This is a genomic window from Streptomyces sp. NPDC032161 (assembly GCF_040636995.1).
Taxonomy (GTDB): Bacteria; Actinomycetota; Actinomycetes; order Streptomycetales; family Streptomycetaceae; genus Streptomyces.
On sequence record NZ_JBEZVN010000033.1, the window covers coordinates 1 to 55954 of the forward strand.

At 68.5% G+C, this 55954-nt stretch carries 48 protein-coding genes and 6 pseudogenes; 37 read left to right on the top strand and 17 right to left on the bottom strand.

Translation table 11 applies throughout. The features are described from left to right. Positions 1 to 205: 205 nt before the first annotated feature. The 4 genes from AB0E67_RS30565 to AB0E67_RS30580 are packed head-to-tail and all read right to left on the bottom strand — an operon-like array spanning position 206 to position 4542. Positions 206 to 1660, bottom strand: a complete 1455-nt coding sequence (locus AB0E67_RS30565; RefSeq protein WP_362032707.1) for an aldehyde dehydrogenase — start codon at positions 1658 to 1660, stop codon at positions 206 to 208. A gap of 50 nt (positions 1661 to 1710) precedes the next feature. After that, complete coding sequence (locus tag AB0E67_RS30570) at positions 1711 to 2478, bottom strand: 3-hydroxyacyl-CoA dehydrogenase (RefSeq protein WP_362032710.1); 768 nt, start codon at positions 2476 to 2478, stop codon at positions 1711 to 1713. Positions 2479 to 2518: 40 nt separating this feature from the next. After that, positions 2519 to 3694 (bottom strand): thiolase family protein, encoded by a 1176-nt coding sequence (locus tag AB0E67_RS30575; protein ID WP_362032713.1) that lies wholly within the window; start codon positions 3692 to 3694, stop codon positions 2519 to 2521. Positions 3695 to 3744: 50 nt separating this feature from the next. Then, a complete protein-coding gene (locus tag AB0E67_RS30580) occupies positions 3745 to 4542 on the bottom strand; it encodes a crotonase/enoyl-CoA hydratase family protein (protein ID WP_362032716.1) in 798 nt (265 codons plus the stop codon). 629 nt (positions 4543 to 5171) lie between these two features. On the opposite strand from AB0E67_RS30580, the gene AB0E67_RS30585 reads away from it, so the two are divergent. The 9 genes from AB0E67_RS30585 to AB0E67_RS30625 all read left to right on the top strand — a co-directional run bounded on the left by AB0E67_RS30585 (position 5172) and on the right by AB0E67_RS30625 (position 15733). Further along, entirely contained in the window at positions 5172 to 6806 is a 1635-nt protein-coding gene (locus tag AB0E67_RS30585; RefSeq protein WP_362032719.1) for a long-chain fatty acid--CoA ligase, read from the top strand. Further along, positions 6803 to 7984, top strand: a complete 1182-nt coding sequence (locus AB0E67_RS30590) for a CaiB/BaiF CoA-transferase family protein (protein ID WP_362032722.1) — start codon at positions 6803 to 6805, stop codon at positions 7982 to 7984. Before AB0E67_RS30585 ends, AB0E67_RS30590 begins: the two co-directional genes overlap by 4 nt. After that, positions 7981 to 9027 (top strand): LLM class F420-dependent oxidoreductase, encoded by a 1047-nt coding sequence (locus AB0E67_RS30595; protein ID WP_362032725.1) that lies wholly within the window; start codon positions 7981 to 7983, stop codon positions 9025 to 9027. The genes AB0E67_RS30590 and AB0E67_RS30595 overlap by 4 nt, the downstream gene beginning before the upstream one ends. 11 nt (positions 9028 to 9038) lie before the next feature. Next, positions 9039 to 10208, top strand: a complete 1170-nt coding sequence (locus AB0E67_RS30600) for an acyl-CoA dehydrogenase family protein (protein WP_362032728.1) — start codon at positions 9039 to 9041, stop codon at positions 10206 to 10208. Beyond that, positions 10205 to 11116: an oxygenase MpaB family protein gene (locus AB0E67_RS30605; RefSeq protein WP_362032731.1), complete on the top strand. Its 912-nt coding sequence runs from the start codon at positions 10205 to 10207 to the stop codon at positions 11114 to 11116. The genes AB0E67_RS30600 and AB0E67_RS30605 overlap by 4 nt, the downstream gene beginning before the upstream one ends. Further along, on the top strand, positions 11113 to 12150 hold the full coding sequence (locus AB0E67_RS30610; protein WP_362032734.1) for a phosphotransferase family protein: 1038 nt from the start codon (positions 11113 to 11115) through the stop codon (positions 12148 to 12150). The genes AB0E67_RS30605 and AB0E67_RS30610 overlap by 4 nt, the downstream gene beginning before the upstream one ends. 224 nt (positions 12151 to 12374) lie before the next feature. Next, positions 12375 to 13700, top strand: a complete 1326-nt coding sequence (locus AB0E67_RS30615) for an MFS transporter (RefSeq protein ID WP_362032737.1) — start codon at positions 12375 to 12377, stop codon at positions 13698 to 13700. A 141-nt stretch (positions 13701 to 13841) separates the two neighbouring features. Continuing rightward, positions 13842 to 14813 carry a nitronate monooxygenase family protein gene (locus AB0E67_RS30620; RefSeq protein WP_362032740.1) on the top strand — a complete coding sequence of 324 codons (972 nt, stop codon included), beginning with the start codon at positions 13842 to 13844 and terminating at the stop codon, positions 14811 to 14813. A gap of 50 nt (positions 14814 to 14863) precedes the next feature. Further along, a complete protein-coding gene (locus AB0E67_RS30625) occupies positions 14864 to 15733 on the top strand; it encodes an enoyl-CoA hydratase (RefSeq protein WP_362032743.1) in 870 nt (289 codons plus the stop codon). A gap of 115 nt (positions 15734 to 15848) precedes the next feature. Here the strand turns inward: AB0E67_RS30625 and AB0E67_RS30630 are convergent. After that, a pseudogene (locus AB0E67_RS30630) lies at positions 15849 to 16808 on the bottom strand (hypothetical protein); the annotation flags it as partial. A 2-nt stretch (positions 16809 to 16810) separates the two neighbouring features. Between AB0E67_RS30630 and istB the strand changes: the two are divergent. Further along, positions 16811 to 17662 carry an IS21-like element helper ATPase IstB gene (gene istB / locus AB0E67_RS30635; protein ID WP_362032746.1) on the top strand — a complete coding sequence of 284 codons (852 nt, stop codon included), beginning with the start codon at positions 16811 to 16813 and terminating at the stop codon, positions 17660 to 17662. Between the two features lie 213 nt (positions 17663 to 17875). On the opposite strand, the gene AB0E67_RS30640 is transcribed toward istB, so the two are convergent. Then, a complete protein-coding gene (locus AB0E67_RS30640) occupies positions 17876 to 18541 on the bottom strand; it encodes a GntR family transcriptional regulator (protein ID WP_362032749.1) in 666 nt (221 codons plus the stop codon). A 45-nt stretch (positions 18542 to 18586) separates the two neighbouring features. Continuing rightward, on the bottom strand, positions 18587 to 19912 hold the full coding sequence (locus AB0E67_RS30645) for an MFS transporter (protein ID WP_362032752.1): 1326 nt from the start codon (positions 19910 to 19912) through the stop codon (positions 18587 to 18589). 121 nt (positions 19913 to 20033) lie between these two features. On the opposite strand from AB0E67_RS30645, the gene AB0E67_RS30650 reads away from it, so the two are divergent. The 8 genes from AB0E67_RS30650 (at position 20034) to AB0E67_RS30685 (ending at position 30206) form a co-directional block, all read left to right on the top strand. Beyond that, positions 20034 to 21182, top strand: coding sequence for an acyl-CoA dehydrogenase (locus AB0E67_RS30650; RefSeq protein WP_362032755.1), 1149 nt, complete (start codon positions 20034 to 20036; stop codon positions 21180 to 21182). Then, positions 21179 to 23314 (top strand): acetate--CoA ligase family protein, encoded by a 2136-nt coding sequence (locus tag AB0E67_RS30655; RefSeq protein WP_362032757.1) that lies wholly within the window; start codon positions 21179 to 21181, stop codon positions 23312 to 23314. The genes AB0E67_RS30650 and AB0E67_RS30655 overlap by 4 nt, the downstream gene beginning before the upstream one ends. Beyond that, a complete protein-coding gene (locus AB0E67_RS30660) occupies positions 23307 to 23675 on the top strand; it encodes a hypothetical protein (RefSeq protein ID WP_362032760.1) in 369 nt (122 codons plus the stop codon). Before AB0E67_RS30655 ends, AB0E67_RS30660 begins: the two co-directional genes overlap by 8 nt. Beyond that, positions 23672 to 24523: an alpha/beta hydrolase gene (locus AB0E67_RS30665; RefSeq protein WP_362032763.1), complete on the top strand. Its 852-nt coding sequence runs from the start codon at positions 23672 to 23674 to the stop codon at positions 24521 to 24523. Before AB0E67_RS30660 ends, AB0E67_RS30665 begins: the two co-directional genes overlap by 4 nt. Next, on the top strand, positions 24523 to 26589 hold the full coding sequence (locus AB0E67_RS30670; protein WP_362032766.1) for a 3-hydroxyacyl-CoA dehydrogenase NAD-binding domain-containing protein: 2067 nt from the start codon (positions 24523 to 24525) through the stop codon (positions 26587 to 26589). The genes AB0E67_RS30665 and AB0E67_RS30670 overlap by 1 nt, the downstream gene beginning before the upstream one ends. Before the next feature lie 4 nt (positions 26590 to 26593). Further along, positions 26594 to 28039, top strand: a complete 1446-nt coding sequence (locus tag AB0E67_RS30675; RefSeq protein ID WP_362032769.1) for an NAD-dependent succinate-semialdehyde dehydrogenase — start codon at positions 26594 to 26596, stop codon at positions 28037 to 28039. A gap of 169 nt (positions 28040 to 28208) precedes the next feature. Next, complete coding sequence (locus AB0E67_RS30680; protein ID WP_362032772.1) at positions 28209 to 29420, top strand: acetyl-CoA C-acetyltransferase; 1212 nt, start codon at positions 28209 to 28211, stop codon at positions 29418 to 29420. Positions 29421 to 29522: 102 nt separating this feature from the next. Further along, positions 29523 to 30206 (top strand): TetR/AcrR family transcriptional regulator, encoded by a 684-nt coding sequence (locus AB0E67_RS30685; protein ID WP_362032775.1) that lies wholly within the window; start codon positions 29523 to 29525, stop codon positions 30204 to 30206. A 54-nt stretch (positions 30207 to 30260) separates the two neighbouring features. Here the strand turns inward: AB0E67_RS30685 and AB0E67_RS30690 are convergent, their stop codons facing one another. Next, positions 30261 to 31490 carry a helix-turn-helix domain-containing protein gene (locus tag AB0E67_RS30690; RefSeq protein ID WP_362032778.1) on the bottom strand — a complete coding sequence of 410 codons (1230 nt, stop codon included), beginning with the start codon at positions 31488 to 31490 and terminating at the stop codon, positions 30261 to 30263. 152 nt (positions 31491 to 31642) lie between these two features. Between AB0E67_RS30690 and AB0E67_RS30695 the strand changes: the two genes are divergently transcribed. Further along, a complete protein-coding gene (locus tag AB0E67_RS30695; protein WP_362032780.1) occupies positions 31643 to 32740 on the top strand; it encodes a lipocalin-like domain-containing protein in 1098 nt (365 codons plus the stop codon). Positions 32741 to 33189: 449 nt separating this feature from the next. Here AB0E67_RS30695 and AB0E67_RS30700 read toward each other — a convergent pair whose 3' ends face one another. Then, positions 33190 to 34356 (bottom strand): acyl-CoA dehydrogenase family protein, encoded by a 1167-nt coding sequence (locus tag AB0E67_RS30700; protein WP_362032783.1) that lies wholly within the window; start codon positions 34354 to 34356, stop codon positions 33190 to 33192. Between the two features lie 355 nt (positions 34357 to 34711). Here AB0E67_RS30700 and AB0E67_RS30705 point away from each other — a divergent pair, with 355 nt between their 5' ends. From AB0E67_RS30705 to AB0E67_RS30715, 3 genes are read left to right on the top strand one after another with little or no spacing between them, the layout of a single operon-like run. Continuing rightward, the gene (locus AB0E67_RS30705; RefSeq protein ID WP_362032786.1) at positions 34712 to 35206 is read left to right on the top strand and encodes a PaaI family thioesterase; all 495 of its coding nucleotides are present in this window, start codon (positions 34712 to 34714) and stop codon (positions 35204 to 35206) included. A gap of 11 nt (positions 35207 to 35217) precedes the next feature. Beyond that, positions 35218 to 36006, top strand: coding sequence for an electron transfer flavoprotein subunit beta/FixA family protein (locus tag AB0E67_RS30710; protein WP_362032790.1), 789 nt, complete (start codon positions 35218 to 35220; stop codon positions 36004 to 36006). 57 nt (positions 36007 to 36063) lie between these two features. Continuing rightward, positions 36064 to 37038 (top strand): electron transfer flavoprotein subunit alpha/FixB family protein, encoded by a 975-nt coding sequence (locus AB0E67_RS30715; RefSeq protein WP_362032793.1) that lies wholly within the window; start codon positions 36064 to 36066, stop codon positions 37036 to 37038. A gap of 170 nt (positions 37039 to 37208) precedes the next feature. Here AB0E67_RS30715 and AB0E67_RS30720 read toward each other — a convergent pair whose 3' ends face one another. Next, positions 37209 to 37880 carry a TetR family transcriptional regulator gene (locus tag AB0E67_RS30720; protein WP_362032796.1) on the bottom strand — a complete coding sequence of 224 codons (672 nt, stop codon included), beginning with the start codon at positions 37878 to 37880 and terminating at the stop codon, positions 37209 to 37211. A 306-nt stretch (positions 37881 to 38186) separates the two neighbouring features. Here AB0E67_RS30720 and AB0E67_RS30725 point away from each other — a divergent pair, with 306 nt between their 5' ends. Next, entirely contained in the window at positions 38187 to 38714 is a 528-nt protein-coding gene (locus AB0E67_RS30725) for a PAS domain-containing protein (RefSeq protein ID WP_362032799.1), read from the top strand. Positions 38715 to 39512: 798 nt separating this feature from the next. Here the strand turns inward: AB0E67_RS30725 and AB0E67_RS30730 are convergent. Then, positions 39513 to 40082 (bottom strand): transposase family protein, encoded by a 570-nt coding sequence (locus AB0E67_RS30730; protein ID WP_362032802.1) that lies wholly within the window; start codon positions 40080 to 40082, stop codon positions 39513 to 39515. Positions 40083 to 40615: 533 nt separating this feature from the next. On the opposite strand from AB0E67_RS30730, the gene AB0E67_RS30735 reads away from it, so the two are divergent. The 3 genes and pseudogenes from AB0E67_RS30735 (at position 40616) to AB0E67_RS30745 (ending at position 42007) form a co-directional block, all read left to right on the top strand. After that, positions 40616 to 41062 carry a reverse transcriptase domain-containing protein gene (locus tag AB0E67_RS30735; RefSeq protein ID WP_362032805.1) on the top strand — a complete coding sequence of 149 codons (447 nt, stop codon included), beginning with the start codon at positions 40616 to 40618 and terminating at the stop codon, positions 41060 to 41062. Between the two features lie 18 nt (positions 41063 to 41080). Beyond that, positions 41081 to 41566, top strand: a pseudogene (locus AB0E67_RS30740) (reverse transcriptase/maturase family protein); the annotation flags it as partial. After that, positions 41543 to 42007 (top strand): group II intron maturase-specific domain-containing protein, encoded by a 465-nt coding sequence (locus tag AB0E67_RS30745; RefSeq protein ID WP_362032842.1) that lies wholly within the window; start codon positions 41543 to 41545, stop codon positions 42005 to 42007. The pseudogene AB0E67_RS30740 and the gene AB0E67_RS30745, both read left to right, overlap by 24 nt. A 115-nt stretch (positions 42008 to 42122) precedes the next feature. Here AB0E67_RS30745 and AB0E67_RS30750 read toward each other — a convergent pair. Next, positions 42123 to 42524, bottom strand: a pseudogene (locus tag AB0E67_RS30750) (IS5/IS1182 family transposase); the annotation flags it as partial. A gap of 747 nt (positions 42525 to 43271) precedes the next feature. On the opposite strand from AB0E67_RS30750, the gene AB0E67_RS30755 reads away from it, so the two are divergent. Beyond that, on the top strand, positions 43272 to 44750 hold the full coding sequence (locus tag AB0E67_RS30755) for a multicopper oxidase family protein (protein WP_362032808.1): 1479 nt from the start codon (positions 43272 to 43274) through the stop codon (positions 44748 to 44750). 3 nt (positions 44751 to 44753) lie between these two features. After that, positions 44754 to 45062, top strand: a pseudogene (locus tag AB0E67_RS30760) (transposase family protein); the annotation flags it as partial. Between the two features lie 100 nt (positions 45063 to 45162). Here AB0E67_RS30760 and AB0E67_RS30765 read toward each other — a convergent pair. Then, positions 45163 to 45705: a DinB family protein gene (locus AB0E67_RS30765; RefSeq protein WP_362032811.1), complete on the bottom strand. Its 543-nt coding sequence runs from the start codon at positions 45703 to 45705 to the stop codon at positions 45163 to 45165. A gap of 186 nt (positions 45706 to 45891) precedes the next feature. Between AB0E67_RS30765 and AB0E67_RS30770 the strand changes: the two genes are divergently transcribed. From AB0E67_RS30770 to AB0E67_RS30800, 7 genes are all read left to right on the top strand, one after another. Continuing rightward, positions 45892 to 46869, top strand: a complete 978-nt coding sequence (locus tag AB0E67_RS30770; RefSeq protein ID WP_362032814.1) for a transposase family protein — start codon at positions 45892 to 45894, stop codon at positions 46867 to 46869. Between the two features lie 52 nt (positions 46870 to 46921). Further along, on the top strand, positions 46922 to 47386 hold the full coding sequence (locus AB0E67_RS30775) for a hypothetical protein (protein ID WP_362032817.1): 465 nt from the start codon (positions 46922 to 46924) through the stop codon (positions 47384 to 47386). A gap of 63 nt (positions 47387 to 47449) precedes the next feature. Beyond that, positions 47450 to 48253, top strand: coding sequence for a DUF6042 family protein (locus AB0E67_RS30780; RefSeq protein ID WP_362032820.1), 804 nt, complete (start codon positions 47450 to 47452; stop codon positions 48251 to 48253). Continuing rightward, on the top strand, positions 48246 to 48809 hold the full coding sequence (locus tag AB0E67_RS30785) for an AAA family ATPase (RefSeq protein ID WP_362032822.1): 564 nt from the start codon (positions 48246 to 48248) through the stop codon (positions 48807 to 48809). The genes AB0E67_RS30780 and AB0E67_RS30785 overlap by 8 nt, the downstream gene beginning before the upstream one ends. A 147-nt stretch (positions 48810 to 48956) precedes the next feature. Continuing rightward, on the top strand, positions 48957 to 49502 hold the full coding sequence (locus AB0E67_RS30790) for a hypothetical protein (protein ID WP_362032825.1): 546 nt from the start codon (positions 48957 to 48959) through the stop codon (positions 49500 to 49502). 97 nt (positions 49503 to 49599) lie between these two features. Then, a complete protein-coding gene (locus AB0E67_RS30795) occupies positions 49600 to 49911 on the top strand; it encodes a hypothetical protein (protein ID WP_361934379.1) in 312 nt (103 codons plus the stop codon). Between the two features lie 442 nt (positions 49912 to 50353). Next, positions 50354 to 50707: a hypothetical protein gene (locus AB0E67_RS30800; RefSeq protein WP_362032828.1), complete on the top strand. Its 354-nt coding sequence runs from the start codon at positions 50354 to 50356 to the stop codon at positions 50705 to 50707. A gap of 218 nt (positions 50708 to 50925) precedes the next feature. On the opposite strand, the gene AB0E67_RS30805 is transcribed toward AB0E67_RS30800, so the two are convergent. Both AB0E67_RS30805 and AB0E67_RS30810 read right to left on the bottom strand, forming a co-directional pair. After that, positions 50926 to 51324, bottom strand: coding sequence for a hypothetical protein (locus tag AB0E67_RS30805; RefSeq protein ID WP_362032831.1), 399 nt, complete (start codon positions 51322 to 51324; stop codon positions 50926 to 50928). Further along, positions 51324 to 51748, bottom strand: a pseudogene (locus AB0E67_RS30810) (helicase associated domain-containing protein); the annotation flags it as partial. The gene AB0E67_RS30805 and the pseudogene AB0E67_RS30810, both read right to left, overlap by 1 nt. A 91-nt stretch (positions 51749 to 51839) precedes the next feature. On the opposite strand from AB0E67_RS30810, the gene AB0E67_RS30815 reads away from it, so the two are divergent. Then, complete coding sequence (locus AB0E67_RS30815; protein ID WP_362032834.1) at positions 51840 to 52766, top strand: hypothetical protein; 927 nt, start codon at positions 51840 to 51842, stop codon at positions 52764 to 52766. A 433-nt stretch (positions 52767 to 53199) separates the two neighbouring features. Beyond that, positions 53200 to 54009: a hypothetical protein gene (locus AB0E67_RS30820; RefSeq protein WP_362032837.1), complete on the top strand. Its 810-nt coding sequence runs from the start codon at positions 53200 to 53202 to the stop codon at positions 54007 to 54009. A 157-nt stretch (positions 54010 to 54166) separates the two neighbouring features. On the opposite strand, the gene AB0E67_RS30825 is transcribed toward AB0E67_RS30820, so the two are convergent. After that, on the bottom strand, positions 54167 to 54799 hold the full coding sequence (locus tag AB0E67_RS30825; RefSeq protein ID WP_362032839.1) for a hypothetical protein: 633 nt from the start codon (positions 54797 to 54799) through the stop codon (positions 54167 to 54169). Further along, a pseudogene (locus AB0E67_RS30830) lies at positions 54796 to 55614 on the bottom strand (helicase associated domain-containing protein); the annotation flags it as partial. The pseudogene AB0E67_RS30830 and the gene AB0E67_RS30825, both read right to left, overlap by 4 nt. Positions 55615 to 55954 lie beyond the last annotated feature (340 nt).

A 55954-nucleotide genomic window follows, 5' to 3' on the forward strand; every position in this document is an offset into this window, starting at 1 on the left:
GCTCGACACAAGTTGATCTATCAGGACGTCCCGTTGCGTCATCCACCAGGACTTGACCTGCGACTCAAGACTCAAACGCAACGGCGTTGAGCTCTAAGCGCGGCCTGATATGACTGTCCACTCGAACCTTGCCGCGCAAGGCGTCAGTCGGAAGCTCCTGGCCGCCAGGATGGGCGGCCAGGAGCTTCCGACTGACGTAGGAGAATCAGGCCGGCAGGTAGACCGACTTCCACTCCAGGTAGGCGTTCAGGCCCTCGGGGCCGAGCTCGCGGCCCAGGCCGCTGGCGCCCCGCCCGCCGAAGGGAGAGTTGAAGTCGAGGTCGTAACCGTTGATCCCGATGGTGCCCGTGCGGACCCGGCGAGCGATTGCCGTGCCCCGCTCCTCGTCGGTGGTCCAGACGGAACCCCCGAGGCCGAATTCGGAATCGTTGGCGAGAGCCACGGCTTCGTCGTCCGAATTGTAGGGGGTGACCACGAGAACGGGGCCGAAGATCTCCTCGCGGAAGACGCTCATCTCCGGCCGCACGTCGCCGAGCACCGTCGGCGCGAGGTACCAGCCGCGGTCCAGGTTGGCGGGGCGACCGCCGCCAGCGGTGAGCGTGGCACCCTCTGAGCGCGCGGAGGAGATGTAGCCTTCGACGCGCTCGCGTTGCCGGGCGGAGATCAGCGGACCGACGGCCGTGGCCGGGTCCAGCGGGTCGCCGACCGGCAGCCCGGAGGCGAGGGTCGACACCGCGGCCAGGACCTCGTCGTAGCGGGCGGCGGGGGCCAGAATGCGGGTGCTGAGGTAACACGTCTGGCCGTTGTTGGCGAACGAGGCGCCCACCAGGCCCGCCATGGTGGCCTCGAGATCCGCGTCGTCCAGCACGATGGCCGCGGATTTGCCGCCCAGCTCCAGGGTGACGGGCCGCAGCAGCCGTCCGCAGACCTCGGCAATGGCGCGGCCGGCGGGTGTGGAGCCGGTGAAGGCGACCTTGTCGACGCCGGGGTGGGCCACGAGAGCCTCGCCGACCTCAAGTCCGCCGGGCACGATGTTCAGCACGCCGGGCGGCAGGCCCGCTTCGTCGGCTGCCTCGGCAATGACGTAGGCGTCCAGGGACGTCTCCAGCGCCGGCTTGAGCACGACCGTGCAGCCCGCGGCGAGGGCCGGGGCGATCTTCATCATCCCGAGGACCTGCGGGTAGTTCCACGGCACGATGGCCGCGACCACACCGACCGGTTCCCGGCGCACGAGCGTGGTGGCGCCGGTGAACGAGGGCCGTCGCTCCTCCCACTCCAGAGTGCGGGCGAGGCCTGCGTAGTAGCGCAGAACGGCGGCCGGCCCGTACGCATTGACCAGCGGGGACATGGCGATGGGCATGCCGTTCTGGCGGGTGACCAGGCGTCCCAGTTCATCCGCGCGGGCCTCGATGGCGGCGGCGAACCGCTCCATGGCGTCGGCTCGCTCGGCCGGGCTCGCGGCGGCCCACGGCGCGCCCGGGGCGTCGAGGGCCCGGCGGGCGGCGGTAGCCGCGACGTCGACGTCCTTGGCACCGGCGATGGGGATCCGACCGATCTCCTGCTCGGTGGAGGGCGAGACGACGGTGTGTGTGGTCGTGCTGAGCGGCTGCTGCAGGCTGCCGTCGATGTAGAGGGAGGTGTGTTCCCTGTATGTGTCCATGTCGGGTCCCTGTGATCGGCTCGGGGGAGAGAGCGGGGAGAACGTGGGTCCTACCGGGGTGCCATGCGGATCGCGCCGTCGAGCCGGATGACCTCGCCGTTGAGCATGGGGTTCTCGACGATGTGCTGGACCAGCGCGGCGTACTCGGCGGGGCGGCCCAGGCGGCTGGGGTGGGGGACCTGGGCGCCGAGCGACGCCTTGGCCTCCTCGGGCAGCGAGGCGAGCATCGGCGTCTCGAACAGGCCCGGGGCGATGGTCATGACGCGGATGCGGCTGCCGGCCAGGTCCCGCGCGACGGGCAGGGTGAGACCGACGACTCCGGCCTTGGAGGCGGCGTACGAGGCCTGCCCGATCTGCCCCTCGTACGCGGCGACGGACGCGGTGTTGACGATCACGCCGCGCTCCTCGCTGTCGGCCGTCGGCTCCTGCGCGGCCATGCGGGCTGCCGCCAGCCGGATCACGTTGAACGTGCCGATGAGGTTGACCTGGACGATGCGGTTGAAGTCGGACAGCGGCAGCGGGCCCGACTTGCTGAGCGTGCGGACGGCGTTGCCGATGCCCGCGCAGTTGACTGCGATCCGCAGCTCGCCGAGGTCCGCCGCGGCGTCGAGCGCAGCCGTCACGTCGGCCTCGCTGGTGACGTCGGTGGGCGCGAAGACGGCCCGGTCGCCCAGTTCGGTGGCCACGGCCTTGCCGTCGGATGAGGCGAGGTCGGCGAGGACCACCGAGGCACCCGCGTCGAGGAGCTGCTTGGCGGTGGCGAGACCGAGGCCCGAGGCCCCACCGGTGACGAGCGCGACGCTGCCTGCGATGTTCATTCTGGGTATCTCCTGGGTTGTGAGAATGGGTGACGTATCGTCAGAGGCGTTCGATGATCGTGGCGTTGGACATGCCGCCGCCCTCGCACATGGTCTGCAGGCCGTAGCGGCCGCCGGTCGCCTCCAGGTGGTTGACCAGGGTGGCGAGCAGCCGGGTGCCGGAGGCGCCGAGCGGGTGGCCCAGGGCGATGGCGCCGCCGCGGGGGTTCAGCCGCTCCGGGTCGGCGTCGAACTCCCGCTGCCACAGCAGCGGGACCGGCGCGAAGGCCTCGTTGACCTCGTACGCGTCGATGTTGTCGAGGGACAGGCCGGACCGCGCCAGGACCTTGCGGGTGGCGGGCACGACGCCGTCGAGCATCAGCAGCGGGTCGGAGCCGGTGACGGAGAAGGAGCGGAAGCGGGCGCGCGGGCGCAGGCCGAGCCGCCCGGCGGTGGCGGCGCTCATGATGAGGGCGGCGGAGGCGCCGTCCGTGAGCGGGGAGGAGTTGCCAGGCGTGATCCGCCAGCCGATCTCGGGGAAGCGCTCGGCACCCGGAACTCCCTGAAAGGCGGGCTTGAGGCCGGCAAGGCCCTCGGCCGTGGTCGTCGGGCGGATCGTCTCGTCCACGCGGTGACCGTCGACCGGGACGATCTCGTTCTCGAAACCGCCGGCCTGCGTGGTGGCCTGGGCGAGCTGGTGCGAGCGGGCCGCGAAGGCGTCCAGCTCCTCGCGGTCCAGCTTCCAGCGTGCGGCGAGGATCTCCGCCGACAGCCCCTGGGGCACCAGACCCTCGGGGTAGCGCTCACGCACGCGCATGCCGACGGTGTCCCCGCCGGAGGCGCTGGAGCCCATCGGCACGCGGCTCATCGACTCCACGCCGCACGCGATGACGACGTCGTACGCCCCCGCCAGCACGCCCTGCGCGGCGAAATGCCCGGCCTGCTGGCTGGAGCCACACTGGCGGTCGATGGTCGTCGCGGCCACGGACTCGGGGAACCCCGCGGCCAGCAGCGCGGTGCGGGTGATGTTGAGGGCCTGCTCGCCGGACTGCGAGACGCAGCCGCCGATGACGTCGTCCACCAGGGCGGGGTCGAGGTTGTTGCGCTCGACGAGCGCGCTGAGCACGGTGGCCAGGAGGTCGACGGGGTGGTGGCCGGACAGGGCCCCGCCGGGCTTCCCCCTGCCGGACGCGGTACGGATCACATCGACGATGACGGCGTCGTTCTTGCTGGGCATCTGGGTTCCTTCTCTGCTCAAGTCGTTTGAAGGCGGCTGAAATCGCGAGCTCAGCGGCCGGTCCATCGCGGTGTGCGCTTCTCGGCGAACGCGCGTGGCCCTTCCTTGGCGTCGTCGCTCGCGTTGATCTCCTGCCAGGTGCGGTCGTTCTCGGCCCACGCCGCCGCCTCGCCGGCGGTCTCGGCGTACGTCATCAGGTGCTTCACGGCCCGCAGGGCCAGCGGGGCACCGGCCGCGACCTGCTCTGCCAGTTCCAGGGCGATGTCCACGGACTTGCCGGCCGTGGCGACTCGGTTGACCAGTCCCCAGGCGGCGACCGTGGAGGCGTTGACGGGTGCGCCGGTGAGTGCGATCTCCAGGGCGACGTTGCGCGGGAGGCGCTGCTGGAGCCGCAGCACTCCGCCAGCCGCCGGGAACAGACCGTGGCGTACCTCGGGCAGCCCGAAGGTGGCGTTCTCGTCGGCGACGACGAGATCGCAGGCGAGAACGATCTCAACGCCGCCGCCCAGGGCAAGGCCGTTCACTGCGGCGATCACGGGCTTGCCGAGTGGGTGCCGGACGAGGCCCGCGAAGCCCCACTCGGGATGCAGGGGATCCATCACATCGCGGCCGGCCGCGGCTTCCTTGAGGTCCATGCCGGCGCAAAAGGCGCGTCCCGCCCCAGTGAGGACGGCGACGCGCAGGCTGTCATCCGTGGCGAATTCCTCCAGCGCCGCTCCGACGGCCGCCGAGAGGTTCGAGTCCACCGAGTTCAGGGCGCTGGGCCGGTTGAGCGTGATCAGAGCGATGCCGTCGCGCCGCTCCAGTGTGGCCGCCGGTGCGTGTCCGTCCGACTGTACGTCCGCCATGTGCTGTCTCCTTGACTGCCCCAGGGGGAGCTACTTAACGTTCGTTAGAGGCGGACGTTAGGCCGAGTGTCTTGATGGCGTCAAGGGCCCGTTGTCGAACGCGTTCCCAATCACCGCTAAACCGGTCAAAATAGGCTCATGCGACCAAGAATTCTGAGGCCAGGCACTTGACCGCTGCCAGAAGTTCTCCCAAGATGCCGAACGAACGCTAAATAGCCTCCCTCCAGAGCCGCGAGGACCCGCATGGCTATCGATCTCACCCCCGAGCGCCGGCCGGCCGAACTTCGCGACCGGACCGCTGCTCTCGTGCGGACGGTCACGCGTCCGTCCGGGCTCGACACGCTCCGCTGGCCCGGCGCGACGGAGGGAATCCGACGCCGCACCCTTCAGCAGGCTGCTCGGTGCGCCGGGGCCCACGCTCCGGCCGTGCCAGCGGAGCCGGATGCCTGGCGCCTGACGCTGGAGCAAGCCGCACCCAGCCTCCCGGGGCGGTTCGCCCCGGACTGCGCCGTCTCCGCCCACCCGCGGGAAACGTGGCCCTTTCGCTCCTGCGACGGTCCGTCCCGCACCCACTGCTGGTCGATCGCCCGACGGGCCCTGAGGGACGCCGCGACAAAGGAGCCGAACCGATGAAGAGCACGATGATGGACTGTGACCTGCAGATAGCCGATCTGCTGAGGCACGGGCAGCGGGCCCACGGGAGAAGCCGTGTAGTCCGGTGCTCCCAGGACGGAGGAGGCCACTGGTCCTTCGCCGAGACGGGCGAGCGCGCCGAGCAGCTGGCGGCGGCCCTGACGCGGCTCGGCGTCGAGCGGGGCGATCGCGTGGCCACCCTGTGCTGGAACACTCCTGAGCACGTGGTCGCCTACCTGGCCGTCCCATCTATGGGGGCCGTGCTCCACACCCTGAACCTGCGGCTGCACCCCGACCAGCTCGGCTACGTCATCGAGCACGCCGAGGACCGTGTGCTGCTGGTGGACTCCACCCTGCTCGACATGCTCGGACAGGTGCGCGAGCGGCTCGGCACCGTCCGCCACGTCGTGGTCATCGGTGAGGGCGAGCTCCCCGAGCTGCCCGGCCAGGTCGCCGTCCACCGCTGGGACGACCTCCTCGCCGCGGAACCGCCGGGCTTCTCCTGGCCCGAGGTCGACGAACGCTCGGCCGCCGCCCTCTGCTACACCACCGGTACCACCGGTGACCCGAAGGGCGTCGCCTACAGCCACCGCTCGATCGTCCTGCACACGCTCGGCATGCTCGGCGGCGCGATCTCGGGCATGACGGATCGGGACCGTGTCCTGCCGATCGTGCCGATGTTCCACGCCAACGCGTGGGGATGGCCGTACTGCGCCTGGCTGGCGGGCTCCGATCTGATCATGAACGGCCGGAACCTGCACATACCCGACCTCGCTCGCATCATCAACGAGGAACGGCCCACCGCGGTCGCCGCCGTGCCCACCCTCTGGAACGGCCTGCTCCACCACGGCGAGCATCACCCGCTGGACCTGTCCTCCGTTCGCCTGGCCGGCTGTGGCGGTTCTCGCCCGTCGCGTGCCCTGGTCGTCGGGTTCAAGGAGCAGTACGGAGTCCAGCTCAAGCAGGCCTGGGGCATGACCGAGACCAGCCCGCTGGCCAGCTGGTCGGCACCGCCGCGCGACACCTCCGACGACGAGGACGTCGACTGGATGATCAAGAGCGGCCGGGTGGCGCCCATGGTCCAGGTCCGCGTGATGGGTATGGACGGCACCGAGCAGCCCTGGGACGGGAAGTCGGTCGGCGAACTGCAACTGCGCGGCCCTTGGGTCACCGGTTCGTACCTGCACACCGAGATCACCCCTGACAAGTTCACCGACGGCTGGCTGCGCACCGGCGACCTCGGCACTGTCGAGCCCGGCGGCTGGATCGTCGTGCGCGACCGGCTCAAGGACGGCATCAAGAGCGGCGGCGAGTGGATCTCCACGGTCGAACTGGAGAACGCCATCGCCGAGCACCCGGCGGTCATCGAGGCGACCGTTGTCGGAGTTCCCGACCCGAAGTGGGACGAGCGCCCCCTGGCCTGTGTCGCGCTGGCCGAGGGTGCCTCCGTCACGTCGGCCGAACTCCGTCAGTTCCTGGAGGGACGTGTCGCGCGCTGGTGGATTCCCGAGCGCTGGACGTTCCTTGACGAGGTTCCCAAGACCAGCGTCGGCAAGTACGACAAGCGGGCCGTCCGACGGATGTACCAGGGCGGGGAGATGCACGTGGAGAAGGGCGGTACGGACGCGTGAACCTCAACGGAACCGGCCCGCTGGCCGGACTGCGCGTCCTGGAGATAGCCAGCATGGCCCCGGGTCCCTTCGCCTGCACCCTCCTGGCCGATCTCGGCGCCGAGGTGCTGCGCGTGGATCGCGCCTCCGACGTCGACCCGAAGACGATCCGCTCAACCGATCCCCTCGCCCGGGGGCGGCGTTCGATCGCCGTCGACCTCAAGCACCCCGACGGCGCCGCGCTTGTGCGCCGGCTCGCCTCGCGCGCGGACGTGCTGGTGGAGGGCTTCCGGCCCGGAGTGGCCGAACGCCTGGGCATCGGTCCCGAGGACGTCCTGGCCATCAACCCGCGCTTGGTGTACGGGCGCATGACGGGATGGGGCCAGAGCGGTCCGCTCGCCGCCCGGGCCGGCCACGACATCAACTACATCGCCGTGTCCGGTGCACTGGGCCTGGTAGGCCCGGCCGACGGGCCCCCGGTGGCGCCGGTGAACCTGGTCGGCGACTTCGGCGGTGGTGGCATGCTGCTGGTGGTCGGCATCCTGGCCGCGCTGTACGAACGGCAGCGCTCGGGCCAAGGCCAGGTCGTCGACGCGGCCATGGTCGACGGAGCCGCGTTGCTCACCGCGGCACTGCACGGCATGCGGGCGGCGGGCCAATGGCCCGGCGGCCGCGGCGAGAACATCCTCGACGGAGCGGCCCCCTTCTACACGACGTACGAGACCGCCGATGGCGAGTTCATGGCGGTGGGCCCGATCGAAGAGCGGTTCTACGCCCAGCTCCTGGACGGCCTCGGCCTGGCCGACGAGCCCGACCTCCCCGCGCAACACGACCGCGAGCGCTGGCCCGAGCTGCGGCAGCGGCTGGCCGCCGCGTTCAAGGAGCACACCCGCGACGAGTGGACCGCCCTCTTCGAGCCGACCGACGCCTGCGTCGCTCCGGTACTCAGTCCGTGGGAGGCCCACGAGCATCCGCATAACGTGTCGCGTTCCGTCTTCGCGGAGACGGACGGCGTACGCCAGCCGGGGCCGGCGCCCCGCTTCGACCGTACCCCGGGCGCCATCCAGTGCCCCCCGCCGGTCGCGGGGCAGGACAGCCGTATCGCTCTCTCCGACTGGGGAGTCGACGACTCAGACGCCGATCGTCTGCTCGCGGCGGAGGCCGTTGTCCAGCACCCGCACGCGGGAGAGATCCGATGAGACTCGGCCTGAACATGGGCTACTGGGGCCGCGACGGGGGAGCCGAACCGCTGCGGCTGGCCTTGGAAGCGGAACGTCTCGGATACGACGTCGTCTGGGCTGCCGAGGCCTACGGATCGGACGCCGTCACGGTGCTCTCGTGGCTCGCAGCCCGCACCACGCGCCTCGGACTCGGGTCGGCGGTCATGCAGATCCCCGCCCGCACACCGGCGATGACCGGCATGACCGCCGCCACCCTGGACACCCTGTCGGAGGGGCGCTTTCAGCTGGGACTGGGGGTCTCCGGGCCTCAGGTCTCGGCAGGCTGGCACGGCGTCGAGTTCGGCAAGCCCCTGGGCCGCACACGGGAGTACATCGAGGTCGTACGGTCCGTCGTACGACGCGAACTCGTCCGCCACGACGGTGAGCACTACCCGTTGCCCCTGCCGGGCCCGGACGGCCGTCCGGGGAAGCCGCTGAAGCTGATCATCCAATCTGTGCGAGCGGAGATCCCCGTCTATCTGGCGGCCGTCGGCCCGCGCAACGTCCGCCTGGCCGGCGAGATCGCGGACGGCTGGCTCGCCATTTTCTACGCTCCCTCCCACGCTGACGAGAACCTTGCCCAACTCCGCGCCGGCCGTGGCGAGCGAGGATTGACGGGATTCGACATCGTGGCGACCGTCCCCGTGTCGGTCGGGGACGACCTCGAAGCCTGCGCCGACCGGGTCCGCGACTACGTGGCGCTCTACGTCGGCGGCATGGGGCCCCGCGACAAGAACTCCTACAACGCAAAGGCCCGTGCGCTGGGTTATGAGAAGGAGGCCCGGTTCGTCCAGGACCTCTACCTGTACGGCGACACGGAGGGGGCGGCGGCCGCAGTGCCATTCGGGCTGATCGACGAGACCAGCCTGCTCGGCCCCGTGGACCGGATCGCCGACCGCCTTGCCGCCTTCGCCGCCAGTGGCGTTACCACCCTGTCCATCACCCCCTACGGCGACACCTATGAGGAGAAGGCGGCCGCCTTGGCCGCCGTCGCCGAAGCACTCCACCGCGCGAACATCTGAGGAGAGTCACCGTGCAGCGCACCCTCTACGACCAGGATCACGAGGACTTCCGGGACGTCGTGCGGGAGTTTCTCGCCCGTGAGGTCGTCCCGCACCAGGAGCGCTGGGAGAGCGAGCGCCTCATCGACCGCAGCGCGTGGATCGCCGCCGGCAAGCAGGGCCTGCTTGGCCTTGCCGCCCCCGAAGAGTACGGCGGAGGCGGGCAGGCGGACTTCCGCTACCGCACCGTCATGATGGAGGAGTTCGCCAGGATCGGCGCCGCGTCGTTCGAGTCCGGCATCAGCGTCCAGGACGACATCGTGCTGCCGTACCTGCTCGACCTCGGCACCGCGGAGCAGAAGCGCCGCTGGATCCCCGGCATCTGCACGGGCGAGACCATCACCGCGATCGCCATGACGGAACCCGGCGCGGGCAGCGACCTGCAGGGGATCCGCACCACCGCCGTCCGCGACGGCGACGACTGGATCATCCACGGCTCCAAGACCTTCATCACCAGCGGCATCCTGTCCGACCTGGTCATCGTGCTCGCCCGCACCGACCCGGCCGCCGGGGCCCGCGGCATGAGCCTGTTCGTCCTCGAGCGGGGCATGCCCGGCTTCACCCGGGGGCGCAAGCTGGACAAGATCGGACTGCACGGTCAGGACACCGCGGAGCTGTTCTTCGACTCGGTCCGGGTGCCGGCGTCCAACCTCCTCGGCACCGAAGGTCGCGGCTTCATGCACCTCATGGAGCGCCTGCCACGCGAGCGCATGGCGATCGCGGTATGGGCCCAGTGCGTCACGGAGACCGCCCTGCAGCAGACCCTGGAGTACTGCACCAGTCGCACCGCCTTCGGAAAGCCCGTCGCCGACTTCCAGCACAGCCGCTTCCTGCTGGCCGAACTGACCACGGAGGCGGATGTCACTCGCATCTACCTGGACCGTGCCATCGAGGCGATCAATGACGGAACCCTGTCCGCCGTAGATGCGGCCAAGGCGAAGTGGTGGGCTACCGAACTTCAGACGAAGACCCTCGACCGCTGCCTCCAGCTCCACGGCGGCTACGGCTACACGGTGGAATACCCCATCGGGCGCGCCTTCCTCGACGCCCGAATCCAGACCATCTACGGCGGGACCACCGAGATCATGAAGGAGATCATCGGCCGGTCCCTGACAACCAGCGGAAAGGCGGCCGGCCGATGAGGCGCGACCACTGGCTCAGGCACATCGAGCAGCTCGATCCCGAACGGGACTTCGAGGAGATCCACCGCATGGCGGCCTACCACGAATTCCCCTGGGACACCGTGCAGGCCCTCGGGTTCGCCCTCTACCGCACCTACGCCGTGCCCAGCATCGGCGGACTGCTCGCCAAGACCGGGGAGCTCACCGAGCGTTCGCAGAAGCGGTACGACGACACCATCCTCATCCTCGACGCCGTCGCCGAACACGGTCTCGGCTCGCGGCAGGGGCACGACGCGGTGCGCCGTATGAACCAGATGCACAAGCGCTACGACATCTCCAACGACGACTTCCTCTATGTGCTGGCCACCTTCGTCGTCGTTCCCAAGCGTTGGATGGACACCTACGCCTGGCGCTCGTACAGCCCCAATGAGGTGCGCGCCGTCACCAACTACTACCGGGCGCTGGGCAAGCACATGAACATCCAGGACATCCCGGAGACGTACGGGGAGTTCGAGCGGCTCCTCGATGACTACGAGCGGCAGCACTTCGCGTACGACAAGGGAGGTGCGGCCGTGTCCGACGCCACCCTTGACTTGCTGGCCTCCTGGTATCCCGGCCCGTGCGGATCGGTCATGCGCACGGTGACGGTCTGCTTGATGGACGACCCGTTGCTGAAGGCCTTCGGCTACCGCCGACCGAATCCGGTCGTGCGGGCGGTGGTACGCGGCGGTCTTCACGTACGAGCCCGCCTGCTGAGCCTGATGCCAGCGCGTCGCGAGCCGTTCTTCGCCCGGCAGTCGCCCAACGTGCGCGGCTACAAGAACGGCTACCGGATCTCCGAACTCGGCACGTTCCCGCCGGGCACCTGCCCCGTCCCGCACGAGGGCGGTGCGGCCGACCGCGCAACACCAGAGGGGAAGACCCCATGACGACCGTTGTCGACATAGCGAGCCCTGCCGGGGTTGACCTTGCTGCCCTCAGCCGCTGGTTCGACAAGCACGTCCCAGGCTGTCAGGGCCCTCTGACGTCGACCGTGCTTCACGGTGGCCGCTCCGACCTCACCTACCGGGTCACCGACGGCCACTCCTCGTGGGTCGTGCGCCGGCCGCCGCTCGCAGGGGGCACCCTCACGGAGCACGCCCTCGGTTGCGAGTTCCGGGTGATGTCCGCTCTGCGTGACCGGGGCGTCGCCGTGCCCGAGCCCCTCGTGCACTGCTCCGACGAGGAAGTGATCGGCGCCCCGTTCACGGTCGTGGCGTACGTCGAGGGACGAGTCCTGCGCTCCCGCGCGGACACGGTCGGTCTCACCCCTTTCGAGCTGCTGCGCTGTTCCACCGGCCTCGTTGAACAGCTGGCCCGGCTGCACGCCGTCCCGTACCTCGAAGCTGGACTCGCCGGCTGGGGCAAACCCCAGGGATACCTGAGGCGCCAGCTTGAACACTGGCGCACCCAGTGGGACGTAGTCGCCACCCGCCCGATGCCCGAACTGCTCCGGCTGTACGAGGCGTTGGAAGACGCCGTCCCGAACGAGAGCGGCGCGTCGATCCTGCACGGGGATTTCCGGGTCGACCACACCATCCTTGATCCGGCCGACCTCAGTCGGGTGCGAGCCGTCGTGGACTGGGAGCTGGCCACCCTTGGCGACCCCCTTGCCGATCTCGGCACCTTCCTCGCCTACCGGCACCCGGTCGTCGACGCGTTCCTCGACTCGCCCGCTGCGACCGACCCCGGCTTCCCGAGCCAACTGGACCTCGCCGAGCAATACGCCCTGGTCAGCGGGCGTGACATCACCCTGCTGCCGTTCTACCAGGCGCTGGCGTACTTCAAGATCGCCGTGATGGCGGAAGGAGCCCACGCCCGCCAACTCCAGGGAGTCGGACCGAGGAAGCCCCGATCGAGCGTCGGCTCCTCCGTTCCGGATCTGGTGACGGCCGGACTCGCCCTGGTGGGGCGCGCGCCCTGATAACACCGGCCGGGTCTCAGGGGGGCACGTTCATCAGCACAAGCATTCGGGGACCCCGCCCTCGCCGCTGCCGATGTGGCTGATGTGCGCCGTCGTGGACTGAAAACGGTCCCTGCGCGGCGCCCGCGGTCGCCGATATCGGCACCCTCTCGCCTACCGCGCCCGGCTGCCGACGGCCCGAGCGCGATGGGTTCACCTTGCAGGAATCTCGATGAGGAGACTCCATGAACGAAACAACCGAGCAGGACAAGCACCCCAGAGCCGCAGCCCGCATGGCCGCGGCCGCTGCTGCCATCGAGTGGTACGAGTACTTCACCTTCGGCAACGCCTCGGCACTGATCTTCGCATCGGTGTTCTTCGGCCCCCTCGGTGGAATGGGCGGTGTCCTCGCATCGTTCGCCGTCTTCGCGGTCGGTTTCGGCGCCCGTCCGATCGGCGGCATCGTTGCCGGCCACCTCGGGGACCGGAAGGGCCGCAAGCCCATGCTGGTGTGGTCGCTGGTGACCATCGGCGTTGGCACCGCCGCCATCGGGCTGCTGCCGACCTATCACACCGCCGGTATCATCGCCCCCGCATTGCTGGTGCTGCTGCGGATCGTGCAGGGTCTTGCCGTAGGCGCCATGTACGGGGCCTCGGCGCTGTTGGCCACCGAGCACGCACCCAAGGGCCGGATCGGGATCTTCGGCAGCGCAGTGACTCTGGGCGTTCCGATCGGCCTGATCACCGCCAACCTGGTGTTCATGGGGGTTTCCTCGCTGGTCGGAGCCGATGGCTTCGCGGCCTGGGCCTGGCGCATCCCGTTCCTGTTGGGCGCGGTGGCTGTCCTGCTCGCCTGGCGGGTACACGTGACCGTGGAGGAGACGCCCGAGTTCCAGCGGGCCGCGGCGGCTCGCGCCAGCGGCGGCACGGGGTCGCCCGTGGCGACGCTGATCAAGACCGACCTCGGCACGGTGCTCCTGGCCGGCCTCTCCTACGTCGTCGTCACGGCTGTCTATTACATAGCGGTCGCGGGCATCCTGACGTACGCGGTCAAGCAACTCGACCTGCGGATGAACACCATCCTGCTGCTGGTGACCGGCGCCTCGTCCGTCGCGCTGCTCACGCTGCCGTTCTTCGCCTGGCTCTCCGACCGGTTCGGCCGCATGCGGATCTACACCATCGGCGCCGTCGCGACGCTGATGTGGGCGATCCCGATGTTCCTTCTGATCGACACCGGGACCCCTCTGGGAGTCTTCCTCGGGATCGGCGGCGCGATCATCGTCATCAACATCATGTCGGGACCTCAGGTCCCCCTGTTCAAAGAGCTGTTCGCCGCGGACGTGCGCTACTCGGGTGTGTCGCTGGCTTACCAGATCGCATCCATCGCGGGTGGCGCGGTGGCTCCGTTCATCATGGTCCTGATGTACGACACGTTCGAGACGTCCATGGCGATATCCGCCTACATCATGATGCTCGCGGTGATCTCCCTCGCGTGCATCGCCGGGCTGCGGGGGCGCTACGCCCGGCGCATCGCCGCCGCCGAGACCACCTCGGTCGAGATGGTCATCTGAGAGCCGGGGCGGGTGCGGCCGTCGTACGGCCTCAGGGCACACCGCAGCTCGCCCCTGTCAGATTCATCACGCTTATCTATCGTTCGTTAAGGACGCGGTTAGTGTGCGAAAGAGATACGTGCCAAACGAAAGGAACCTGCCATGGTGCATACACGGTTCTGTGACGTGTTCGGTGTGCAGTACCCCATCGTCCAGGGCGGGATGCAGTGGGTGGGTCGGGCCGAGCTCGTGTCGGCTGTGGCCAACGCGGGAGGTCTGGGCTTCGTCACGGCGCTGACGCAGCCGACGCCCGAGGACCTGGCCAAGGAGATCATCCGCTGCCGCGAGATGACCGACAAGCCCTTCGGAGTGAACCTGACCGTCCTCCCGTCGATCAACCCGCCGCCGTACGCGGAGTACCGGGACGTCATCGTCGACTTGGGCGTACCCGTGGTGGAGACGGCAGGATCCAACCCCGTCGAGCACATGCCGGCGTTCCGGGCCAGCGGGGTCAAGGTCCTGCACAAGTGCACCAGTGTGCGGCACGCCGTCAAGGCGCAGGAACTGGGCGTCGACGGGATCTCGATCGACGGCTTCGAGTGCGCCGGACATCCGGGGGAGGACGACATCCCCGGCCTGGTACTGATTCCTGCGGCTGCCAAGGAGATCACCATCCCCGTGGTCGCCTCCGGCGGCTTCGCCGACGCCCGCGGGCTGGTCGCGGCGCTCGCCCTGGGAGCGGACGGGATCAACATGGGCACCAGGTTCCTGGCCACCGCCGAAGCGCCCGTGCACGAGAACGTGAAGAAGCGACTCGTGGAGGCGACGGAGCGGGACACGGACCTCATCTTCCGCCCACTGCATAACACGGCGCGGGTGGCGCGCAATGCGGTCAGCGACCAGGTCGTCTCGATTCTGGACGCGGGCGGGAAGTTCGAGGACATCCGCGAACTCGTGGCCGGCGCGCGCGGCCGGAAGGTGTACGAGCTCGGTGATGTCGATCTGGGCATCTGGACTGCCGGCGTGGTGCAGGGGCTCATCCACGACATCCCGACCGTCCACGACCTGATCACTCGGATCGTGACCGAAGCGGCCGAGCTGATCAAGGGCCGGCTCGTCGGCCTCCTCGCGTGAGGGATGGAGGAAATCGAGCGCTGTTCGTTGCCGCCGCCAACGGCTTCGCCGTGGCGGCGGCAACGCCAGTCGCCGTCGCGCCATCGAAACGCACGACGCAATCGTCATACGAGAAAGGCACCACCATGTCCACGCAGCATGAGGTCGATGTGATCGTCGCTCGTACCGGCGCGATACTCCGGGTGACGTTCAATCGGCCGGGCAGCCTCAACGCGTTCACCGTCCCCATGCTGAACACCGCGGTCGAAGCCGTGGAGAGCGGCGCCGGAGACCCGAGTGTGCGCGCGATCGTCCTCACCGGCTCCGGACGCGCCTTCAGTGCCGGCGCCGACCTCGCCGGAAGCGCTGAACCGGGAGAGCGGGAAGCGACGGGTGCCGCCATGATCGACGCGGCCAATCGCCTGACCATGGCCGTACGGCAGGTCCCCAAGCCCGTCATCGCCGCGGTGAACGGCCCAGCCGTCGGAGTCGGCTGCTCGTTCGCCATCGCCGCCGACGTGACGGTTGCGAAGGAGTCGGCCTACTTCCTCCTTGCCTTCGCCAACGCGGGGCTGATGCCCGACGGCGGTGCCACCGCTCTCATCCCGGCAGCGATTGGCCGGGCCCGCGCCCTACGTATGGCGCTGCTCGCCGAACGTATTCCGGCGCCGCTCGCCGCCGAATGGGGTCTCATCGCAGCCGCCTATCCGGACGCGGACTTCGAGGCCGAGGCCGACCGGCTCGCGCATCGCCTCGCTGTAGGACCGACCGTGGCGTACGCGCACACGAAGCACGCCGTCAACGCCGCCAGCCTCGCCTCTCTTCCCGAAGCGCTGGGGACCGAGCGGGCGGGGCAGTCCGAACTGTTCCACTCCGCCGACTTCGCGGAAGGAGTCGCCGCTTTCCAGGAGAAGCGAACGCCCCGGTTCTCCGGCCAGTGAGCGGCGGAGCTCACCGCTGCATCGATGCTCGCCGGCGGGCGTGTACGCGGTGCCTGGAGATGGACGCCTGCAGGTGTGCCGGGCATTTCGCAGAGGGCAGGCGTGACCGTGCTTCTCAGGCCGTCTGGAAGAACGGGTAGTCGGTGTAGCCCTCGCCGCCCGGCGCGTAGAACAGCTCCGGTCGCGGCTCGTTCTCCGGGTGGCCGCCCTGCCAGCGCTCGACCAGGTCGGGATTGGCGATGAGCGCCCGCCCCACGGCCACGGCGTCGGCCTCGTCGGCCTCGATCCGCTGCACCGCCTCCTCGCGCGTGGTGCTCGCCCCGAGGAAGCCGCTGTTGACGATCAGCTTGCCGTTGAAGCGCCGGCGCAGCTCCCGGACCAACTCGCCCCCCGGCTCGCTGTGCAGCACGGAGAGGTAGGCCAGGCCCAGCGGGCGCAGCTCGTCGAGAAGGCTGCCGTATGTGGCCAGGACATCGTCACGGTCGGTCTCGTTGACGTCCTGGATGTTGTTCTCCGGCGAGATCCGCAGCCCGACCCGGTCGGCCCCCACGACATTCGCGACTGCCCTGACCACATCGACGACGTAGCGAGCCCGGTTCTGGGGAGAACCGCCGTACTCGTCGGTTCGCTGGTTGGCCGCAGGGGAGAGGAACTGCTGGAGCAGGTAGCCGTTGGCGCTGTGGATCTCCACGCCGTCCATTCCCGCCTCGACGGCCCGGCGGGCCGCGGTGACGAGGTCCTCCAGGGTCTCCTGCGCCTGTGCGGTGGTCATCGCCTGCGGTACGGGGAAGGGCTGCTGCCCCTTCTAGAGCTTCACCCGCTGGTAGTTGATGCTGACCGCGTATTCCTGGACCAGACGTTCATGAATCACCGACGCCTTGAGCAGGACCTCGGACCTGAGCATCGCGTCGATCAGCGGCGCGACCTCGTCCACCACCCGCCGATACCGCTGACCGGCCACTCCTCGCTTCGGCGGCGCGGCTGAAGCCGGGTCCTTCAAGTACTTGCTGACCGTCCGACGGTTCAGCCCGGTCTCCCTGGCGATCTCCCGCAGGCTCATCGCACCGGACTCATAAAATGGCCCGCACCCCCACCGTTGACGGCGAGTCCGTGCTGGCCCAGCCCGTCGACAAGCCCCCGGCCGCCGGCCGGCGCACCAGCCAGCAGACCACCTCCGACCTCGCCTTCCTCGCCCGGGCCCTGAAGGCCCCTGCTCTGCTGGACGCCGCCGACCGCCTCGCTGAACGGGCCCGCAGCGAGTCCTGGACCCACCCGGAGTACCTCGTCGCCTGCCTCCAGCGCGAGGTCGCCGCACGCGAATCGCACGGCGGTGAGGCACGAGTACGCGCCGCCCGTTTCCCCGCGATCAAGACGATCGAGGAACTCGATGTCGCCTATTTGCGCGGCCTGACGCGCGAACAGCTGTCCCACCTGGGAACCTTGGATTTCATCGCGGGCAAGGAGAACGTCGTTTTCTTGGGGCCGCCAGGCACGGGCAAGACACACCTGGCCATCGGCCTGGGCATCCGGGCCTGCCAGGCCGGCCACCGTGTCGCGTTCGCCACCGCGGCGGAGTGGGTCGACCGGCTCGCCGCCGCCCACCAGGCCGGGAACCTCGCCGCCGAGCTCACCCGGTTGGGCCGCTATTCGCTGATCGTGGTGGACGAGGTGGGCTACATCCCCTTCGAATCGGAGGCCGCGAACCTGTTTTTCCAGCTGATCTCGAACCGCTACGAACGCGCTTCGGTGATCGTCACCAGCAACAAGCCCTTCGGGCGCTGGGGAGGGGTCTTCGGCGACGAGACGGTGGCCGCAGCCATGATCGACCGCCTGGTCCACCACGCCGAAGTCCACTCCCTCAAGGGCGACTCCTACCGCATGCGCGGCCGTGAACTCGGCCGCGTCCCAACCGACAGAAGCAACGACTGACCGCACCACCGGGTCACTTTTCAACCGGCCAAACTGGGTCACGGTTCACCCGCCGCCGACAGTGCCCGCGGCAGCTGCCGTGCGTCCGTCAGAAAGCAGCACGCAGGGATGACAAAACCCGCTCGAGGGCCGACTCGCCGTTGCGGGTCGGCCCTGCCGGTCATCCCGATCACCAGCAGATCGCGCAGCGCGTCTGGGACGCCGCCGCCGCTCTCAGGACTCGGCGTGAAGGGCGAGCCGGATGTCGCGAGCCTCGGACATGTGCAGCTCGGCCAGTCGGCCGGCGGTGTTCGCGTCACGGTTGGCGACGTGCTCGATGAGCTGTCGGTGCTGTTCGTGCGCGTGGGCCCAACGGCCCGGCGCGCTGAGTGTGGTCGCGGGGAGCTGGGCGACCTGGAGGGTCAGCCGGGACTGCAGGTCGGCCAGGGCCTCATTGTGTGCGGCCTTGGCTAGGGCGTCATGAAAGTCCCGGTTCGCGAGCATGAGCTCAAGAGGGGTGCTGGATTCGGGATCCAGCTTGTCCTCACGGTCCCACGCGGCCCGTAGTCGGAGTAGGTCGACCTCTCCGCGGCGAGTCGCGGCGTCCTCGGCGATGGCGCGTTCCAGCCAGGTGCGCGCCCGGTAGATGTCGTTGATCTCGTCCGCCGTCCGCTCCCGCATGCGGGCCATGGTGCCTTGGCGGACCACGATGCCGTCCTGCTCTAGCCGGGTCAGGGCCTCACGGATCGGCGTCCGGCTCACGCCGTACCGCTCGCTGAGCGCGAGCTCCGACCACCGGTCACTGTCCGTGAGTCTGCCGTGCAGGATGTCCTCGCTCATCTGTGTGTAGAGAGCGAGCGACCCGCCCGCGCGTGCCGCTGCTTCCTTCTTCGCCGCCATGGGGCGCGTGCCTCCAGATCATCAGCCTGACCTCGAACAACGAGCCTAGTGGATGGGCTGCCGAGCATCCTCCGAGGGACGGCTGTCCGCCTCCTCGTCCACGGATCGCGCGAACGCCGCGGCGACAGCGCTGATCACCGCGGTGCCGATCATGTAGCCGACGAAGATCCACGGCTTTCCGCTGCCGGCCGCGACCAGCGCCGTCGCGATGACGGGCAGCGGCCCGCCGAAGCAGGCACCTGCGACCTGGACGCCGAGTGACAGGCCGGTGTAGCGCACCCGGGCTGGGAAGAGCTCGGCGAACAGGCTCGGCTGGGCACCGTACACGGATCCGTGGCCGAGTCCGAACGCCACGGCCAGCGCGACGGTGAGGAGTACGGCATTCTCCTGATCGACTATCCAGAAGAAGGGGGCGGCCATGAGTGCGAGCGCCACCAGGCCGCCGATGTAGACCGGCCGGCGCCCCACGCGGTCGGTGAGGGCCGCGAAGTACGGCATGGCCACGACCTCGACCGATGCGCCCACGGCGACGGCGATCAACACGGTCTGCCGGTCGTAGCTGAGATTGGTGGTCGCGTAGGTGAGGATGAACGTCGCGAAGGTGTAGAAGAACGTGTTCGGCGCCATGTGCGAGCCGATCAGCACGAGAACCTGCTTGGGGTGCCGGCGCACGACCTCGGCGAGTGGTGCTTTCGCGACGTCGCCTCTGTCGGCCTTGTCGGCGAACTCGGGGCTCTCCGTCACCTTCAGGCGGATGAACATGCCGACCAGGACGAGCACGATGCTCAGCAGGAACGGCACGCGCCAGCCCCAGGCCATGAAGGCCGCGTCGGACAGTCGGCTGATGGCCAGGAAGACGAGGGTGCCCAGGACGAGTCCGATCGGCACGCCCATCTGGGGCCAGCAGCCCCACAGGCCGCGCCGGCCCGCCGGGGCGTGTTCCACGGCCATGACGATGCCGCCGCCGTACTCCCCGCCGACCGCGAAGCCCTGGACGATGCGCAGGACGACGAGCAGGACCGGCGCCCAGATGCCGATCTGCTCGTAGGTGGGCAGGACGCCGATCAGGGTTGTCGAGATCCCCATGAGCAGCAGGGTGAGCACGAGCATCTGCTTCCGGCCCACTCGATCGCCGAAGTGCCCGGCTATTACCCCGCCGAGCGGACGTGCCAGCCATCCGATCGCGAACGTGCCGAAGCTGAGCAGCGTGCTGGCGACCGGCGAGAAGTCCGGGAAGTACAGCGTCGTGAAGACCAGCGCCGCCGCCGTTCCGTAGATGAAGAAGTCGTACCACTCCACGGCTGAGCCGATGAGCGTGGCGGCGGCGACTCTGCCCGGCGACATGGGGCGATGGGTTGTGCTCGCTGACATGGATCTCTCCTGACGAACTAGCCCTGCACAGGCAGGGCAGCGGCCCGATTCGGTGGCGACTGTGTCGCGCAAGGCGATCTGTATACTGCACCATGCCGCTGTATACAAGAGGAGGCAAAGCATGCCCGAGCGAACTGAGGAACAGAAGGCCTTCGCGGATTCGATCCGCGCATTTGCTGCCAAGTACCTGGCCGACGGCGCTCTCGAGCGAGCGCACGACCCGCATTACTCCTGGGACACGGCGAAGCTTCTCGCAAGCCAGGGGCTCCTCGGTCTCACGATTCCCGAGGCCGATGGCGGTCAGGGTGCGAGCCTCATGGACGCCGTGATCGCGATCCAGGAGCTCGCCCTCATCTGCCCCAAGAGCGCCGACATCGTCCAGGCCGGGAACTTCGGAGCCATACGGACCCTCGCCGAGTTCGCGACCCAGGAGCAGAAGGAGCGCTACCTGCCCGCGCTACTCGAGGGCCGCGAACTGATCGCGCTCGCCATGAGCGAGCCCGAGGCCGGCTCTGCGGTGACCGAGCTTGGGACGACGGCCACCGAGGACGGCGACGAATACGTCATCAACGGAAGCAAGATCTGGTCGACCCACAGCTCGGACGCCACGGTCTACCTGGTCTACGTGCGCTTCGGCTCCGGCACCGACGGGATCGGCTCGGTGCTCGTCGATCGCGGCACCCCCGGTCTCACCGTCGGTGAGCCGAGCGCCTACATGAGCGGCGAGGCGTGGTCGCAGCTCTACTTCGAGGACTGCCGGATCCCCAAGGAGAACATCCTGCTCGGGCCCGGTGGCTTCAAGAAGCAGATGAGCGGATTCAACGTCGAGCGGATCGGCAACTCCTCCCGCTCGATCGCGATCGGCCGCCACGCCTTCAACCTGGCTCGTGAACACGTTCTCCAGCGAGAGCAGTTCGGCCGTCCGCTGTGCGAGTTCCAGGGCCTGCAATGGAAGTTCGCCGAGGCCGCCGTCGCCCTCGACTCCGCCCAGTTGCTGCTGGAGCGCGCGGTGAACAACGCCGTGAACGGCCTTCCGTCGGCGTACGACACGGCCGTGGCCAAGCTGGCCGCGAACGAGGCGGGCTTCCTCGCCGCCAACACCGCGATGCAGGCCATGGGTGCCATGGGCTACAGCACCGAGTCGCTGGTCGAGTACTGCATGCGTCGCACCCGGGGCTGGATGATCGCCGGTGGTTCCACCGAGATCCTCAAGAACCGCATCGCCGAGTCCGTCTTCGGCCGCCGGTTCAGCCAGCGGGGCCGAGCATGACCACGACCACGACACCGGAGCTCGCCACCTCGCTGTACGCGCCCCGGTCGATCGCGCTGATCGGCGCCTCGGCCGACCCGCTCAAGGCGTCCTCACGGCCCCTCGGCTTCCTGCGCGAGTCCGGCTACGCCGGTGCCGTGTACCCGATCAATCGGCGCGGTGGCACCGTCGGCGGACAGCCGGTTTACCAGTCCCTTGAAGAGCTTCCGGAAGTGCCCGAGCACGCCTTCGTCATGACGCCCACCGCATCGGTCCTCGACACGGTCGTCGCCTGTGGCCGGGCCGGCGTCAAGGTAGCGACCATCCTGTCCGGCGGATTCGCCGAGGTAGGCGAGGAAGGTGCCGCTCGGCAAGATGAGGTCCTCAAGGCGGCGCGGACACTGGGCATCCGGTTGCTGGGGCCGAACAGCCTGGGCATCGCCAACCCGCATAACGGGCTGCTGCTGACGGCCAACGCCGCCTTCGCCGAGCCCGATCTGCCGCACGGCGGCCTGTTCGTGGCTTCGCAGTCCGGGAGCATGATCGGGGCCCTACTCTCACGCGGCGCGGCCAAGGGCATCGGGTTCTCCCGCCTGGTCTCGGTCGGCGCGGAGATGGACCTGAGCATCGGCGAGCTGTGCTCTGCGACCCTCGACGACGACGCGGTCACCGGCTACCTGCTCTTCCTCGAGACCACCCGGCACCCTGAGGACCTGCGCCGCTTCGCCCAGGGTGCCGCCGAACGTGGCAAGCCCGTCATCGCGTACAAGCTGGGCCGCTCGGACATGGCCGCGCAACTGGCCGCCTCGCACACGGGTGCCCTCGCGGGCGAGGACGACGTCGCCACGGCCTTCCTCGCCGATCTCGGCATCCCCCGGGTCAACACCCTCGACGGACTGCTGGAGGCCGTTCCGCTGGTCGGCAAGACCGCCGCTGCCTCCGTGGGCAGGCCGCGCCGGGTCGGGGTGGTCACCACCACCGGCGGCGGCGCCGCCATGGTGGTCGACCAGTTGGGCCTTGCCAGCATCAAGGTGGCCGGCGCGTCCGAGGAGACCTTGCGCCGGATGTCGGACGCGGGGGCGGTCGCCGAGCCGGGGCTCATCACCGACCTGACCCTCGCGGGCACCCGCCCAGACGTGATGGGGGCCGCTCTGGAGGTGTTGTCGACGGCGCCGGAGTTCGACCTGCTGCTCGCCGTCGTCGGCTCGTCCGCACGCCACGCACCCGAGCTCGCTGTGGCGCCCATCATCGAGGTCGCGAAGAGCGGCAACGGCCACCCGATCGCCGCTTTCATCGTCCCGGACGCCCCGGCGGCGCACGGCATGCTGACCGCAGCTGGGGTCCCTGCGTTCCGGTCTCCAGAGTCCTGTGCCGACGGCATCGCCGCCGCCCTGAATCGGAGGCCCGCCCGGCCCGGCCATCTCGCCGTGTCCGGGGCGGAGTCCACCGTCCTGGCCGATGAGGCCGAGTCCTACAGCGTTCTGGCTGCCGCCGGCGTACCCGTGACGCCCCACTGGGTCGTGAATCTCGGAGACCTCGCAGTCAACAGGCTGCCGACAGAGGTCACCTACCCGGTCGCGGTCAAGGCCCTGTCCGATCGATTGGCCCACAAGAGTGACGTGGGCGGCGTCGCACTCGGTGTCACCTCGCCCGACGAGCTCGTCGCCACCGCCGAACGGATCCGGTCCGACGTTGCCCGGCTGGCCGACGTGACCATCGAGCAGGTGCTGGTACAGGAGATGGCCTCCGGCATCGGGGAAGTCCTCGTCGGCTACCGGATCGACCCGCACTGCGGCCCCCTGGTCCTGGTGGCAGCCGGCGGCACTCTGGCCGAGGTCTACGCCGACCGCAGCATCCGCATGGCACCCGTCGACTTCGCGACCGCCCATGACATGCTTGAGGAAATCGTGGCCCTCAAGTCCCTGCGCGGTTTCCGGGGAGCGCCCCCCGGCGACCTCGGCGCGCTCGCCGACGTCGTCGTACGCATGTCCCAGCTGGCACACCACGCCGACGTCGTGGAAGCCGAAGTCAACCCTCTGCTCGTCCGTGCACACGGAGAGGGCGTCACCGCCGTCGACGGTGTGGTGCGCTTCCGAGCCGAGTCGGTCCCCAACGATGACGCAAAGAAAGAGGGGCGAGCCGCCCATGCCTGAACGACTGCCCGACCTCGTCAACATCGATGCCGCGCTGACCCACTGCGGCCGATACGTCACCGCCACCATGCTGCTCGACCTCGGTGACGCGAGCTACCTGGTCCACATTCAGGAGGGCCGGATCATCGCCGTCGAGCCCAAGGGCCGGGTGATGCCGGTGTGGACCTTCGCGCTGCGCGCACCCCGCGAGGAGTGGGACCAGTTCTGGGCCCCGCGCCCCGCGCCCGGCTCGCACGACATCATGGCGCTCATGCGCCGGCAGGTCATGACCGCCGAGGGCGACCTGCACCCCTTCATGGCCAACCTCCGCTACTTCAAAGACGTCCTCGCCACGCTGCGCCGGAAGGAAGGTACCCGATGAGTGCCACGTTCGAGCCGATCACCGGCCGTTACCTCCGCGTCGCCATCGAGGGCGTGGAGCACCGGGTCTACGTCGAGGAAGCCGGCCGCGGCATTCCCCTCATGTGCCTGCACACCGCCGGATCCGACGGGCGCCAGTACCGGCACCTGATGAACGACGCTTCCGTGACCGATCGGTTCCGGGTGATCTCCTTCGACATGCCTTGGCACGGCAAGTCCTCCCCTGCGCCTGGCTGGCGTGACACCGAATACGAGCTCACGGCCGACTCCTATGCGGCCGTGATCCACACCGTGATCGACACGCTCCTACTCGACCGGCCCGTGCTGATGGGTTGTTCCATCGGCGGCCGCATCGTGCTCAAGCTGGCGCGGGACACCCCGGAGAGGTTCCGGGCCCTCATCGGGCTGCAGTCTGGCGCGAAGGTCGCGCCGTACTACGACCGCGAGTACCTTCACCGGCCCGACGTGCACGGCGGAGAGCTGTGCGCGGCGTTGATGTCGGGCCTGATCGGTCCGGATGCGCCCGAGGCCGACCGCGACGAGACGCTGTGGCACTACGCCCAGGGCGGCCCCGGCGTGTTCAAGGGCGACCTGCACTTCTACAAGGACGAGAGCGACGACGACGAGGCGCTGGCGCTCATCGACACCACGCGTTGCCCGCTGTACCTGCTCACCGGCGAGTACGACTACTCGTGCATGCCGGCGGATACCGAGGTGCTGGCCAAGAAGATCGCGGGCACCGAGGCGGTCATCATGTCCGGTCTCGGCCACTTCCCGATGAGCGAGGACCACGCGCTGTTCATGAGCTACCTGGCCCCGGTGCTCGACCGGATCGAGGCGGCGGACTGATGAGCAAAACCACCACCCAGAACGCGGTCACCGTGCCCGTCCGGTACGAGGTTGAGCACCGGGTCGCCGTACTGACCATCGACAACCCTCCCGTCAACGCCAGCACGGCCGCGGTCCGCGCGGGATTGCTTGCCGGCGTCACCCAGGCCGCGAACGACGACGACGTCGTTGCCATCGTGCTGATCGGGAACGACCGCGCCTTCATTTCGGGTTCCGACCTGCGAGAGTTCGACGGGCCGCTGCCGGAGCCGCAGCTTCCCCAGGTGATCGCCGCCGTCGAAGCCTGCCCCAAGCCCGTGGTGGCCGCCCTGGCCGGGGCCGCCCTGGGCGGCGGGTTCGAGCTCGCATTGGGCTGCGACGCGCGCGTCGCAGCCCACTCTGCACTGGTCGGCCTTCCGGAGGTCAGCCTCGGCATGATCCCCGGTGCCGGCGGCACTCAGCGACTGCCACGCATCGTCGGAACGGCACGCGCGATCGAGCTGGTCTGCGGCACCCGACGGGTAAAGGCCGCCGAAGCACTCGAACTCGGCATCGTCGACGCACTCGCCGACGGCGACCTGCGCGACTTCGCCGTCTCCTACGCGGCGACCACAGCCACCAAGCGGGTCCTCATCTCCCAGCCCGTGCCGTCGGGCCCGGCCGATGCCGTCGACGCAACCGCGCAGACCGCCCTCTCCCGCGGGAAGGGGCGGCCCCACGTGGTTGCCGCGGTGGGAGCCGTACTGCTCGCCTCGGCGGTCGGGGCGCCGGAGGCGCTCCGACACGAGCGGGCCGAGTTCAACAGGCTCCGGCTCGGCTCTGAGGCATCCGCCCTGCGTCACCTGTTCTTCGCCGAGCGGGCCACCGCTCGCGAGTACCGCCGAACCGGAACCCGCGAGGTCCGTCGCGTCGGCGTGGTCGGCGCCGGCACCATGGGCTCCGGAATCGCCCGGGCCGCCCTCGACGCGGGGTACACCGTCGTCCTCGTGGAAGCCGACGCGCAGGCACTCGCCGCCGGTTCACAGCGCATCGCCGAGGGCTACGCACGCGCCGTCAGCCGGCAGCACCTGTCTGACGAGGCCCGACGCGATCGGCTGGACCGACTTACCAGCTCGCTGACGTACGCCGACCTGGCCGCGTGCGACCTGGTCATCGAGGCCGTCTTCGAAGAGCCGGACGTCAAGTGCTCCGTGCTGGCTCAGATCGACGCCGTCGTCCGGCCCGACACCGTCGTGGCGTCGAACACCTCGTACCTCGACCTCGACGAGTTGGCGGCATCGACCGCCGACCCGACGCGCGTCGTGGGCATGCACTTCTTCAGCCCCGCCCACGCCACCAAGGTCGTCGAAGTCGTCCGGGGCACGGCGAGCACCGACGCGGCCGTGGCGACCGCCATCGCCGTGGGCCGAGCTCTGCGCAAGGTACCGATCGTGGCGGGAGTGGGCTTCGGATTCATCGGCAACCGTATCTTCAACGCCTACCGTCGCCAGTGCGAGCTGATGCTCGAGGAAGGCGCTCAGCCCTGGCAGGTCGACCAGGCGTTGCAGGGCTTCGGGTTCGCGATGGGGCCGTTCGCCGTCGCCGACATGTCCGGTCTCGATATCGCCTGGAGGATGCGCAAGGGCCAGGCCGCGACCCGAGACCCCAGGGCACGGTACGTCCGTATCGCCGACCTGCTGTGCGAGGAGGGGCGGCTCGGCCAGAAGACCGGGAAGGGCTGGTACGCCTACCCGGCCGGCTCCACCACGCCGGTACGGGACCCCGAGGTCGAGGCGCTGGTCGAGGGCGAGTCGGCTCGGGCTGGCATTGAGCGCCGACCGTTCTCGGGCGACGAGATCGTACAGCGAGCCGTGCTCGCCATGGCCAACGAGGCGGCGCTGGTCCTGGGCGAAGGCATCGCTACCCGAGCCTCTGACGTGGACCTCATGCTCACCCTCGGCTACGGGTTCCCCCGTCACCAGGGCGGCCCGGCCTTCTGGTCCCGGTGGCAGGACCCGCAGGAACTCCTCGGCCGGCTCGACGAACTCGCCACCGCGACGGGGCACGGCTTCGTCCCCGGTGACCTGTCACTGCTGACCAGGGAGTGAAGCCATGACGGAAGAGATCATTCGCTATCCCCAGCCAGCGATGTACATCGCCGGCGAGTGGACCTCCGGCAACGGCACTGAGACGCTCGGCGTCCTCAACCCGGCCACCGGTGAAGTCCTGGGGGAGGTGCCGCTGGGTGCCGAACAGGACATCGCCGCGGCTCTGGAGGCCGCCTGCGCGGCTCAGGACACTTGGCGTGCCACCTCGCCGACCGAGCGGGCCGACATCCTGCGGAGCGCCGCGGCGATTCTCCGTCGGGACGTCGACGACGTAGCCCGGCTCACCACCCTCGAGCTGGGCAAGCCGTTGCGCGAGTCCCTGATGGAGGTGTCCATCGCGGCCGAGCATCTGGAGTGGGCGGCCGAGGAGGCACGCCGCGGCTACGGGCGGATCATCCCGGCCCGAGCCCCCGGCGTCATGCAGGCGAGTCGTCGTGAACCCCTCGGCCCCATCGCCGGATTCGCGCCCTGGAACGCGCCCCTCATCACTCCGGCGCGCAAGATCGCCTACGTGCTCGCCGCCGGCTGCACGCTGGTGCTCAAGCCCTCGGAGGAGACGCCCGCGTGCGCGGTGCTCCTTGCCAGGGCACTCGAGGAGGCGGGTCTGCCGCCTGGCGTGCTGAACATCGTGTTCGGAGAGCCGACTCGCATCAGCGCTCGACTGCTCGGCGACCCGCGTATCAAGGGCGTGACGTTCACCGGGTCCACGGCTGTGGGGCGCATCCTGGCCGGGCTGGCGGCACCCTCGATGAAGCGGCTGACGCTCGAGCTGGGCGGGCACGCTCCCGTCATCGTGACGGCCGACGCCGACATCCTCGCCGTCGCCAGGTCCGCCGTTGTGGCCACCTACCGCAATTCCGGACAGATCTGCGTGTCTCCCAGTCGCTTCTTCGTGCACGAGAGTGTGCACGGCGAGTTCGTCGACGCCTTCACGAAGGCCGCCTCGTCTTTGGTCGTCGGGAACGGCCTCGACGAGCGGACCCAGATGGGCCCGGTCGCCAACGAGTCCCGCATCCAGGCGATGGACGGTTTCATCCGTGACGCACGTGAGCGCGGGCTCGACATTCCGGTGGGGGGCGAGCGGATCGACGGCCCGGGCACCTTCTGGGCTCCCACTCTGATCGTCGACGCCGGCGACGAGTCGCTCATCGCCAACGAGGAACCCTTCGGTCCGCTGGCGGCTACGTTCCCGTTCGCGACGCTGGACGAGGCGATCTCCCGGGCGAATCGGCTGCCGGTCGGACTGGCCTCGTACGTCTGGACCGACAGCCTGGCCGACGCGGCCCGCTGCATGGACGAGATCAACGCCGGCTCCGTCGTCGTCAACCGGTGGCAGGCGTCGATCCCGGAGACGCCCTTCGGCGGTTACGACGACAGCGGCATCGGGATCGAGGGCGGTGTCGAGGGCATCGCGGCCTTCCAGCGGACCAAGTACACCGCGCACGGTTAGGCCGGCATCCGCCTCGGGGCTCCACCGGTCACGGTCCGCGGCCTCAGACGGCCGCGGACCGTCCACTGGCACCTCGAGACCTCCGGCCCGTTCGATCGGATCCGGCGCGACGACGTCGCCACACCCCCTACAACGTTTACTTCCACCCTCGCCAGGAAGGCACCGACCCATGCGTGAAGCTGTTGTCTGCGAGCCCGTCCGCACCCCCATAGGCCGCTACGGCGGCATGTTCAAGAGCCTGACGGCGGTCGACCTCGGAGTGACCGCCCTCAAGGGACTGATCGATCGCACCGGCATCGCACCCGAGGCGATCGAGGACGTCATCCTCGGCCATGCCAACGGCAACAGCGAGGCGCCGGCGATCGGCCGGGTCGTCGCGCTCGACGCTGGTCTGCCTGTCACCGTGCCCGGCCTGCACGTCGACCGCCGCTGCGGGTCGGGCCTGCAAGCAGTCATTTACGCCGCCCTTCAGGTGCAGAGCGGGGTGCACGAGGTCGTCGTCGCCGGCGGCACCGAGAGCATGAGCAACGCCGCGTTCTACTCCGTCGACATGCGGTGGGGCGCGAGGAGCGGCATAGCGATCCATGACGGGCTCGTGCGTGCCCGCGAGACTGCGGGCGGCAAGAGCCACCCCGTGCCTGGCGGCATGCTCGAAACGGCCGAGAACCTGCGGCGCGAGTACGGGATCCCGCGCGAGGAGCAGGACCGGCTGGCGTTCCTCTCGCACCAGCGGGCGGTCACGGCACAGACCGAAGGAATCCTGGCCGAGGAGATCGTGCCGACCACGGTGAAGACCAGGAGCGGCGAGCTCGTGATCGACACCGACGAGCACCCACGCGCCGACACCTCGCTGGAGTCCCTGAGCAGGCTCAGGCCGATCCTGGCCGCCTCCGACCCGGAAGCGACCGTCACGGCCGGCAACTCCAGCGGGCAGAACGACGCGGCTGCCATGTGCCTGGTCACCATGCCCGAGCGCGCCGAACGGCTCGGACTGCGGCCGCTGGCCCGCCTCGTGTCGTGGGGTGTCGCCGGCGTCACTCCCAAGACCATGGGCACCGGACCCGTTCCCGCCACTGCCGCCGCTCTCCAGCGTGCCGGGCTCACTCTGAACGACATGGACGTGATCGAGCTCAATGAAGCCTTCGCGGCTCAGGCGCTCGCCGTCATGCGCGAGTGGAAGTTCGGCGACGAGGACTTGGAGCGCACGAACGTCCACGGCTCCGGTATCTCCCTCGGCCATCCGGTCGGGGCTACCGGGGGGCGGATGCTGGGGACGCTGTGCCGTGAGCTGCACCGTCGGGAAGTCCGCTACGGTCTAGAGACCATGTGCATCGGCGGTGGGCAGGGGCTGGCTGCCGTCTTCGAGCGGGTGTCGGCCTGACCTCCTATGCACTGGTGTCCCGGTACCTCTTGATCCCGACTTAGCGCTCGCTAAACTCCTAGGGTTGGTTAGACGGGTCTGTTTGACAGGGGGAGCGAGTACATGGCGACGCAGGAGTCCGTGGATTCCTCTGAACGCGCGGTTCAGGAGATGGCGGCACGGATCGGTGACTGGCGGACGTTCGCCCCGCTCGATCTGCCGGCGACGCTCGCCGGCGCGCTCGATGCGTTCCGCGAGCACGGATATCACGGCACCGCCGTGCGTGACATCGCTCGACGGGTCGGAGTGACCGTACCGGCGCTCTACTACCACCACGAGAACAAGCAGGCCATGCTCGTCGCGCTGCTGGAGCGGGCCATGGGGGAGGTGCTGGCGCGAGCCCGCCTGGCCGACGTCGCAGCCGAGGGACGGGTGCTGGAGAGGTTCGCCAATGTCGCCGAGTGCATCGTGTTGCACATGACCCACCGGGTGGCGACTGCGGGACTCGACGCGGAACTTCGCTACCTGGAACCCGCTAACCGCAAGCGGTACGCAGTGCTGCGAAAGGAGCTCGAAGACCTGGTGCGCGGCATCCTCGATGAGGGCGTCGCTCAGGGGCTGTTCGAGGTGGATCACGCTGCGGACACCACGCGGGCGTTGCTCGGCATGTGGCAGGCGGTCGCGACCTGGTACCACGACGAGGGGTCTTTGTCGCCGCAGGAGATCGCCGACAGGTACGTCTCGATCTCGCTCCGGGCGGTGGGTGCTCGGGTGCGTCCCGCGCGGCGCGCGGATTCCGCGGCGTAGCCTCCAGCGGAGCGGTACGGGACCTGCAGGGCCGGTTCGCCTGTGGTCTCCGGATCACGGCGTTTTCTTCTCCTGCCTCCTTCTGTCACCGCGGTCGGTGGGCGCTCCTCTGCCCTGCGCGGTGGAGGTGCCGAGTAGGCGCAGCGCCACCAGGCTGGAGACCAGCCCTTCACCCGTCCGCGGGTCCCAGCCTGTCGCTTCGTGCCACCGATCGAGGCGGTACGCGACTGAGTTGGGATGAAGGTTCAGCGCACGGCCGGCTGCGGCGTTCGAGAGGCCATTCTCGCCAAAGGCGCGGACGGCTTCGGTGAGGTGGGGCGACCTGCGCGCCGTCTCCATGGCGCGGGCGAGGAGGGGTGCCAGTCGCGGGACCTGGGGTGCCAGGGTGATCGTCAGCCAGTCCTCGGAGTACCGAACGGTGTCTCCCCGGGTTCCCGCTGTGCTCAGCGCGGCCGCCGCGTCGCGGATGCTGTCGCTTGCCCCGTCCAGCCCTTCGCGGGTCAGGCCGATCCCTACCGTTCCGGGCGCGGGCTTCTCCGTGGCTCGGATGATGTTCAGGACCCGCTCCGCCGGGGCGCGTTGTGCGAGCACGACGACAGAGGCCCCGCGAGTGACGCAGTGGCTGACGCCCGCGATCGAGGCCAGTCTGCGCTGAAGGGTTTCGACCAGCTCGTCGGGCCAGTCGTCGGCGGACATGCAGTGCGCCTGGAAGCGGCCGTCCGGCTGGAAACCCAGGGCACGGGCGAAGGCACGGGCGGCCTCCGTGTCGGGCTCGCCCGCGGCGAGCGCGTCGAGGAAGCGGTGGCTCAGGGTGATGCGGGCCGCCCGCCCTCTGCTGCTCTCCTCGCCGTGCGCGTCGGCGATCGCGCCGGCGATGATGCGCACCCACCCCCACAGCAGTCCTGCCTCGTGAGCAAGCGGGCCGGCCACCTCAGGGTCATGGCTCGCCACCTCTTTCAGCAGCGTCTCCCAGGTTTCCCTGTGGGCGATGTGGCAGACGTCGAACAGCAGGGGCAATGGCGTACCTATACGGGCCTGAGCCGCGCCGAGCTCCCGAGCTGCGGTGACCTGGTCGGAGTTGGGAGGCTGGCGTTCCGCGACGCCTGCCAGCAGGTCACTTACCAAGCGGCGCACCCACTCCCGTTGGGTTTCTTCGGGAGCCACTGTGTGGTCCGGGTGGCCCTGCCAGAGGATCCGCAGGATGCGCTGCACCAACTCCGACATGCGCCTGGTGGCGACTTCGTCGCACAGCGTTGCGATTCGGCGTCTCGTCTCACTCTCCACAACGTTCAGCGTCGCACGACGAGGCGGTCCTGCGTTTCGTGGATTCCACAAGAATCCCGGTCTCTTCTTCGCTGCATCCTTGATGAACGAGGCCTTGGGCGGCGCGCAGAGTGTGGGTTGTACGAAACCCGCCGACCAGGGAGGAATCCGCGATGACGGCCAAGCCTGTGTACGAAGCCAACGCACCCGAGGACTACGAGCGACTCGGCATCAAGCCCGGCGAGATAGCGCAGTTCGAGGACGGGATGCGTACCGACGGTGAGCCCGGTACCTACGAGTGGTGGTACTTCGACGCGCACCTCGACGACGGAGCCAAGGTGGTCGTGGTCTTCTCCACGAAGCACTACACCATCCCCGACGCTCCGGTGACGCCCATGATCGAGATCGACCTGGACCTTCCGGACGGTCGGTCGTTCGTTCGCCAGCTCACGTTCTCGCCCGACGAGTTCCACGCGGCCAAGGACCGCTGCGACGTACGCATCGGGGACGGCGTCTTCGAAGGTGATCTCCACACCTACACGATCAAGGCTCAGGTTGGCGAGGTGGCGGTCGACCTCCGCCTGGAGGGCGAGGTTCCCGCCTGGCGGCCCGGCTCGGGGCATCTGTACTTCGGGGAAGGGGAGGAGCGCCGCCTCTTCGCGTGGCTGCCGTCGGTCCCGAAGGGCCGTGTCACCGGTAGCTACTCCGTCGACGGAGTGGAGCACAGTGTGACCGGCGGTAACGGCTACCACGACCACAACTGGGGCGACGCACCCATGGGCAGCCTCATGCACGACTGGTACTGGGGCCGTGGCGATGCCGGCGACTACACCACGATCACCGCCTACATCGTCGGTGAAGAAGAGTACGGGTACGCCCCGACGACCTACTTCATGCTCGCCAAGGGCGGCGAGATCATCACCGACAACGTGAAGTCCTCTGTGGAGTTCTCGACGGGGCGGGTCGATGCCGATCCTCGGAGCGGGAAGCCGGTGGCGGACATCACCCGATACGTCTCCGCCGAGGGTGCCGAAAAGTACACGACCACTTTCACCAGGGACAAGACCGTCCTGGTGCAGCCCATGGTGGACACCATGGCGCCCGAACAGCGGCAGGCCGCCCTGGCAGCTGGGTTCGACGGCGCGTACCTGCGCTTCGTCGGTGACCTGGAGATCACTCACGAGCGCGACGGTGCCCTGGTCGACTCGGCGACCCAGGACGCCTTGTGGGAGCTGATGTACTTCGGCCACACCCGTCAGCCGGGCGTCTGAGCAAGCCGAAGCGCCGGAGTGATCGCCTGACGAAATCTGTTCAGCACGTCACATTCATCACCCTCTTCGAAACGAAACAATGTCGTTTTCGAAGAGGGTGATGTCATGACGACCCTCACCCTGGAAGCTGGCCGATTGCACACGTCGCCCATGGGCGGCCCGATTCGAGCTCGTCCAGGCGGTCGGCACGGGCGCCCTGGCCGGAGCCTCCGGCCAGTCCTGCGCCACGATGCGGTTTTCCTCCGCGGCCCCGGCGGGCGCCAGTTGCGCGCCGTTCTGGGCGAGGCGGCACACAACTCGATCCCCGCCGACGCATTGACCGCGGCCTTCGTCCTGCCGCTGCGCCACCGCGTACCTGCTGCGTGCCCTCGGTGTCGCTGCCGGACCCCAGTCGGGCCCGGCGGTGACTGACGCGTGAGAGGCGGGCGAGCGCCGGGCGGTGCCGCGCGTCAGCGAGCAGTCTTCCTGCCAGCGGCGAGGTCCCTACCGATGATCTCCTTCATGATCTCGGTCGTGCCTCCGTAGATGGTCTGGATGCGCGAGTCGATGAAGGCCCGGGCGATGGGGTACTCGAGCATGTAGCCGTAACCACCGTGCAGCTGGAGGCAGCGGTCCACGGTCTTGGTCTGGAGCTCGGTCGTCCACCACTTGGCCTTTGCCGCGTCGACGGCGGACAGCGAGCCATCGTTCAGCGCCTCGATCGCCCAGTCTACGTAGGAGCGGGTAACTTCGGCCTTCGTCGTCAGTTCCGCGAGCAGGAAGCGGTTGTGTTGGAAGTCCAGGACGGTGCTGCCGAAGGCGGTGCGCGAAGCGCAGTAGTCGATGGTCTGTTCCAATGTGGTCTCCGTGACGCACTGCGCGGTGACGGCGATCGACATGCGCTCGCGCGGCAGGCGCTCCATGAGGTGCATGAAGCCGCGACCTTCGGTGCCGAGGAGGTTGGACGTCGGCACGCGGACAGAGTCGAAGAACAGCTCCGCGGTGTCCTGGCCGTTCAGTCCGATCTTGTCGAGCTTACGGCCGCGCGTGAAGCCAGGGGTGTCCCGCTCCACGACGAACAGGCTCATCCCGCGCGCTCCGGCGGCGGGATCCGTGCGGGCCAGAACGATGGCGAGGTCGGCGTGGATCCCGTTGCTGATGAAGGTCTTGGCGCCCTCGATGACCCATTCGTCCCCGTTGCGGACGGCGGTGGTGCGGATTCCCTGAAGATCGCTGCCCGCGCCGGGCTCCGTCATGGCGATCGCGCCGATGGCGTCGCCGCTGCACATACCGGGGATCCAGCGCTGCTTCTGGCTTTCTGTGCCCAGATCCAGCAGGTAGTGCAGGACGATGTCGTCATGGACGCCGAAGCCTGAGTCGAGCGAGGCCGCGCCGGCTCTGGCAAATTCCTCCATCATCACGCATCGGTATCGGAAGTCGTCCTGCCCCGCGCCTCCGTACTCCTCGGGTGCGGCCAGCCCCAGCAGTCCCTGCTTGCCGGCAGCCGTCCATACGCGTCGGTCGATGAGGTGCTCCTCCTCCCAGCGCTGCTGGTGAGGAGACACCTCCCGGGCGAGAAACTCCCGCACGACGTTTCGGAAGTCCTCGTGGTCCCGGTCGTAAAGGGTGCGCTGCACGGTCGGCTCCTTGAGGCAGGTCGCGATCAGTGGATCTACTTAGCGTTCGTTCAGTACGTTAGGCGTCTTGGAGAGGGGAGGTCAATACCGTTTGGCCGGCCGTGCTGGCGTGGCAGCTGCGTACACCTGGCTGCCGCCCTTGACCGGCCCTGCTTTCCTCGCTTAGCGTGCTTAACGATCGATAAGTAAGTATCGGCTCGTGGAGTGCGAGCGATCATGGCCGCGGTCAGAAGGGCTGCTCCCAGAGCATGCGACCGGGTGATGGCGCACCTACCACCCGCGTAGCCGCAGGCACATCGAGCCATCGTCGATTTGCAGCCAGCGTTCCTGCCCGAACTGCGAGGAGAGCATCGTCATGTACACCGGTTGGGGCGTCGATTCGGGACTCGACCACGTTTCGTGGTTGCGGAGACTCGTGGACGCGGCGCCGACGAGGCCATACGACCTGCTCGGCATCCGCGTCGCAGCCGCCGAAAAGGGCACGGTCGAGATGGAGTGGCTTCCTGGGGAGTCGGCCCTGAACCGCGAGGGCGTCGTACACGGTGGCTACATCGCGGTGGCCCTGGACGAGGTCTGCGGGGTCGCCGCCGTGAGCGCCAGCGAGCCGGCCACTCCCGTCGTGACCATGAGCCTGAACGTGGACTACATTCGCCCCCTCTTGCCTGGGCAGCGGTACCACCTGATCGGGACCGTGCTGCGGAACGGTCGCCAGCGCACGTTGGTGAGAGGCACCGTCACCGACGGATCGGGGCAGCTGTGCGCGCACGCAACCGCTTCGTTGACTCCCAACCGCAAGCGGCTGGCGTCGCCGGCCGCTGACTCCCGCACCGCAACACCCAACGGCAGGTAGGAAGACAGGAAATGAGCACCATGAGGATCGTTGTCTGTGTGAAGTACGTGCCGGACGCCACGGGCGACCGGCACTTCGCCGATGACCTGACCGTCGACCGCGACGACGTCGACGGCCTGCTGTCGGAGCTCGACGAGTACGCGGTCGAGCAGGCGCTACAGATCGCGGAAGAGGCCGACGACGCCGAGGTCACCGTCCTGACCGTCGGCCCCGAGGACGCCAAAGACGCGCTGCGCAAGGCGCTGTCCATGGGTGCCGACAAGGCCGTCCACGTCGAGGACGACGACCTCCGCGGCACCGACGTCATGGGCACCTCGCTGGTGCTGGCGAAGGCGATCGAGAAGGCCGGTTACGACCTGGTCATCGCCGGTATGGCCTCCACCGACGGCACCATGGGTGTCCTCCCGGCCATCCTCGCCGAGCGCCTGGGTGTCCCGCAGGTCACGCTGCTCTCCGAGGTCAAGGTCGAGGACGGCAAGGTGACCGGCCGTCGTGACGGCGACACCGCGTCCGAGCAGCTGGAGGCTTCGCTTCCGGCCGTCGTGTCGGTGACGGACCAGTCGGGCGAGGCGCGCTACCCGTCCTTCAAGGGCATCATGGCCGCCAAGAAGAAGCCGGTGGAGTCCCTGGACCTGGAGGACCTCGAGATCGAGGCCGACGAGGTGGGTCTCGAGGGTTCGTGGACCGCGGTCGACTCGGCTACCGAGCGTCCGGCCCGCACGGCCGGCACGATCGTCAAGGACGAGGGCGAGGGCGGCAAGCAGCTGGCCGAGTTCCTCGCGAGCCAGAAGCTCATTTAAGGCTCGCGCGAGCCGCTGAAGTCCGCCCCCTTTTCGTTCGCAGGAGATTGAATCCCCATGGCTGAGATTCTCGTCTACGTCGACCACGTCGACGGAGCCGTCCGCAAGCCCACCCTGGAGCTGCTGACCCTGGCCCGCCGCCTCGGCGAGCCCGTCGCCGTCGCGCTCGGCAACGGCGCCGCCGACACCGCTGCGGCCCTGGCCGAGCACGGTGCCGTGAAGGTCCTGACCGCCGACGCCCCCGAGTTCACCGAGTACCTCGTCGTCCCCAAGGTGGAGGCCCTGCAGGCCGCGTACGAGTCGGTGTCCGCCGGGGGCTCCCTGGCCGCCGTGCTCGTCCCGTCCTCCGCCGAGGGCAAGGAGATCGCCGCCCGCCTCGCGGTGCGCATCGGCTCCGGCATCATCACCGACGCCGTGGACCTGGAGGCCGGTGACGAGGGCCCGGTCGCGACGCAGTCCGCGTTCGCCGCCTCCTTCACCACCAAGTCCCGTGTCTCCAAGGGCACCCCGGTCATCACGGTCAAGCCGAACTCGGCCCCCGTGGAGGCCGCCCCGGCCGCCGGCACCGTCGAGGCGCTCGCCGTCTCCTTCTCGGAGAAGGCCCACGGCACCAAGGTCGTCTCCCGCACCCCGCGCGAGTCCACCGGCCGCCCGGAGCTGACCGAGGCCGCGATCGTCGTCTCCGGCGGCCGTGGCGTCAACGGCGCCGAGAACTTCGGACTCATCGAGGCGCTCGCCGACTCCCTTGGCGCGGCCGTCGGTGCCTCGCGTGCCGCCGTCGACGCCGGCTGGTACCCGCACTCCAACCAGGTCGGCCAGACCGGCAAGTCGGTCTCGCCGCAGCTGTACATCGCCTCCGGCATCTCCGGCGCGATCCAGCACCGCGCGGGCATGCAGACCTCGAAGACCATCGTCGCGATCAATAAGGACGCCGAGGCCCCGATCTTCGACCTCGTCGACTACGGCGTGGTCGGCGACCTCTTCGACGTCGTCCCGCAGCTGACCGAAGAGGTCAAGACCCGCAAGGGCTGATCTGAGGTCGTTGCACCATCGAGTGCGAAACACTCCCTGTTGATGCTGCTCAGCGCGGTGAGGGAGTAGTAGTGAATCGAGCCGCTGCGGCTTCTGGGCCCGTGTACGCCGGCCGAGAAGCCGCAGCGGCTGCGTGACGCGTCGGCGATTTGAGGGCGAGGCGAAGAGGCCTACCGTGCCTGGTCACGGGGCGCTGGCCGCACCCTCGCCCCCACGGCGCGCAGCGTGATCGCCACATAGCGATCGGCGATCTCCTCCGGCCGCAAGGGACCCTCGGCGCGGTACCAGCTCGTTACCGCTTGGCACATTCCGAGCAGGGCTCGTGTGGTGTCCGGGGCACTCTCCACTTCGAACAGCCCTTGGGACACTCCGTCTTCGATGATCTCGAGCAGCAGCTGTTCCAGTTCCTTGCGCTGTGCTGCGTATTTCTTCCGGTTGGCGGGATCCAAGTAGCGCAGCTCGGAGTCGAGTCCGGCCGTCGCTGACCGATGCGTCATGTGCAGCACGATGGCCTCGATGACGTTGGCGAATCGGTCGAGCGTGCGGCCTTCGGCCTCCGCGTCTGCCAGCCTGGCGCGCTGCAGGACCTCGCCCATCCCGACCTCAAGCAGTGCGACAAGCAGTCCCTGCTTGTTCTCGTACCGGTAGTAGATCATGGGCAGGCTCACCTCAGCCTGGCGTGCTACGTCCCGCACCGAGGTCCCGTGGTAGCCATGCTCGCGGAACTGCTCGAGGGCTGACAGCAGAATGGGAGTAAGAGCGCGCGGGGGGAACGCCCGCCAGTCGTCGACTCGTGTCCCAAGATCCGAAGCCGAGTCCTCGCCCGACTTACCAGCCGCCATGGCCCCTACCCACCTATCCCTTCCGTGTACGCCGATAGAGCATCGACAGTCTATCGAACGTTACGTAGGTTGTGCTCCTGTCGCTACTCCCACCACAAGATTGACGCAGAGCCGACAGCGTGGCGGTCCCGTTTCACCTTGCCTTCGCTGATTTCTCGGCCGATCCTGGAGATGGCCTTTCACGGGACGGGAGGTCAGGGTGACCAGCATGAACCCATCCGACGGGCTGGCTAACAGCCCGCTTCCGCTGAACGAGGGGCCCCACACGTCCGTGGCTGTCGCCGTGACGGACGCCGGGGGTCGTGTGTGGCCCACTGGAGCCGCGAGGCGCAGCGCCTGACGGGATACGTCCCGAGCGACGTGATCGGCATGCCGTTGGCCGATCTCTTCGATGCCGACGGATCGGAGTTCCGGCACCGTGACGGGCGCCGGCTCGGCATCAGGCCGCGCTTCCACCCGCTGCTCGATGCAGAAGGGCGCGAGACCTTCCTGGTGACAATGGACTCGGCCACGGAGGTGGACGCGCCAGTGGACGACGTGCTCATGGAGTGGTTGTTCGACCAGCAGTCGATGGCGCTCGCTGTGTACGACTGTGACGCAAGGGTGCTGCGCACGAACGAGGCGATGAGGGTCGTCGCGGGTTTTCCTGAGATCGAGGTGCGAGGTCTGCGCACGACCGAGTTCCTCGAGGGGCCCGCGTACGAGGAAACCGAACGGAGGATGCTGAGGACATCGGCAAGCTCCGGGGTGACCAACAGCAGACGCTCCTGGTCGGTTTTCGACGGTGCGATCTGCAGCAGAGGAACAACTTCCCCGGTGCTGGGGAGTTTGTAACTGATGATGCTGTGGTGTCCGAGCTCCAGGAGCTCTTCGATCCTGATGCCCGTGTGCCTGAGGATCTCGACCGTTGCCCAGCCCCAGAACGCCCTCTTCTCCTCCGCCCGGAGGTTGCGGCTCCGCCCGGCTCCGTCGATGACGGAGGAGGGCTTCCCATCAGATCGGGCAGAGGAGCGAGGAAGCGTAAACGTCTCCCCGAGCAGGGTGAAGTCGGCGCCGAGGGCCGTGTTCTCCATAGCGTCCAAACGAGCCTTGGCAGCCTTCAACTGCTCCCTGGCCGTGCGAATGAGCGCAGGTAGGACAGGCAGACGTTCCCGGGTCCGCCGGTCCGTCCTGATCTTCTGCTCCTGCTCCATCTTTTTGACCGAGCAGTCCGCTTCCGTGAGCGGGCTCGGGGCTGCCCAGAGGCCCCAACGTTCCGGCTCGTCGACAGCCCACTGGGCAATGTCCAGGTAGAAGGTCCGAACGAGGCTCTTGACGGAAGCCGCACTCTCCCGCGGCTCGGTGACCACCACAGTCGTCCCGTCCGGCCGCCGCCGGGAAACGGACTTGACCGCGATGCGGGCCTTCCAGGCGTCACTCACCTCACGAGGCAGACGCAAGGAGTCGATGCCGGGATGGTGATGCTCCAGATCTGCCCAGAACAATCTCGCGAGAGCCATCGACAAGGGCACCAGGCTGTTGAAGTCCACTGAGCACTGTGCATCGTGAAGTTGCAGGTCACGGGTCTGGTGTGCGCGAGGTTCGGGATGCTCGTGCTGGTCACGGGCGGATGACTTCGGCGAAGATCGTCGGTCACCTGGAGACTTCACGGTTCGTCAGTACCAGCAGAGCCCTCACCAGGGCGGTCGCCCACCTCGGGTCGGTGCGTACTTTGCCGAGGACCCGCCAGTTCTTCAGGTGGGCGAAGCCGTGCTCGACCGGCGCCCGGACGGCTGCCAACGCCTTGTTGGACAGCTTCTGCCCTCGCGTGAGCGGCCGGTTCCGGGCGGCCTTGTAGCCGGTGATCACCGCCGGGTCAGCGTCAGGCCCGCTGTCGTCAAGCCCCACGAATCCCAGGTCGGCGATCGCTCCGAGCCCGGCCGCCCGCAACTTCTGCGTGAGTTTGTCGCGACGACAGGCGGTGATCTCCGAGGTCCGTCCTGGCCGGGCCGCCGAGACCCAGAGCAGTCGGCCCTTGTCGTCGGTGAGCGCGATCACGAGCAGGCCATGGTGTTTGTGCTTGCCCGAGTGTGCGCCGTGAGGCGCTTGTTGTTCGAGTGGAGGTGAAAGACCACCACCATCGCCCTGTCGCAGCAGGGCGGTTGAAGCTGGGGGCAGCCTGAACCGGGAGGTGCCGGGGAGGGCGGGAAGCAGCCCCGACAAAGCCGGGACGTGCCAGTACTGCCAGATGGTGCGGGTCCGGCAAGCGAGACGGAGAGGAGTACGCGAGGAACCGGTGTCTACGCCTCCTTAAGGCACGCCAGCTCGAACCTGGTGGATCAGGGCTGGATGCGGTGCGTCCCTGCAGGATATTCGGCTGGCAGGGAACTTCCCGGGCGGTCTATTTCGGTCGTGCGGGGAGGCCACGGTGAAGTGCTGCGGGGTAGCCGTGGCGAGGCCGCGGGGGCATAGCCGGGCTCCTACTCCGACGATCGAACAGCGAGTGAACACGGGAACCGTCCCGGTTCCGCCCTCCTGCCGCGCGTCCAGCGCGGGCGGAGGGCTGGGTCCATCGTCGGCCGATCGGGCCGGGACGGGGCGGAGCCGCCGTAGTACTCCGAGCCGGGGAGAGCCCGGCACATGGGGAAGGGCGGCAGCGGTTTCGAGAAGGGAAGGAGGCTGCAATGCCGAAAGACGCACCGCTGAACAGTGGTGCTCCCGAGGCCCCGGTGGGGTCTCACCAGCGGGTATCGGGGATGCAGACCAAGCTTCACCGTTGGGCGGCGGCCGACCACGGCCGCAGGTTCGACGATCTGTTCAACCTCGTATGCGACCCGGCGACGCTGCTCGTGGCGTTCGAACGGGTCGCGGGCAACAAGGGAGCCCGAACCCCGGGCGTCGACGGCCTCACGGTCGTCAACGTCGAGCGGGAACTCGGTCTCCCGGGCTACCTGGAGGACCTGCAACGCGTACTGAAGACGGGTGAATTCCGCCCGCTGCCGGTACGCGAACGTAAGATCCCCAAGCCCGGCGGGAGCGGGAAGGTGCGCAAGCTCGGCATCCCGACCGTCTCCGACCGGGTGGTCCAGGCGGCCCTCAAGCTGGTGTTGGAGCCGATCTTCGAGGCCGACTTCCTGCCGGTCTCCTACGGTTTCCGGCCTATGCGGCGCGCACACGACGCGATCGCCGAGATCCACCGCTAGGGCACCAACGGCTATCGCTGGGTGCTGGACGCGGACATCGAGGCGTGCTTCGACTCCATCGACCACGCGGCCCTGATGGACCGGGTGCGAGCGCGGGTCAAGGACAAGCGCGTGCTGCGGCTGGTCAAGGCGTTCCTCAAGGCCGGCGTCCTCACTGAGGGCGGCGGCCGAGAGGAGACCTTCACCGGCACCCCGCAGGGCGGCATCCTCTCCCCGCTGCTGGCGAACATCGCCCTGTCCGCGCTCGACGAGCACGTGATGGAGCCGTGGGAGCCGGGCGGGAGGATGTCCACCAGGGGCAGGCGGGCACACCACCGTCACCACGGCCGCCCGAACTGGCGCATCGTCCGCTACGCGGACGACTTCGTCGTCCTGGTCGACGGCAGCCGCGACGATGTCGCCCGCCTGCGCGAGGACATCGCCGACGTACTGCACCCTCTCGGGCTGAGGCTGTCACCGGCCAAGACTCAGATCGTGCACATGTCGGAAGGGTTCGACTTCCTGGGGTTCCACATCCAGTGGCGCCGCAAGCGAGGTTCGAACAAGTGGTACGTCTACACCTTCATCGCCGCGAGGCCCATCCGGCAGCTGAAGGACAAGATCCGTACCCTGACGAACAGAACGTCGCAGCAGGACCCGGGGACCGTACTGAAGAGGATCAACTCGATTCTGCGCGGCTGGGTCAACTACTTCAAGCACGCGGTATGCAAGACCACGCTGAAAGCCCTGGACCACTTCGTATGGCGACGGGTGACCAGCTGGTGGATGGTGCTGCATCGCTGGAGGCGGAAGGACGTCCGCCGACGCTTCACCGACCGCAATGGCCGGTGGCACAGGCTCTCGGCGGACGGGATCGAACTGTTCCCCATGGTCACGATCGCGGTCACCCGCTATCGCTACCGGGGCAACACGATCCCCAACCCCTGGGTCCTCAACCACGCTTGAACGGCAGAAACCGTGGAGAGCCCGGTGCGGTGAGAGCCGCACGCCGGGTTCGGCGAGCGGCACGGAGAAACGGGCCGGTGGCAACACCGGCACCGCGCTCCGTGCCGACTCAACAGTTCTTCCGGTTTTCCTTCCCGGTGCGCCGCCGGGTGCGGATCAGCGAGCCGTCCAGCAGGACCACCCCGCCACCCGTTCGGGCGATCTTCTTCAGGGCCCTGTCCAGGCGCGGGGCGCGGACGGCCAGCAGGCCGACGACCTCCCTGACCCACCGTGTCACGGTGGTGCGGTGTATCCCGTTGCCGCCGGCCAGGTCACCCGGCCGCTGGTCACAGCGCAGCACTGCCAGCACGATGGCGGCGATCTTCCCGGCGGGCAAGGCCCGCCACCGCGAGCCGATCTTCTTGCAGTGGCCGCGTATCAGGCCGGCGAGCCAGTTCAGGGTGGCACTCGACAGCGGGAGGCGGGCGGTGTAGACAAGGCCGTCACGGCCCTCGACGACATGGTTGTTTTTCTTCACACCAAACTCAACTGCCGCCGGGGGCCCGCTGGTTACGCATCACGCGGCCGCCGGGCAAGGACAAGCTGCCCCTGACCAGGGAGACGGCTATGCACAGCAACGCGAACGATAGTGAGTGAGTTCTACCGGTGGTTGCTTCACCATGCCCGGGTGTTGGGCTGGGACCTCGATGAGACCGAACAGATGGACGGTGTCCCGGTCCCCCGCAGGCACTTCTTCCTCGTGTGGGCAACGGTCGCACTGGATACCGGCACTCACCCCCGCACAGACCGAGCAGCTCGCCCGCGGCCCTTCCTGGCGCTGGCGTGGCATCCGGAAGAAGCGTGTCCGCAGCGATGCGTACGTCGGCCAGGACGTGCATGCACTGACGGATTGCTCCCAAGGTGGATGAGGTGAATACGGCTTCCACCACTGCTGGCCGCTCGGAGGCGGGAAACGCGGCGCGGGACGTTCAGGAGGGCTTGGCCCGTGGCCTCCATAGCGGTGAGGTACTCGGCGCCGTCCCTGGCATCTGCTGCCACGACATCCGCCGATCCGCCCGACGGGCTCTCCCTCCCTCCTGGCCCTCCGCTCCGCCACTCTGGTGCACAGCGTCCACCGTTCGGGCGGATGCCACTGTCGTCGGCGCGTGGCCGTGGGGCTCGTGAAATGCGCATGCCTACGCTCCGGCTGACAGGCCGCCGGCCTTCCTCGTGACTTCAGCCGGGCATCATCCCGCCCGGCCGTACAACTTCTTTGGGGAGAGACGTGACCCGGTCCAATACCCGTTCTGCGCCGGCCCGGATGGTCATCGGCCTGGTCCTCGCCTCAGCTTGGCTGGCCGGCTGCGCGGGCCACGCACCGATGGGAAACCAACCCGCCGCGGAGGGCGGCGCCGCGCCGACGGGCCCGGGCCCGGGCCCGCAACTGCAGGACCCGCCGGAACTGGTCAGCCGCAACGGCGCGCTCAAGGCGACCATCGTGGTGGAACGGCGCAAGGTCCGGGTCGGCGATCACCAATTGTACGCGACGACCTACAACGGGGCGTACATGCCTCCCACCTTGCACGTACGACCCGGCGATCGCATCGACCTCACCATGATCAACCGCATCGACGAGGACACCAACGTGCACACGCACGGGCTCCACGTCTCGCCGCGCGCCCCTGCCGACGACATCTTCATCGCCATCAAGTACAACCACTCGTACCACTACTCGTACCAGCTGCCGCGCCATCAGCCCACCGGCACCTATTGGTACCACTCACACGCCGACATGAAGTCCGCTGCCCAGGTCGCAGGCGGCGAGTCCGGCGTCGTCATCGTCGACGGTCTGCGGCACTACCTGCCCCCGTCGTTGCACGGCATCACCGAGCACACGATCGCGCTCAAGGACTTCCAGGTCCAGGGCGACTCGATCAAGACCCACCCCCTGAGCATCGGCGCACCCACCAACCGCACCGTCAACGGCCAGACGAACCCCGTCATCAACATCCGGCCGGGCGAGACACAGTTGTGGCGGCTGGCCAACATCGGCGCCAACATCTACTACAAGCTCCATCTCCCGGGCACCCGCTTCCACGTGATCGCCCAGGACGGCATTCCCGTCCGGAAGGTCTACACCCAGGACACGCTGGTCGTCTCCGCAGGCGCCCGCTTCGACGTTCTCGTCCAGGGTGGCAGTCCCGGCACCACCCCGCTCGAAACCCTCCCGTACAACACCGGCCCGGCCGGAAACCAATTTCCCCAAGCGCCCCTCGCGACCGTGGTCACCGGCGGCACACGCATGAAGCAGGCCACTGTCCCGACCGGCTTCGCCCCGCACGAGGACCTGAGCAGCGCAACGATCGCGGCACGCAAAGCCGTGGTCTACACGGAAAACAAGGCGGGCACGAAGTTCTACATCAACGGCCGGATGTACGACCCCCAGCGCATCGACTTCACCTCCGTCCTCGGCACGGTTGAGGAGTGGACCATCCGCAACGACACGGACGAGGACCACAGCTTCCACATCCACACCAACGACTTCCAGCTGATGAGCACGAACGGGAAGGCCCACGAGCCCTCCCACGGCTGGTACGACACAGTGAACGTGCCCACGCGCAGCAAGATCGTCATCCGCATCCACTTCACCGACTTCACCGGCAAGACCGTCCTGCACTGCCACATCCTCAACCACGAGGACATGGGCATGATGACCGTCCTCGACATCGTCCCGCCCCGCAGCCAGGAGTCACGCAGCAAGTGACCACTCACGCAGAAGTTGCGGGCGGCCGGGCTCGGAGCGATCGCCGACCTGGGATTCGTGGGGCTTGGCGACAGCGGGCCTGACGCTGACCCGGCGGTGATCACCGGCTACAAGGCCGCCCGGAACCGGCCGCTCACGCGAGGGCAGAAGCTGTCCAACAAGGCGTTGGCAGCCGTCCGGGCGCCGGTCGAGCACGGCTTCGCCCACCTGAAGAACTGGCGGGTCCTCGGCAAAGTACGCACCGACCCGAGGTGGGAGACCGCCCTGGTGAGGGCTCTGCTGGTACTGACGAACCGTGAAGTCTCCAGGTGACCGACGATCTTCGCCGAAGTCATCCGCCCGTGACCAGCACGAGCATCCCGAACCTCGCGCACACCAGACCCGTGACCTGCAACTTCACGATGCACAGTGCTCATTGCTTCTTGGGTCGCGACTTCGAGGCCGCCCAGATCAGCTGCAGTTGCCCGATCTCAGCGACGTTCTTCATCAGCTCGGCGTTCAGCCAGGCGATCATGTGTCCGATGGTGTTGTCCGGAGGGGTCTGCCACGGCAGCGTGGAGGCTGCGTCCAGATCGGCGTCGGTGAGTTTGTCGAGGACCGCCAGCCACTGGGTACGCAGATCCTGTAGCCAGGCGACGGTCGCCGGTCCGTTGCCGGGCCAGGTGATGTCGGTACGCTCCCGGGGCGTACGTCCCTGTGCGTGATCGATGGCAGTGCTCCACCACCAGCCGATGTGCCAACTCACCCAGCCGATGGTGGGAACGGGAACGGGGTCGGGCTCGGTGTTGGCCCAGTCCGGCAGCCAGTTCCCGGCGGCGTCCGGGCGCACTGTCCAGGTCAGGTCAGTGGGCTCCCACAGAAAGGCCTCGGGTGTGAGCCGCTCCAGGTGGTACTCGAACAGTGACCAGGGCATGTCGAACTGCCAGCGCAGTAACTCGCGGCGGGGATTCCTCATCGTTCGATCCTCGCATGGTGCCCTGGAGGGCAGCCGTCACGTCGCCTGGTGTGGTACATCAGGGTGTCACGGTGTAGCGCGCAGCAGGCCCATCGCGTGAGATGAATCCGCGCGAGCGTCGCGGGCGAATGCGAGCGGGTCAGATCAGGCCGTGACAGAGGAAGGGCCGTACGGGTTAGGTGAGTTGTGAAGCTGACCTGGGCCCGTACAGCCTGCTCCCATCCTGCCCTGTCCGGGGTCTCCCGCGCGCATTTCGGCGATTTACTCCAAGAACTCGCGCCCAGGTGGACAGCGGCCCGCGAGTCCGCGTTGCATGAGCGGCGCGGGGGTGCCCGGCGCCGGGCGGCTGGGGCGGGCCGTAAGCAGAAGCTGGTCTTCCCCGACCGGCTGCTGGCCACCCTCGTCCACCTGCGGCTCGGGCTTCCGCATGCCGCCCTGGCCGAGCTGTTCGATGTCGATCGCTCCACCATCTCCACTGCGATCCGCGAGGTCCGGCCGCTGCTCGCGGCCCGTGGCTTCGCCGTCCCCGACCGGCCCGGCCTGCGCCTGCGGACCTTGGAGGATGTCTTCGCCTACGCCGAAGCCGAAGGCGTCGACCTCCGCATGGATGGCACGGAAGTCCAGGTCAGACGTCCCAAGGCCGGGCGCGCCGGACGTAAGGCGTTCGTCTCCGGCAAGAAGAAGCAGAACACCATCAAGACGACTACGTTCAGCGATCACCAAGGCCGTACCCTGTTCTCCGGCGTGACGCGGCCGGGCCGCGTGCACGACCAGACCGCCGTGCGCACCGAGGGCATCGCCGAGCAATTGCGCCTCCGCCCAAATGTGAAAGTCGAGGTGGACGAGGGCTACTGCGGCTTGGCCAACGAATTCCCACACCAGGTCAACGCTCCGCCGAGGAAGCCGAAGGACGATGTGTGTGACGGCGAGAGGCGGGCCTGGCGCGAACAGCGACGCCGGCAGTCCTCGGCTCGGATCTGTGTGGAGCACACCAATGCCGAGTACAAGCAGTGGCGCCCGCTCCAGCGCTACACCGGACGGCGTGAGAACTACGATGAGACCCACCGTGCCATCGCCGGTCTGGTCTCCGACCGCTCCGCCCGCAGGGCAACCCGCCGCAGGACGAGTACCGAGCTGGTGTCCGTCCGCACGACGACCTGCTGATCACCCGACAGCCAAACCCCCAGGCCAGCACGTCCCGATCTCAATTGTCCCCGTGATCGTTAGCCTCGACCGCTTCCGCGCCGACCCGGTCCTGGCCGCCCTGCAGTGGCCGGACGACGTGCTGCAGGACTTCCTCTTCGAACACGGCGACCACGGCCCCTTCGCGGTCGACTACGGTCACCTCGACCTGAGCGCGATCACCTGGACGCTGGAGGCGATCCCAGCCACGGACTTCCACACCAAGACGACCGGCGAGAGCGAAGCCGGACTGATCGAGCATTTCGCACAGAACCCCGTGTACTGGGCCTCAGTGAAAGTCCCCGAAGCCGGCAGGCACTGGGAAGACTACGGGACGTGGCTGCGCCCGCCGCTCCTCATCGACCGGCGCCTCCTGGACCCGGCGGACAGCGGACTGCAGGTCCTGGAGGGCCGCACCCGCGTCGGAGTGCTGCGCGGCCGCCTCCGCGAGCAGCTGCGCGTCGCCCCGCGCCACCAGGCGTGGGTGGGACGTCCGTGAGAACCTGCCCCGTCTCGCTGCGTACGCTGCGAGCATCGAGGTGTTTTCGAGGAAGAGCTGAGGATGACTGAGAAGACGTCTGTTCCCGGGCCGCGCCGAGACATGGCGATGCACAACGACTGGTGGGTGTCGGGCTGGGAGCACGTCCTGCCCCGTCAGGGCTTCCCGCTGACCATGCTGATCGGGACGGCGTGCCAGCCCGGTTTCACCGGCTCCCTGGACGACCTGGTGCACGAGATCTTCGACGGGCACTGGGACATGATCGGCGGCGACCTCGACGGTCCCCTCACCTTCTCCTGGCCCGATGAGGAATGGGACTACGAGGCCGCGCCGGAGGGCCGCGAGGCATGCGAGGCAGCCCGCTGGGAGCAGTTCAGCACCATGCTGACGACAGCCGGCTACCCGGTGCCCGCCACCGTGCGGGACCTGTCCGAGCTCTACCTGACGTGGGGCCTGGCCCGCCGCGAAGAGACGCCGGACGGCACCCGATGGTCCATGCCCGCCGTGCTGCCACTGCCGGGCGACCTGCTGCCCCTGGACCCCGAACTCACCGAGCGCCTCAACGGGATCCGCTGGACGATGCGCACCGGCCCGCTCCTCGACACCCTCATCGACCACCTGGTCAACGATCTGGGTGAACCGGCAGAGACCCTCACCTCCCTGGACCGGCTGGCGGCAGCCACAGGCCAGGACGTCGACGACGTCCGGCTCGCTCTCGCGGAACTCGTGAAATCCGGCGACGCCCTTGTTCAGCGCGGCGAGGAGCCGGCCGACGCGGAGCGCCTGGAGGCCCACCGCCGCTTCCGTCTGGTCATGGACTGGGAGCACTTCCACGAGAACCGCATCCAGGTCAGCCGCGGTGACTGAGGCCGCGCACGGCACCGTGGGGACCAGCGACACGCGCCTGATCGTGCTCCGAGGCAACAGCGCCTCGGGCAAGTCCTCCGTCGCGTCCGGCCTGCGCGAAAAGTTCGGCCGCAACCTCGCCATCGTCGCCCAGGACAACCTGCGCCGCATCGTGCTGCGCGAACGCGAACGGCCCGGCGGCGCTAACATCGGCCTGATCGACCTCACCGCCCGCTACGCCCTGGACCACGGCTTCCACGTCGTCGTCGAAGGCATCCTGTACGCTGACCGCTACGGCACGATGCTCCAGGACCTGGTGCGCGCCCACCAGGGCGTCACACGGTGCTACTACCTCCACGTGCCCTTCGAGGAGACAGTGCTCCGGCACGCGACGAAACCAGACGCCGAGTGCCTCGCGCACGTCAACGAGGGCCACCTACGCGACTGGTACCGAGACAAGGACCTGCTCCCCAACGGCCTGGAGACCGTCATCGACGCGGCCAGCACCCTGGACGACACGGTCCAACAGATCCTCTCCGAGAGCGGCCTGGACGGCATTCCCCCGATCGACCGCTGAGGGGCGCCACCGCAGGTACGGTCAGCTTCACGGCAGGCAAGACGGCACACACCACCGGACCCAGGGGGGCCAATGGGCGTGGAGAACGGACCGCAGAGCATCCCGTGGGGCGGCGAGTGGCGACGACACCTCCGCTCCGATGCCGAGATGGATCTCGTGCGCTCGTGGAAGCGCCGTGTCGAATGCCCGACCTGCAAGGCGGCCGCAGGGCGGGCCTGCCGCACCGCGGGCGGCCGCCCGACCAACGAACACCGTGCGCGCCGTGACGCCGTCGGCCCCATCCCGTACGCGAAGTGGCGAAAGGAGGGCCTCATCCCCGAGCAGCGGACGTACACGATTCCGGCCGTGCTCAAGGAGTCGGAGAAGGCCCGCGCCGACTTCAACGTGGACACCGCCCTGGCCGACGGTGTGGCGGTCGTCCGCATGTTCCTCGCCGACCGGCTCGGGTTGTTCCTCCAGGGCGAGGAGGCCATGGACCGCATCGACGACGCCGTGCGCAAACTGATCGAGGTCCGCGGCCCGGTGGGGACGGCCGACGTGGTCACGGTCCTCGCCAGCCAAGTCGCCTCGCTGCTGGCTGCGAACGCCGGACCCGACGGCGATCCGGAGGCCCTGTTCGACACGATGATCCGCGCGCAGATTGACATGGTCCGCAAGATGAATGCGATCGAGAAGGAACGAGCCGACGGCTGACCGGCCCTCACTGATGTAGTGCCACCCACTAACCTCCTGCCGACGCAGTACCAAACGTGCACGCCGGCGGTATCCCGTTCGAGCGAAGGGCTGAGCTGTGCCCGACCGACCTGAAATCGTCTGCATCTGCGGCTCCACCCGGTTCGTGGACGAGATGCGTGCGGTGAATCGTGATCTGACCTTCGCCGGGATCATTGTTGTCGCGCCAGGCGAAGCAGACGAGTTGATCACCGACAAGCAGAAGACGGCTCTGGACGCCCTCCATCTACGCAAGATCGACCTGGCAGACCGAGTTCTGGTCGTCAACCCTGGCGGCTACATCGGCGAGTCCACGCGCAGGGAAATCGACTATGCCCACGCCACCGGCAAGCCGATTTCGTTCACCGATCCCGCCCCCGCTGCAACGTAGTTCGCCGGGGGAGCGGCCCGAGATCCCAGGGCCTACACGCACACCAGTGCGATGCCGCAGCTCAGAGCCCCCGGGCATCGCACCTCAGTGCGTGTAGGGCCTGGGAGCGGTGCCGCTGGCCCCGGACAGCGAAGGACCCCGGGCCGCCCTGGCGGATTCCGGGGATCGTCGCAACACGTGATCACTGACGTGTGGTGGCGAGCAGTGTATGCAGGCGCTCAGCTGGGAAACCCCAGCCGAGCGTTTTGAGTGGGCCGTTGTTGAGTTCGGCGGCAGCAGCGTCCGGCTCCTGGCGGCTGCACCCGGCCGACGAGTCTCCAGTTCCTCAACCACGAGCTCACGTTGAAAACAGGTCAACCTCATACAGGGCGCTTGACAGGGTGCGGAGCTCGGGCGCTACTTGTCGGTGCTCACTGCATAAATGCCGATCAATGGGGGCTCAATGGGAAAGATCAGGCGATCGAGGCTGACTGTCACGCTGGCGGTTGCCGCCGTCGTCGGCCTTGCACTTCCGGGAGTTGCCGGTGCGGCGGATGGCTCGACCCAGCTCAGGTCCAACACGGCCTGTAACGACGGCAAGGCGACAGCATTGGAGAACGTGGCCATCCGCACCAGTACCAGTACCAGTGCCGCTCTGGTGACCACTGCCCTGAAGGGGCAGACGTGGGCCTGTGGTGCAAATAGCGTCATCCTGGGCGGCCGGTATACCGCTTGCGGGACATCGAACGGCAACGGTTGGTTCTACGTCTACAACGACAACTACGCGGGCTATACCGCGTCAGGTTGTTGGGGGTGACGCTACCCGCGTGACACCTCCCACCGCCGAGAGGCGCATTCCGGCGGTCGTCGCGTCACAGTGATCAACTGGCTGTCTCCAGGAGCTTTGCGAGGCGCTCGGCTGGGGTGTCCCAGCCGAGCGTTTTGCGTGGTCGGCTGTCGAGTTCGGCGGCGACGGCGTCCAATAGAACGCAAGCCTGCGCCCCGGTGCCCTGTCGCCGGTGTCACCGCCGCCGCTCACCAGTCGTCAGGTGCACTGCCTACCCACGCGATCGGCTGGCCCTCGCTGTTGTGGCCCCAGTGCGGTTCCTCCATCAAGGTCTCGTGCCCGTCGGGCAGGACGCAGATCCGCCCCCAGCGGCCGTGCTTGCCCGCGCAGACCTCGGTGAGCCGGGCCGCGTCGCCACCCGCCACGGCCTGGTCGTAGCGGTCCTGGAACGGCTGGAGACGGGCGCACAGCTCCAGCCCGAGCTCCGTCTCCGCCGCCTCCACCCGGGCCCGTGCCGCCTGCACCCCCAGGTCGGACAGCACAGCCGAGATGACGTCCTCCGCCTCCGCGAAGGCCCTGGTGCGGGCGTGCCGGCGCACAGCGTCCTGCACCCGCTGCTCCGCGGCCTCCTGGTCGCTCGCGCTCATCACGCCGCTCCTTCCGTGGCCGCCCACTCCAGCCCGAGGTCGGCGAGCGCGGCGATCTTGTCGACGGTCAGCTTGGTCCGGCGGCTCTTGCCGTTGGACAGGAACACCCCGAGCTTGACCTCCGTCCCGTCCGGCAACGCCTCTACGTGGGCCCTGGGGACCGTCACAGAGCCCGTGCGGCCCCTTGGTTACTGCCAGGGGCCGCAACGCCCCGCTCGAAGGCGCTCACGGGCACTGCGGACGGCTCTGTGGACACGTCCGGCTCCATCGGGGCCGGGGCCGGGGCCGCGGTGGGCGGGGTAACGCCGACGGCCGCCAGGCGCTCGCGCTGCCCGTCGGCCAGGGCCGCCCACACCTCGGGTTTCCGCTGCCGGGCCAGCCACTTCCCCACATCCATGCCGTGCACGGTGAACCCGGATAGAATCCCCCGCCGGGAGGCGGCGGTTGCTCGGGGCCCATTGTCGGTAGCGGGCTCTATGCTCAGGACTTCTTTAGCCCTGGAAGGTGGGGTGCCCATGGCCGCCGATTTCGTAGCTTTGCATGAGCCGCTCGTGGAGTGGGTCTTCGAGCAGACCTCCCAGAACCCGGCGGAGGAGTACGTGTCGATCACCGCCTTCGGTGAACTGCACGACCTGACGGAGCAGCAGTGCCACCGGCTGCTGCAGGCGTGCAAGGCAGGGGGCCTGGTGGACGACCGCTTCGCCACGCTTGGCGATCCGGCGGCAAACCTGACCCCCCGCGGACTGCAGTGGGTACAAGGACGCCTGCGCCGACGTGCTGACCCCGTGAAGCGCGCCGTGGCCGCACGCAAGGGCCTGCTGATGTGGCTGTGGCACCAGAAGCACGAAGGAGTGACCTCCCCTGCGGTCGAAGGAGTGCTCCGCTCTCCGCTCTCGCTCTTCGAGGGCGAGCGGCTGGCACCCGGGGAGATCGACCGCGCTGGCGCCACTCTCCGGTCCAAAGGACTGATCACCGGGACCATGACGGGACAGACCGAGGGCCCCGTGCTGGCAGACATCACGTCAGAAGGGCAGGACTGCGTGGAGCAGTACGATGGCGACATCAGCGCCTACGAACGCCGGAACGCCGGCGGCAATACAACGTGGAACATCGAGCGGAACTCGGGCAACATCGCGAGCAACAGCAGCGGTGTCACTCAGAACGCGGTGACGCAGAGCGAGTTCGATCCGGCGAAGATCCTGGCAGCGGTCAGCCTCCTCCAGCAGCTGGCCCCGTCCCTGACCCCGGACGCCGACGAGCAGGAAGAACTCTGCTCCCAGGCCGGGGACCTCCAGGCGGCTGCCAACGACCCGGCATCGGACCGGGGGACGCTGCAGCGTCTCGGCGGTCGCGTTATTGCCACCCTCCGCAGGCTTGTCCACTCACCCGATGTCCAGCGCCTCGCCATTGACGCGGTGGAGCAGGGGATCCAGAGCCTGTAGAGCGACACTCGCCAGCAGGCGCAGCGAATGGGGTTCTGTGCCGGCTCCGGCACAGAACCCCATTCGCGTTCGGTGCCTTGTGGGATTGAGGGAGCCAGGCCCTCTGTACCCGGCTGGACCGCCTCACTGAACCCGCCCCGGCCGCCACGTAGTTCGCCGGGGGAGCGGCCCGAGATCCCAGGGCCTACACGCACGCCAGTGCGATGCCGCAGCTCGGAACCCCCGGGCATCGCACCTCAGGGCGTGTAGGGCCTGGGAGCGGTGCCGCTGGCCCCGGACAGCGAAGGACCCCGGGCCGCCCTGCGCCCCCGGGGTCCTGTCGCCGGTCTCACCGCCACTGCTCACCAGTCGTCAGGTGTGCTGAACACCCACGCGATCGGTCGGACAGCCAAGCAGCATTTGCCCGCCCGCTGACCGTATCCCGTCCCGTTCCTTGGAAGACAAGGTCCGACTTCCGGTGCCCGTGGGTGAAGATGAGGTGATGCAGGAGAAGCGAGCAGAAGAGTACGGTCGGTGCGCCGCGGTTCTGGACGTCGACTTTCAGGTCCCTGGTGCGGCTGCGATTTTCGATCAGGCGTTGACGAACGGGCTGGCGGCCATCGTCGCTCACAACTGGCAGGGGGAGGAGAGCGAGAATCGCAGGAACGGTGATCACCGGCTGAAAGCGGCGTCGCAGCTACTGAAGGTCATCACAGAACGATGTGATGAAGATCAGAAGGGCATACGACTCGTCCCAGACACAGATGACGAGTCGAAGATCGCAGTAGATGTAGCGGCTCTGAGCGAGGCCCTGGAGCAGACCCAACGCGTGCGACATGCACGTGGCGTGGGTGAGATCGAGAAGCGGCACGTTACGGCCCTGCTCGATCTCGACTACCACTCCTGCCTGCGCCAGGTCAGTGAGGAACGCCGGGAGTCCGACTGGGTCAAACACCAGATCCAGGACCGGTACGAGCGGCTGCGCGCTCAGGACTACCTGGACGTGATCGGTGAGGTGGAAGCCGACCGACGCATCGCGTTGGCAGCTGACCACCGGCCTACGCACCCCGATGAGCTGAGCGACGGCATGGATGTGACGGATTGCCCTGTCTGCGGACGGGAAACCCTCGCCGTATCCGGCGTCGACGACTTCGGTGTCGGCTACGGCCCGGGCGTCTGCCTGGTGTGCTCCTACGTCCGCAGTTCCGACGCTGCCCACGGCCTGGCTCTCAACCACATGCTCGCGCGCCACGCGGACGACTGAGGGAGGTACAGCCGTCCTTCTGGCTGGGCGGGGAGAGAGGCCACGAGCCAACGCAGAAGCGGCTGACATCAGCGTTGGACTGGTCGGCTCACACCAGATCTTGCATAAAGAGGGCCGCTCGTGTGCCCCGGGGTCCTGTCGCCGGTGTCGTCGCTGCTCACCGGTCGTCGGGTGCGCTGCCCACCCACGCGATCGGCCGGCCTTCGCTGGTGCGGCCCCAGTGCGGTTCCTCCATCGAGGTCTCGTGCCCGTCGGGCAGGACGCAGATCCGCCCCCAGCGGCCGTGCTTGCCCGCACAGGCCCCGATGAGCGGTGCCGCGTCGCCCTCTGCCACGGCCTGGTCGTAGCGGTCCTGGAACGGCTGGAGGCGGGCGCACAGCTCCATGCCGAGCTCCGTCTCTGCCGCCTCCACCCGGGCCCGCGCCGCCTGCACCCCCGGGTCGGACAGCAGCAGGGCGACCTTCTCCGCCTCAGATGTCTCCACCAGGCTGGACGGCTTCGGCACAGACGCCGCCGGGACAGCTCCGTTGCTAGTCAGGGTGATGGACTGAAGGTCGATCTCGTCGGCCTGGACGCGCAAGACATCGGCGAGGGTGCCCACGGTGCCCGCGTCGAGCAGCGTCGTGTCACCTCCGGGCGGCGCCCATGCCGGATCGCCGCCGGCCGCGGAGTCGTCCCAGGAGGCCGCGACGCTCCGCAGCAGAGCAGCGACCTCCGGAGCCCGGAAGTAGACCTGGCCGTCACTGCCGCGCATCGGCCGGAGTTCCGCCACGATCTCGGGCTCGCTCACGCCGCCCACGCCAGCCCGAGGTTGGCGAGTGCGGCGAGCTTGTCCGTGCTGAGCTTGGCGCGCCTGGTCTTGGTGTTGGACAGGAACACTCCGAGCTTGACTTCCGTGCCGTCCGGCAGCGCCTCTACGTGGGCCCTGGGGACCTTCACAGAGCCCGTGCGGGCCTTGTATTGCGACAGGGCCGCAACGCCCCTGTCGAAGGCGCTCACGGGCGCCGTGGAAGGCTCCGCGGACGCGTCCGGCTCCACCGGGGCCGGCGCCGGGGCGGGCGGGGTGACGCCGACGGCCGCCAGGCGTTCGCGCTGCCCGTCGGCCAGGGCGGCCCACGCCTCGGGCTTGCGCTGCCGGGTCAGCCACTTGCCGATGTCCATGCCGTGCACGGTGAAGCCGGGCAGGACCTCCGCCGGGCCTTCCTCGTCGCGCACCAGCTCGCGCAGCGCGGCGTAGTGCCGCTGCCACTCGGTGGGCCACGACGGGTTCCAGTCCTCGTCGACCTCCTTCAACGCGGCCTCCCACTCCGGGTGTTCGGCCAGCGCACCGGGACGGCGCAGGTTGGACAGCCACTGCCCGATCGGCTTGTCCAGCGCCGCCGCCGACCGGGGAGCGCACAGCGTCCAGTGCTCCGCGTAGTACACCCGGGCCGCTGCCAGGTTCTCCTGGAACCGCGCATCGGCCGCAGTCCAGGCCATGCCCAGCTTCTCCAGCCGCGCCGCGCGCCGGCCGTTCATCTGCCCGGCCCCGTACGCCCGTCGCTGCTCCGCGACCCAGGTCCCCAGCGGGAACGCGCCCTCCTTGTGCTCGTACGGCACCCACGAGACGCAGGCGATCTGGATGACCGACGCCGACGTCGCCAACTAGCTCACCGACCCGGACGGCCACGAGAGCTGACCGCGCGCCGGGCACTGTGGTGGTCCCTGCCGGGTCGGGCTGTGCGACTGGTGCGCCGTCATCGAGGATGATGCGTACCGCGTGCTGGGTTCCTCGGCCGACGTGTCGAGCTCGTCGGCGAAACGATCGTGAGGGGCGGCGGTGAGGAATTCGACTTGTCGCGGGTGTCCACTGAACCGCCCCGGGTTCGGTAGAGATCTCAGATTGTGGTTGTGACCTGGGGTTTTGTCAGTTCCGTGTAGTAGTTGGTCTCGTACTCGACGGGTG

What these genes read in the sequence shown, in the direction of transcription:
- AB0E67_RS30680 (WP_362032772.1), top strand. Translation starts at nt 28,209, where the DNA reads ATGCGTGAAGCTGTTGTCTGCGAGCCCGTCCGCACCCCCATAGGCCGC.
- AB0E67_RS30745 (WP_362032842.1), top strand. Translation starts at nt 41,543, where the DNA reads ATGTCGGAAGGGTTCGACTTCCTGGGGTTCCACATCCAGTGGCGCCGC.
- AB0E67_RS30735 (WP_362032805.1), top strand. Translation starts at nt 40,616, where the DNA reads ATGCAGACCAAGCTTCACCGTTGGGCGGCGGCCGACCACGGCCGCAGG.
- AB0E67_RS30650 (WP_362032755.1), top strand. Translation starts at nt 20,034, where the DNA reads ATGCCCGAGCGAACTGAGGAACAGAAGGCCTTCGCGGATTCGATCCGC.
- AB0E67_RS30640 (WP_362032749.1), bottom strand. Translation starts at nt 18,541, where the DNA reads ATGGCGGCGAAGAAGGAAGCAGCGGCACGCGCGGGCGGGTCGCTCGCT.
- AB0E67_RS30815 (WP_362032834.1), top strand. Translation starts at nt 51,840, where the DNA reads ATGGCCGCCGATTTCGTAGCTTTGCATGAGCCGCTCGTGGAGTGGGTC.
- AB0E67_RS30595 (WP_362032725.1), top strand. Translation starts at nt 7,981, where the DNA reads ATGAGACTCGGCCTGAACATGGGCTACTGGGGCCGCGACGGGGGAGCC.
- AB0E67_RS30765 (WP_362032811.1), bottom strand. Translation starts at nt 45,705, where the DNA reads ATGAGGAATCCCCGCCGCGAGTTACTGCGCTGGCAGTTCGACATGCCC.
- AB0E67_RS30670 (WP_362032766.1), top strand. Translation starts at nt 24,523, where the DNA reads ATGAGCAAAACCACCACCCAGAACGCGGTCACCGTGCCCGTCCGGTAC.
- istB (WP_362032746.1), top strand. Translation starts at nt 16,811, where the DNA reads ATGGCCCGCACCCCCACCGTTGACGGCGAGTCCGTGCTGGCCCAGCCC.
- AB0E67_RS30605 (WP_362032731.1), top strand. Translation starts at nt 10,205, where the DNA reads ATGAGGCGCGACCACTGGCTCAGGCACATCGAGCAGCTCGATCCCGAA.
- AB0E67_RS30675 (WP_362032769.1), top strand. Translation starts at nt 26,594, where the DNA reads ATGACGGAAGAGATCATTCGCTATCCCCAGCCAGCGATGTACATCGCC.
- AB0E67_RS30615 (WP_362032737.1), top strand. Translation starts at nt 12,375, where the DNA reads ATGAACGAAACAACCGAGCAGGACAAGCACCCCAGAGCCGCAGCCCGC.
- AB0E67_RS30685 (WP_362032775.1), top strand. Translation starts at nt 29,523, where the DNA reads ATGGCGACGCAGGAGTCCGTGGATTCCTCTGAACGCGCGGTTCAGGAG.
- AB0E67_RS30705 (WP_362032786.1), top strand. Translation starts at nt 34,712, where the DNA reads ATGTACACCGGTTGGGGCGTCGATTCGGGACTCGACCACGTTTCGTGG.
- AB0E67_RS30805 (WP_362032831.1), bottom strand. Translation starts at nt 51,324, where the DNA reads ATGAGCGCGAGCGACCAGGAGGCCGCGGAGCAGCGGGTGCAGGACGCT.
- AB0E67_RS30565 (WP_362032707.1), bottom strand. Translation starts at nt 1,660, where the DNA reads ATGGACACATACAGGGAACACACCTCCCTCTACATCGACGGCAGCCTG.
- AB0E67_RS30655 (WP_362032757.1), top strand. Translation starts at nt 21,179, where the DNA reads ATGACCACGACCACGACACCGGAGCTCGCCACCTCGCTGTACGCGCCC.
- AB0E67_RS30790 (WP_362032825.1), top strand. Translation starts at nt 48,957, where the DNA reads ATGGATCTCGTGCGCTCGTGGAAGCGCCGTGTCGAATGCCCGACCTGC.
- AB0E67_RS30660 (WP_362032760.1), top strand. Translation starts at nt 23,307, where the DNA reads ATGCCTGAACGACTGCCCGACCTCGTCAACATCGATGCCGCGCTGACC.
- AB0E67_RS30580 (WP_362032716.1), bottom strand. Translation starts at nt 4,542, where the DNA reads ATGGCGGACGTACAGTCGGACGGACACGCACCGGCGGCCACACTGGAG.
- AB0E67_RS30695 (WP_362032780.1), top strand. Translation starts at nt 31,643, where the DNA reads ATGACGGCCAAGCCTGTGTACGAAGCCAACGCACCCGAGGACTACGAG.
- AB0E67_RS30570 (WP_362032710.1), bottom strand. Translation starts at nt 2,478, where the DNA reads ATGAACATCGCAGGCAGCGTCGCGCTCGTCACCGGTGGGGCCTCGGGC.
- AB0E67_RS30585 (WP_362032719.1), top strand. Translation starts at nt 5,172, where the DNA reads ATGAAGAGCACGATGATGGACTGTGACCTGCAGATAGCCGATCTGCTG.
- AB0E67_RS30645 (WP_362032752.1), bottom strand. Translation starts at nt 19,912, where the DNA reads ATGTCAGCGAGCACAACCCATCGCCCCATGTCGCCGGGCAGAGTCGCC.
- AB0E67_RS30720 (WP_362032796.1), bottom strand. Translation starts at nt 37,880, where the DNA reads ATGGCGGCTGGTAAGTCGGGCGAGGACTCGGCTTCGGATCTTGGGACA.
- AB0E67_RS30665 (WP_362032763.1), top strand. Translation starts at nt 23,672, where the DNA reads ATGAGTGCCACGTTCGAGCCGATCACCGGCCGTTACCTCCGCGTCGCC.
- AB0E67_RS30710 (WP_362032790.1), top strand. Translation starts at nt 35,218, where the DNA reads ATGAGCACCATGAGGATCGTTGTCTGTGTGAAGTACGTGCCGGACGCC.
- AB0E67_RS30715 (WP_362032793.1), top strand. Translation starts at nt 36,064, where the DNA reads ATGGCTGAGATTCTCGTCTACGTCGACCACGTCGACGGAGCCGTCCGC.
- AB0E67_RS30800 (WP_362032828.1), top strand. Translation starts at nt 50,354, where the DNA reads ATGGGAAAGATCAGGCGATCGAGGCTGACTGTCACGCTGGCGGTTGCC.
- AB0E67_RS30610 (WP_362032734.1), top strand. Translation starts at nt 11,113, where the DNA reads ATGACGACCGTTGTCGACATAGCGAGCCCTGCCGGGGTTGACCTTGCT.
- AB0E67_RS30575 (WP_362032713.1), bottom strand. Translation starts at nt 3,694, where the DNA reads ATGCCCAGCAAGAACGACGCCGTCATCGTCGATGTGATCCGTACCGCG.
- AB0E67_RS30620 (WP_362032740.1), top strand. Translation starts at nt 13,842, where the DNA reads ATGGTGCATACACGGTTCTGTGACGTGTTCGGTGTGCAGTACCCCATC.
- AB0E67_RS30780 (WP_362032820.1), top strand. Translation starts at nt 47,450, where the DNA reads ATGACTGAGAAGACGTCTGTTCCCGGGCCGCGCCGAGACATGGCGATG.